This window comes from Endozoicomonas sp. ALC013, from assembly GCF_049310205.1.
In the GTDB taxonomy this organism is placed as follows: domain Bacteria; phylum Pseudomonadota; class Gammaproteobacteria; order Pseudomonadales; family Endozoicomonadaceae; genus Endozoicomonas.
This window is the reverse complement of sequence record NZ_JBLYNS010000028.1, coordinates 1-41,498: the sequence shown is the minus strand read 5'-3', so window position 1 is coordinate 41,498 and position 41,498 is coordinate 1. Positions and strand designations below refer to the sequence as shown.

Sequence of the window (41,498 nt, the reverse complement as noted above, 5' to 3'; positions counted from 1 at the left end):
GCAGTCGTGCTTCGTTACAACTCCGGTCACATAGCTACGGCTATGCTCCCTCCGTTGTGCCTCACATAGCACCTGCCCAAGTAGCCAGAAATATATGATTCCATATGGTCAGCTACTTAAGTTTAGTATTATTTCGAAATATCCAATCCAGTCATTTTTTGATTCATTAATAGAATATATAATTCTTCTCCCCGGCTCTGTCTGCCGTGGGTTTCTATTCTGTGAGCAACAATGAGCAACAATCTTTCAGCTTTTGCCCGCTATCGCGGCGAACTTGGTGAATTAATGTATTTGGCCGGGCCTATCATGGGGGCCCAACTGGCAACCACCGGTATGACATTTGTCGACACCAGTATGGCCGGGCAATATTCAGCCCTGGATCTGGCCTCTATTGCCATTGGCTCCAGTACCTGGGTGCCGGTCTACCTGTTAATCCGTGGCATATTAATGGCCATTACGCCCACGGTTGCCCATCTGTACGGTGCAGGTCAAACCGGAGAGATTGCTGGTCAGGTGCGTCAGGGGTTATGGATTGCCCTGCTGATGAGCCTGTTGGCCCTGGGTTTTATTTACCAATCCGATGTCGTATTGCAATGGTTGCAGGTTGGGCCTGCGATGGCGGGTAAAACGCTGGAGTATCTGAAAGCGCTGGCCTGGGGTATTCCGGCGATTTGTTTGTTCCAGGCGCTTAACTGCTACTGCGAAGGAATGGGTAAAACCAAGCCCGGCATGGTGTTCAGTTTTATTGCCCTGGCTCTGAATATTCCGCTGAACTATGTACTGATTTATGGCAAGTTCGGGTTCCCGGAGCTGGGCGGCGTTGGCTGTGGTTATGCAACAGCCGTTTGCTTCTGGGCCATGTTCCTGATGATGGCGGCATACACGATGCTGGCTCAGCAACATCGTAAAATTGGCCTGTTTGACCAGTGGGACTGGCCTGGTCTGAGCATTATTTCCGGCCTGCTAACGCTGGGTGTGCCTATCGGTCTGGCCATTTTCTTTGAAGCCAGTATCTTTTCGGTGGTGGCTCTGCTGATCGGGAAATTAGGTGCCATCGTGGTAGCAGGGCATCAGATTGCCCTTAATTTTACTTCACTGACCTTTATGGTGCCGTTGAGTCTTTCCATGGGGCTGACCATTCGTGTCGGGCAGGCACTGGGTGCCGGTAAAACTGCGCAGGCCGCCTACTCCAGCTATGCGGGTATTGTCACGACGCTGGTCAGTGCCACCCTCAGTGCTGCCGTGATGTTGTTTCTGCCAGGGGTGGTGACCTCAATCTATACACAGAACACAGAGGTGGCCATTCTGGCTGCTCAGCTGCTGGTTTATGCGGCACTGTTCCAATACGCTGATGGTATTCAGATTGCGGCTATTGGTGCGCTTCGTGGCTATAAAGATACCCGGGTTCCCATGGCGATGATTCTGTTTGCCTGTTGGGGCGTAGCGTTACCTGTGGGCTATATTCTCGGGCTGACCGACTGGATTGTGGCACCAATGGGGCCTCATGGCTTATGGATTGGTCTGGTGAGTGCATTGACCATGAGTGCCATCCTTTTGACCTTGCGTCTGCGTGCCATTATTGGTCGGCATCGGGTGTCTGCTGCTAAAAACATGTCTATGTCACCATGAGAATCAGGTGTCTATTGTGAGAGAGGGCGGCGCTCTTTTATAATGCTGCCCTTTTCTAACCTTCTTTCTGGTCTGCGCGTCAGGCCAGGTTAAATCGTCGCTGTGCGAGTGAACTCATGAGTAAAACGAAAGTACTGACAGGTATTACAACTACTGGAACACCACACCTGGGTAACTACGTAGGGGCTATCAAGCCTGCCATTGAGGAAAGCTGGCGTGACGATATTGCTTCATACTACTTTCTGGCGGACTATCATGCCCTGATCAAAGGCCGTGACCCCAGGCGAATCCACCAGTCTACCCTGGAGATTGCCGCTACCTGGCTGGCACTGGGTCTGGATACGGACCGTGTCACCTTCTACCGTCAGTCAGACATCCCGGAAATTGCCGAGCTGAACTGGATTCTGGGCTGCATGACCGGCAAAGGCCTGATGAACCGCGCCCATGCTTATAAGGCAGCGGTTCAGGCTAATGAAGAAGCCGGAGAGCAGGACCCGGACAAGGGCGTGACCATGGGGCTGTTCTGCTATCCGGTGCTGATGGCGGCGGATATTCTTATGTTCAATGCCCATAAGGTGCCGGTGGGGCGTGATCAGGTCCAGCATATTGAGATGGCCCGGGATATTGCCGGTCGTATGAATCATCATTACCAGACCCGGTTCGTTTTGCCGGAAGCGGTGGTGGGTGAAACCACGGCTGTGCTGAATGGTCTTGATGGTCGTAAAATGAGCAAAAGCTACGATAATACCATCCCGCTTTTTGTCCCTGAAAAGAAGCTGCTGAAGCTGGTTCGCAAGATCAAAACCAACTCACTGGAGCCGGGTGAGCCGAAAGACCCGGATACCTGCACACTTTTCCAGATCTACTCGGCATTTGCCGATGCCACTCAGATTGAGGTAAAACGTCAGCAATACGCCGATGGTGCTGGCTGGGGCGATCTGAAAAATGAGTTGTTTGAATTTCTGAATGCTCACTTGCAAGCTCCCCGGGAACGTTACAATGCGCTGATTGAAGATCCTGCATTTATCGAAAAAGAGCTGCTGAAAGGGGCTGAAAAGGCCCGGGCCGAAGCTGCTTCTGTGCTGACGCCTATTCGTCAAGCCGTAGGCCTCAAGCCGCTGGCATAATATTCTGCAGTCGTGTTAACGTTTGGCTTTCCTTTGGGAAAGCCATTCTTAATAATAAAAGTAATAATGACAGGCACCATCGCTCGACTGGAAATCCCATGAACATATCAAAGCTATTTGCCATTGTGCTGAGTGCGCTTTTACTATCGGCCTGTAGTTATGTGGACGGTGTTCTCAGAGAAAAGATTCAGCCCAAGATAGAGTTTGACTTGACCCGCCTGGATGCCGATGGCCTTTATGGCCCAGCGGGTGGCAAGCGATCCCTGAGCTATGAGTTCTGTATTCCAGCCAATGTGAATACCGCACGGCAGGTGATGTACATTGACCCAACCGCAATTGTCTACGAAGAATCCCCCGGACGTTTACAATGTGATCAGCAGCAGTATCTGGTGGTGGGTGATACTCATCAGCCCAATTTTCTGGTGACTCTGGAAAACCTGGCTGAACTGCCCTATGTCACCAAAATTCAAGAGGCATTTTTTGAGTAAAGCGTACCCGCAGAATCGACTTTCGATAACCATGAACTCAAGAGATAAAACCTCGCCCCTCCAATCCCCCGGTATTCTAATCCGCAACTCGGTACTCCGGTACGCCTTTAAAGCCTGCGCCCTGCTCTGTGTTGCACTGGGTTGTATCGGCATTTTCCTGCCACTACTACCCACCACCCCCTTTCTATTATTAGCCGTTTTTTTCAGCCTGCGTTCATCTCCAACCATTCACGCCCGGCTCTTGAACCACCCAACACTGGACCCCCCACTACGCCAATATCTTAATCAACGCAGCATTTCCACCAGAGTATATATCCGCGCAGTCATTTTCCTCTGGCTAACCATAAGCCTCTCCATTTGGCTACTCACCCTGCCATGGCTCAAATACCTGCTACTGACCATAGCCATCACCGTAACGCTATACCTGACAAAATTAAAAAGAAGGGAAAAACGCCCCTGAAGACCTACCCTAAAACCAACTACCAACTGCCCACTGCCCACTACCAATTCGATTCCAACAAAACCCCTAACCCAAAACAACATTTGCATTACACTTGATTAAGTTGTCAGCCTGATTTTCACCGGTGGTGATATGAGTAAGCAGATTCTCGTGCTAGGCAGTATTAATGTTGACCATGTTCTGAGGGTTGATTGTTTTCCCAAACTAGGCCAGACCATCACCGCTTCATCTTACGACATTATGGCAGGGGGCAAAGGTGCTAATCAGGCGGTAGCCTGTGCCCGCCTTGGCGGCAATACACTTATGATGGCAGCGATCGGGCAGGATGATCCGGGGCGGGAAATAGTACAGCAACTGAGTGCTGAAGGTATTGATACATCCGCAATTACTGAAATAGTGGATGCCCAAACAGGGGTGGCCCTGATGTTCGTGAATGCCAAAGGCGAAAATATGGTTGGCATCTCTGCTGGCGCTAATGGCTGCCTGAGTGAAGAGTATATTGAGCAGAAACATAGTTTGATCGCTGGTGCAGATTATCTGCTCTTGCAGCAGGGGATTCCTGAATCTGTCATGCGACAGGCTGCTCATATTGCCGGGGGAAGCCATACTAAAGTTGTCTTGAGCCCCGCATCTGTCAAACCGTGTTCCGGGGATGACTTACCGACTGTGGATTTGATTACGCCTGATCAGACGGAGGCAGACCTTCTTACCGGTATTAAAGTGCTGGATGAAACGTCGGCAACCCAGGCTGCTACCCTATTGCATGAGAAAGGTATTACTGACGTAGTGATCACCATGGGGCAGTATGGGGCCTATGCATCATCAATGACTTCAGGCCATCCTGAAGGGCTGATGGTTCCCGGGTTTCCGGTTAAGGCGGTTGATACAACGGCGGCTGACGATACATTTAACGGTGCACTGCTGGTGGCCCTGGCGGAAGGAAAATCGCTTGGGGAAGCAGTTTTCTTTGCCAATGCCAGTGCTGGCCTTTCGGTCATGAGTGCTGGTTCTCAGTCGTCTATTCCCTATCGGTTTGAGGTTGAGGAATTTATTCAGTGCGATCAGGAAATTGCCGATGCTGCGGCAACCCCGGATACCTCATGATGCTGGTATTTCTTTGATATAAAAGGTGAATACGGATACCCTCGTTGATTAAAGACGAAAACATTGATGGTAAACTTTTAAAGCGCTTATCAGGCTCCATGCACCCAGCTGTTTGCTTGGCTGGAAGAAGGTACAGTATGCAAAATCAGCTCGACCAATTAAAAAAAATGACCAAGGTTGTGGCCGATACCGGTGATATCGAAGCCATTCGTCGCTACCAGCCGGTTGATGCGACGACCAATCCTTCACTGATTTTAAAAGCCGCGCAGCTACCGGCGTATAAAAAGCTGGTTGATGAAGCCATTGCCTTTGGGCGCAACCATTCTACAGAAAAAGCGGTCAGTGCCCGTTATGCCTGTGACTGGTTGACGGTCGGTATTGGCAAAGAGATTCAGCAGGTAGTGCCGGGCTTTGTGTCAACGGAAGTGGATGCACGACTGTCGTTTAATACGGACGCGACGATTCAAAAGGCCAGACAGCTGATTGATCTCTATAAAGAGCAGGGCGCTGACAGTGAGCGGGTGCTGATCAAAATAGCGTCTACCTGGGAAGGTATCAAAGCGGCGGAGGTTCTGGAAAAAGAAGGTTTTCGTTGTAATCTGACCTTGCTGTTCAGTTTTGCCCAGGCTCAAGCCTGTGCCGAAGCCGGTGCTTATTTGATCTCCCCGTTTGTTGGCCGGATTCTCGACTGGTACAAAAAAGCAGAAGGCCGGAATTTTACTGCTTCACAAGACCCTGGCGTTCAGTCGGTCACCCGTATCTACAACTACTTCAAACAACATGGCTACAACACCGTGGTGATGGGAGCCAGCTTCCGAAATACCGGTGAGATTACTGAGTTAGCCGGTTGTGACTGCCTGACGATTGGTCCGGACCTTCTCGATCAGCTGGAATCATCCGAGCAACTGCTTGAACAAAAGTTGTTTGCCGACTCGCCAGTGTGTAGTGATGAAAAAGTGGTTCTGGATGAGGCTGCATTTCGCTGGGCGATGAACGACGATGCCATGGCAACGGAAAAGCTGGCTGAGGGTATCAGAAAGTTTGCTGAAGATCAGATTAAGCTGGAAAAGCAATTGCTTGATGCACTTCGGGAGGATGTTGTAAAAGCCAAATGAATTTTGCACCACAGAGACACAATGGCACAAAGAAGTCTTTTGCTGACTATGCGCAGCTCCCAGAAAAACTTTGTGTCTCTGTGCCTTTATGGTTCCTTCTTATTGATTATATTTTCTTGGTTGCCATGGTAATACGGGATATACAGGTGGGCCTGCCCTGGTCATCCTCAATCTTGATTTCCCACACCTGGGTACTGCGGCCGATATGAATGGGGCGGGTTGTGCCGGTCACTTTTCCGGACGTGGCTGACCGAAGATGATTGGCGTTGATTTCCAAGCCTACACAGTAGGCTCCGTCTTCACAGCACAGGTTGGCGGCAATACTGCCCAGTGTTTCAGCGAGAACCACCGAGGCACCACCATGCAGCAGTCCCATGGGCTGAATGGTTCTGCGGTCAACTGGCATGGTGCCCCGGAGAAAGTCGTCTCCTACTTCGGTAATCTCAATACCCAAATGGTCACACATGTTTTCCTTGAATGCTGCGGTTTCAGTACTGTAAGGCCTTTTCCAGATGGACATCTTTTTTCCTTTTTCTTTTATTGGCACTGCTCATCAGATCCGGTTGCGCAAGCCCAGCTGATCCGGGTGAGGTGTCAGGTAGGTTTGTCGTTGAATATATACACTACCATGATTGTCTATGAAATGCCGTAGCATGGTCATCGGGGCAATAAGGGGGATCATTTCCTGACGGTACTCTTCAATCAGCGTCAGCAGCTGCTTTCTCTCTTTGCCATCGACGCTCTTTTTCACATATCCGAGGATATGCATCATGGCATTGGTGTGAGATTTTCGATTGGCCCGTCGTTTCAGGGCGCTCATAAAGCTGCGCAGGTACTCCTCCAGCAGTTCATGCAGATTCGCTTTGCTGCCTTTGGCCACGATTTGGCCAAGTAACTCATACCCCTGGGGATAATGGGCCATGATCATGTACTTGTGAGTAGAATGAAAGTCGACCAGGGCGGCATAAGATGGCTCTGCCATCACGGTTTTCTGCCAACGGTCATAGGCGTAAACCCGGGTGAAAAAATTTTCACAGAGTATCGGGTCGTGCAGCCTGCCTTCTTCTTCTATTGGCAGCAGCGGGTTGCTCTCCATAAATGCCCTGGCATAGGCTCCGGGTGAACTTTCGCCCAGCGGGTGGCCATTTTCATGGTACACCTTGACCCTTGCCATGCCACAGCTGGGGGACTTCTGCATCAGAATATAGCCGCAAATGTGTGATAGCTGATCAGACATATCATGACCATACTGCGTCAGAGCATCCGTTACATCCAGACTGGAATTTTCAGTGCCGACTACCCGGATTTGCAACTGTTTATCGGGTGCAGACGATGAACTTTGGCCGGTAGTTTGTGATGCTTCAGCCAGTTGGCCGACCAGCCGGATGGGCTCTCTGGGGGTTCCCAGCCCGATAGCCATCTCAGGACAGACCGGCTCAAAGTGGAAGAATTTATCCAGCGTGTTGACACAAAAAGACGAGCGTTTGTGCCCACCGTTATAGCGCACTTTATGGCCCAAAAGGCAGGAGCTGATGCCCAGTGTGATCTGTTTTTCAGGCTCAGGTATGGAAACGATAGCCACTTGTTATTCTCCACTTTACATTCGAAATACACGCCCTGGTTAATATCGCCAGTTACTGGCAGTTCCTTTGCCTGTCAGCGGTTGAAAACAGGTATAACTCTACATTGCTGTTAAGGCAAGAGTGATGTGCCTATAACTCTTTCTATCATCTAACTGCCTGTGCAGTAAGGCTTTTTTAATGGATTGCAGTGTCTCATTGGCGAGTCGGTTTTGCCGGTATACAGCACAGATTTTTCCTGCATAAGACGACATTATTATCACAGTCGTACAGGAATTAACCCGACCCGGATCATTCCGAAAGGCCCTGCCCCGAAATTGCAAAACATCACCAGCAGGATATTAACGGTATTGGAATGCCTGATTTGAGGTGGGCATAGGCTGCTTTCGATAGCGGAGGCATGGAGCCCGGATTTAGCCATCCGTTTCCGGTTTATAGAATCAGGGAACTTTTGACAATCTGCGCACACTAATATAGGGAAAGAAGTTGCACAGCCTGTGAAATCAACATCTGCTCGTAAAAGGTTGCAGTTTCAGGCTCTCTTCGCTTTTGCCTGATCATCAGGTGGTCTGGGTTCAGGTTTTGCCTGATGATCTATTGGCATTCTCTGGTCTGACGAAGGCAGTTGTTTTTCTTGATATTAGTATCAATAAATCAGTCAGTTGTATTCATCGGGTCATCTGATTAATGAGAACTTTCAGATCATCTAACTGTCCAAATGGCGGAGTAATTATTTTGTTGGAGCAAAGTTTCTGGAGACTATTTTACCGTGCTGATTGTTACTGATACGCCCCGTCTGATACTTCGTACCTGGCAGTTACAGGATGTCGATGCGTACTCCGCCTTACTGGGCGAAACACCTCCCGGTGCCTCAGATGCCATGGCCACAGAGCCCGCAAGCCTTGCAGAAACCGAGTTGTGGCGCTACCAGGCGGAACTGGATAAATGGGGGTGGTCGCGCTGGGCGGTGGTATTCAAAGAGAATAACCAGCTAATTGGCTATTGTGGCTTTTCTCCCTATGGCAAGCATATTGAGATGAGCTGGCGCTTTTTACCCGCTTACCGCGGACAGGGGCTGGTGCTGGAAGCTGTTGAGGCAGTGACTCAATTCGGCTTTAACCAGCTGGGTATGGAAGAGATTATTTCTTATACAACCCCCACTAATGAGTTTGCCCAGGGCGTTATGCAACAACTGGGGATGACACTTGATCGCTTTGAGGGGTGGAGTACCTGTACGGTTGCCCGTTACCGCATACAGTCACCGATATAAATCATGCGCTGAAAATATTCCGCAGCCACAGTACAATCACTTTAAATAATTTCATTCATTTAAATTTATCCCTCCACTTACAGTCTTTTTGAACTCATGAGCAATAGCAGCAGCGACACCCTGAGTACCTGGGAGCAGAAAATTATCGTCTGGCTACAATCCATGCACCACGACCATGATGACCACTCCCATGACTTTTCCCATTTTCAGCGGGTCTGGAAAACGGCGCAGCAGATCATGGATCTGGAGCAGGTGTCTGTGAATCCACTGGTGGTTCTCGCTGCCTGCTACTTTCACGATATTGTGGTGTTGCCAAAAGATCATCCTGAGAGGTCCAGGGCCTCTTCGCTGGCTGCCATAAAGACCAGAACCTGCCTTGAGGATATGGGGTTTCCTGCTGAGTTGATTGATAACGTCTGTCACTCGGTGGCCAGTCACAGCTATTCTGCGGGCATTGCGCCCGAAACCATTGAAGCCAAAGTGGTTCAGGATGCTGATCGGATGGAGGCTCTGGGAGCTATCGGGCTGGCCCGGGTTTTTTATACATCGGGCCTGCTGCGGCGAAAAATGTTCGACCCCGAAGACCCACTGGCTGAGCACCGGGCCCTTGATGATCGTGAATACGCGCTGGATCATTTCCAGGTGAAGTTGCTGAAGCTGTCTGACACCATGCAGACGTCCGCCGGACGCAGAATGGCAGAGCGGAATTCGGATTACCTCAGGGAATATATGGGCAAGTTGCTTAAAGAGCTGGAAGGGGATTATTCCTGACCCGGTACTACTTTTTCAGTGAGGGTGCCTTTATAATCTTCCCATCTTGTCGGAGTGCGAAAGCTGAGATCGCTGCATTTTATCGGATATATGTGCAGCAAATTCGTTGAACCTGCTCAGGGTAATACCTGCGAAGGGAACAAGAGAAGAGAGTACCGGGTTGCTATCTGGTGGATGGCTGATCACGCTTTTGGCCAATCATGCCTTTAATATCTCAAAGCATTGTTTTGCTTTAAATCAAGCAGCTTCTTGCTAACCTTGACGAGTCAAGCTAGCAAAAACCGTCTATTCCTTTTCTCTGGCCTGAGACACCGGCAAGCCATACCAATAACAATAGATAAGGGATATTCATGGTCGGTAACTCTCAACTTCAGGGTATTCAGATGCGTGCTCCAATTGCTGACAGTCAGTCACTTCTGGTAGAAGCCTGTCGTTCATTTCCTGCTTCACGGAAAATTTACCTTCCCGGCAGCCGCCATGATATTCGTGTGGGCCTGCGGGAAATAACCATTGGGCAGAGACACGGAGAGTACAGTAAGTTATCCACTGAATCTGCCGTTCGGGTGTACGACACATCCGGTCCTTATACTGATCCGGAATACTGCCTGGATCTGCTTAAGGGCCTGCCGCCTATCCGTTCAGAATGGATACGGGCACGAGAAGACTCAGAAGAGTTGAGTGCCCAGTCTTCAACCTATGCATTGCAACGAAAACAGGATATTCAGGTTGAGCCGGTGCGCTTTCAGTCATCTGCCCCCGTCAGATGTGCCCTGTCTGGAAGAAATGTGACTCAGCTCCATTATGCCAGGCAGGGAATAATCACACCGGAGATGGAATATATCGCCATCAGGGAAAACATGGGAAGGCCTGAAGCAAAGATAACCCCCGAATTTGTTCGTCAGGAGGTGGCATCCGGTCGTGCGGTTATACCCGCGAATATTAACCATCCCGAAGCTGAGCCAATGATTATCGGCCGTAACTTTCTGGTGAAGGTCAATGCCAATATTGGTAATTCACCGGTGACGTCTACCATAGAGGAAGAAGTTGAAAAACTGCTCTGGGCAACCCGCTGGGGGGCCGATACGGTGATGGATCTTTCCACCGGTAAACATATCCATGAGACCCGGGAGTGGATTATCAGAAACTCACCGGTACCGATTGGCACCGTGCCTATTTATCAAACACTGGAGAAAGTAAACGGCAAGGTAGCGGATCTTAATTGGGAGGTGATGAAGGACACCTTGATTGAGCAGGCAGAGCAGGGGGTAGATTATTTCACCATTCATGCCGGAACGCTGAGAGACCATGTGAAACTGACCACTGATCGGGTGACCGGTATTGTTTCCAGGGGCGGTGGGATTCTCGGGCAGTGGTGTGAAATGCATGACAGCGAAAACTTCCTCTATGAACACTTTGATGAGATCTGCGAGATATGCAAGGCATACGACATTACGCTTTCATTAGGGGATGGGCTGCGCCCGGGATCGGTGGCTGATGCCAACGATGCGGCACAGTTTGCCGAACTGAAAACGTTGGGTGAACTGACAAAGAAAGCCTGGGCACATGATGTGCAGGTGATGATTGAAGGCCCCGGGCATATACCGATGCACCTGATTCAGGAAAATATGGATAAACAGCTGGAGTATTGCCACGAGGCACCCTTTTACACGCTGGGTCCACTGACGACGGATATCGCCCCCGGCTATGACCATATTACTTCCGGGATCGGTGCAGCGATGATTGGCTGGTTTGGTTGTGCAATGCTCTGTTATGTGACACCAAAAGAGCACCTTGGCCTGCCCAATCGTGAGGATGTGAAACAGGGATTGATCGCCTACAAAATTGCTGCCCATGCGGCAGATGTCGCCAAAGGTCATCCGGGGGCACAACTAAGGGATGATGCGCTGTCCCGTGCCCGTTTTGAGTTCCGCTGGGAGGACCAGTTTAACCTGGCCCTGGATCCGGATACCGCAAAAGCCTACCACGACGAAACCCTCCCTCAGGACAGCGCCAAGGATGCGGGTTTCTGTTCCATGTGCGGACCAAACTTCTGCCCAATGCGCATGACGCATGATGTGCGGGAGTTGGAAGAGCCTTCAGCCAATAAAGAGCCCTTAGCCAGTAAAGCGCCCTTAGCCAGTCAAGCGGCTCCGGCAATGGAAAGCCCCTCCTGAATCCTCTCGATCAGCTGCCGGGTCTGGGCAATATCACCCAGTGTTATTCTCAGACCCTTTCGCCCAGTCTGGTCAGACTTTGGGCGAACAAGGATGCCATGGCTGCGCAGGTGCAGCTCAATGACCTCAGGATTATCCGGAAATGCCCAGATGAAATTGGCCGCACTGGGCCAATAGGGAATGGCCTGTTGATCAAGGAAATGCTCAAACAAGGGCTTGGATGACTCCATAACTTCCCTGACGTACTGACGGGTATACTCCGGATGGTCCAGGGCGGCATTGATGGCCACAGCGGCAAACTGGTTAACATCATAAGGGCCACGGATATTCAGCAGCGCCCGGATGTTGTCAGGGTGGCTGATCACGTAGCCCAGGCGAATGGAAGGCAGACCCCAGGTTTTAGAGAAGGTGCGTGTGACCAGAATATTCGGGTATGCCATAACCGCATCCGCCACGGTGGCCTGAGAGTATTCAAAGTAGCATTCATCAACCAGCAGGGCGGTATTGGGTGCGGACCTGGCAATGGTCAGAATATCTTCACGCTGGATTTGCGTGCCGCTGGGGTTGTTCGGGTTGGCGATGACAATCAGCCGGGTTTTTGCGGTGATGGCGTCCAATACTGCGTTAACCGGGAAGCCGGTTTGCCGCGTATAGTCTGGCTCAATAATGTTCAGCTTTTCAATATTGGCGCACTGGCGGTACATCGCGAAGGTTGGGCCGGGGATGATGATGTCATCACCTTCTGTGCAGGCCGCACGGATAATAATATCAATGCCCTGGTCAGAACCATTAGTGATCATGACCTGGGGTTCATCGACGTTTGCGTAGTCAGCGATTTTCCGTGTCAGGTCGCCATAGGATGGGTACACCTGCAGACGATCCTCATTGATATAGTCAATCAGTGCCTGTTTGACATGCTCACTGACGGGCAGCGTTCTCTCATTAAAGTCCAACAGCAGATTATGATGAGGGTCTCTGCCTTCAAGTGGCGGAGAATAGGCGCTCATCCGGGTGATGTGGGACTTGAAAATGCTCATCGGCGGTTTCCCTGATCCATCTGTTTTTGTTGGAGAAAGTGCAGTATAGAGCAGAGTTCCCGGGAGAAGCTATCAGGCATTGGGTCCGCTTAACGCTCTGGCCTGATATAATATTCAGTTTCCTGACAGGTATGTGGATTTCCTATAAATGGAAAAGGTATTAGAACTTCTGGCTGATGGCGGTTTCCACTCCGGTGAAGCGCTGGGCAAGGCGTTGGGGATCAGTCGCGCTGCGATCTGGAAAAAGCTGAAAATGCTGGAAACGCTCGGCCTGCAAATTGATTCAGTCAAAGGCCGGGGGTACCGGCTGCACCCGGGAGTTGAGTTGCTGGATAGTGAACGTATTCTCAATGCCCTGGCCCCATCCGCCAGAGAGTCGGTGGCTGTCCACACCTGTTTGAAAACAGCATCCACCAATGATCTGGTCAGAGAGATTCCTGTTGCCAGCCCGTTAATAAAAGGGGTGTGTCTGGCAGAATATCAGACCAGCGGTCGTGGTCGCCGGGGCAGAGCCTGGGATAACCCCTTTGGTTCGACCATCAGCATGTCTGTACGTTGGTTTTACAGTGCTGGTATGGCATCCTTGGAAGGGCTGAGCCTGGCGGTCGGTCTGGCTGTACTGAAAGCGCTTGAACGCAGCGGTGGCGGTGATCTCAAACTGAAGTGGCCTAATGATCTGCTGTGGAACTCCCCCGACGGTTTTCGCAAGCTGAGTGGCATCCTGCTGGAAGTGCACGGAGACCCCACCGGAGACTGCGAGGTGATCGTCGGTATTGGTGTCAATATTGCCCTGAGCCAGCAACAGATCAACAGTATCAGCCAGCCCGCAGTGGATATGCAGCGGGTGTGTGGTACCACAGTGAGCCGAAACCAGGTAGCCAGTGAGTTGATCAACGAGTTGTGCCGTACCCTGGATATTTTCAGTCAGCAGGGCTTCAGCCATTTCAAAGACCAGTGGGAGCGCTATGATGCTTTTGCCGGGCAGGAGGTTGTCCTGGACGCTTCCGGTAAAACGGTGTCTGGCCTAGCTTCCGGGGTGAATGGTCATGGTGGACTGTTATTGCAGACCCGTGAAGGTATGATGACTTTCAATGGCGGTGAAGTTTCATTAAAGGCCGCGACACCCACAAAGAGCAAGTCATCATGAGAATTCTGGAACTGGATGCAGGCAATAGCCGATTAAAATGGCGGCTACTGAATAGCGGCCATATCATCTCCCATGGCTTTCTTGCCAACAGCGAAGACTGGCAATACGAACTGCCAAAGCTGCTGGATCAAATTGGGCCGGTCGATTCGGCCAGGGCGGCCATTGTCTCCGGTGATGAGCGTTTTGCGCAGTTGAGCGCTGCGGTTAATCAGCACTTTAATGTATCGCTGTTAAAGGCCGAGGTTAAAGAGCAGTGCCGGGGCGTGAAGGCTGCCTATCCTGGTCTGGGCGTTGATCGCTGGCTGGCTATGCTGGCGGCCCATCATCTGGACAGGGCAGAGAATAAAGAACCCTGCAATAAAATGGTGGTGAGTTGTGGTACTGCCATTACCATTGATTTGTTGAGTGCCGGCGGGAACCACCTGGGCGGCTATATTGTACCGGGTGTCGGCCTGATGAAGAGCATGCTGCACACCAGGACAGCACAACTTCCCATGGTAGCAGCCGAAACGTCAACGATAATGCCCGGAACAAGCACTGCCGGGTGCATTAATAACGGTATTCTGGCCATGGCCGTAGCCATGATTAATACACAACAGGCGCAGTATAAAACGGCTTGTGGCAAAGACTGCCTGGTTTATCTCACCGGAGGCGACGCTACCTTGATTCATCCGTATCTGGGTGAGTGTTACCATCATCCCGCGTTGGTGATGGATGGTCTGGCGCTTGCTTTCGAACAGGAGGGGAGTAACTCCGTTATATAAAATGCGTTTGACAGTAATTTTTCTTGTGTTTGCCAATATCAGTTACTTTGCCTGGGGCTCATGGCAGGAGTCCAGGGTGGGTTACTGGCTGCCTGAGAGTGATAGTGCCTATACCGAAGCCGCAGGTGAGCGACTGGTTCTGTTGACTGAGACGGAAGATTATCTTCAGTCTCTGCGAAATGAGACTGAAGTTCAGCCAACGTTGGAAACCTCGCTGTATTCCGGTGATACCGTCCAGGAATGTCTGATCGTCGGGCCTTTGGCCAATGTGATCGAGGTGGATGAGTTGCAGCAGCGCCTGTTTGCCGTAGGTGTTAGCAGCAAAGAGCGTGCAGACGAAAGCAGTCAGCAGCAGGATTACTGGGTTCATATACCGCCACTGGCCAGCAGGGATGCGGCAATACGGCTGTTAAGGGAACTTCAGGCCCAGAGAATCGACAGCTTTGTGATTACCCAGGGCGAACTGACCAATGGGATCTCGTTGGGGCTTTTTTCCCGCAGTGAATTTGCAAAAGCCGTAAGTCGTCGCTTAATGGATGCGGGCTATGAGGTCGCGATCAAGTCCCTGCCCAGAGTTCCTGAGCAATGGTGGCTTGAGATGGATGCCGCAGTAGAAGAAAAGCTGAGTACGTCATTCTGGGATGAGGCTACTGACCAGTTTCCTGAATTGAAAACCTTAAGAACGGCCTGCAAGAAGAATGATGCACTGAAAAAAGTGATGTAAAAGCATTGCAACGGACCAAGAGTTTCTCTAGTATACGCCTCGCTGCTCAGGGAGACAGTTAGCCAGGACGACAAACGGAGGTGACCAATTAACATGGTTGCTGAAGAGGAAAAGCCGGGTTGACAAAGAAAACTTCCTGAATAAAATAGCGCAGCATCTGGTGGGGTTCCCGAGTGGCCAAAGGGATCAGACTGTAAATCTGACGCGAAAGCTTCGCTGGTTCGAATCCAGCCCCCACCACCAGATTTCACTTCCTTGTGTTAAGTAAATCGAAAAACTGATTCTTGATGCTTGGAGACTGCTGGCTTCTCTTGTATTCTTTGTTGGATGTATTGAAGCTTCTGCATAAATAAGGTTTGTTTGTGCGGGTATAGTTCAATGGTAGAACCTCAGCCTTCCAAGCTGATGATGCGGGTTCGATTCCCGCTACCCGCTCCAGATTGCATCTCTTTCGTTCTTTTTTGAGATTCATGCTCTTATAGCTCAGTCGGTAGAGCGCATCCTTGGTAAGGATGAGGTCACCGGTTCAATTCCGGTTAAGAGCTCCATATAACCTATGTAATTCGCTTGCGAGCCAAGTATTACAAGTTGGCAGTTGACAGTAGCCAGTTGGCAGAAAAAGCGTTCACTGCCCACTGCCCACTGCCCACTGCCCACTGCCCACTGCCCACTGCCCACTGCCCACTGCCCACTGCCCACTGCCTCTTGCAGAAGCACTCCGGCTGAACTAGCTTGAGAAGTACAAAGATTTTGTACAAGGAATAAAGAGTGGAACAGGTCAATATCAGCGAACTGAGAGCTAACCTGCTTGATTACCTGAAAAAAGCCCAACAAGGCCAACCCTTTATCGTGACTTCTAATGGTCAAACACTGGCGACCATCTGCGCCCCCGATGCGTTAAAGAAGTATTCAAGAAAAACCCTGAAGGAAGTGGGTAAAAATGCCATTGCCAACGATATTATCGATCCATTGGATGAACCCTGGGAAAACCGGCAATGATTTTATTGGATACCTGTGCCTTTATCTGGGATGCCCTGCAACACGACAAACTCAGCAAACAGGCAAAGCAAATCATCCAACAGGGTGATCGCAAAGGCCAGCTGATGATTTGCGATATCACCCTCTGGGAAGTAGCCATGCTGATAAAACGTAGACGGCTGCAACTGGAATTGAGCGCCGAGAGTTTTTGCCAATTGGCATTACAGGCAAGAGCAATCGACGTTATCCCTATTAACCCAATCATTGCAGAGCTCTCCGTGAACCTGGACAGCAGTATTAATAATGATCCGGCGGACCGTTTGATTGCCGCCACCGCGATTCATCTCGGTGCAACACTTGTTACTGCAGATCGTAATTTGAGAGAGAGCCCGTTGGTGACAAGCGTTTGGTAATACCTGCTACCGTCAATAGTTTTAACCCGAATTGAGGAAAAACTATTTTTAATGGTCTAACCTCCTGATCTAAACGCATAGGGTGGTTATTTATGGGCGTTATATCGTCAAATTTATCGCCTTTTATATCTTCATTGGCACCAGCGGTAAATTCATCCATTAAAGCTTTTGCTGGCAATCGATCCATAGAAGTATTACAAGATCAAGTTAAAAAAATTTTCTTGGGGACGGGTATGAGGCTAACATACACCCTTGTGCAGTTATTATTAGCAAGGCCTTTATTAATGGTGGAGAAAAAGTTAACAGGACGAACAGATTTTAACCCCTATGAAGAAGGTTTTATAGAAAAATTGTCTACAAAGGAAATATTCAAAAATGCCTTCATTGAAGAGGCATTATTCAGGGTTATTTGCCCACAACTTATAAAATCAAACCTACCTTTTGGCGCAGGGTATATCCCGGAGATCATTAGTGCTTTTCTATTTGGAATTGCACATCTTTGCACTGCAAAACCATCTTTCACCCATATATTTATTGAAGCTATAGCAGGTTTTAAATATAACAATATATATAAAAACCATGGATTATTATCAGCAGCTATTGCCCATACAGCTCACAATCTCAGTGTGATTAAACTTCACTGTTTTACAGAAAACGAGGATAGATTAGAACAAATGAAACTAACCTTGAATAGAAACGAAACAAGATTAAAACAAATGAAGGTAAAATTAAATAATCGTAAGCATGCTGCAAAACAAACCAAAAGCAATAGCAATTCAATTAAATCTGAAAACTGTCTAAAACTAAGAAGTGGCAGAGTGATCAAGCGATCCAATCTGGCAGGTGTCAACTCCATGAAAGCCCCAGCGTCGTATATTGGAAAATAATAAATCATGCAATGAGATGGTTTCGCCATGGAGTGTTAATATTTCTTCAGCTTGACGACAGAAGTTCGGAGGGGGTAATTCGGTCAAAGTAGCATAGGAGGGCTCAACTACGGGCTGTATGTTATCCTTGTTTTTTGTTTGTTTGCGCGTGATGGGTAAATGCGTGCCATTACCGGACGACTCATGAGCAATAAAATCAACAGTTTCATCGACAACCTGCTGTTGAGTGTCTTTATGCAACGGATTAATAAAAGCAACTGAAGTGATGATGGCTGAAAAAAATTAAAAGCGGATCAGTGGTCTTTATCTGCCCACTGATGACTACCACTTAAAGAACCCCCACCACATCTTCATAAAGCTCCCGAAGCGTAACTGAAAACCCGATGGAATGGAGCAGCAAGGTATCGGTCTCCTGCTGCAGGCGGATGATCTCCCAGCCGCTGTCGGTACTCTGGTAGAGATCTACGGCAATCTTATCCTGATGGATCAATACATACTCCTTCAACCCCTTGATGGCGGTGTAGGCTGCAAGCTTTTCCATCCGGTCTCTTGCCTCGGTGGTGGGGGATAGCACTTCGGCAATCACGGTTGGCTGATCTTCAACATAGGCGTTCTGGTCAGAATCGTTACAGGCCACCATCACATCCGGATAATAAAAAACATCATTCCCTTTATGGCTGGCATTCACTTTCATATCACTGGAGTAAGCTCTGCAGGGGCTGCCCTGCAGGTGAGCACGCAGCAGGGAGGCAAACGCCAGGGTAAGCAGATTGTGCCTGCGGCTGGCACCCGCCATGGCGATGATCAGCCCGTTAACGTACTCATGCCGCTGGTCTGCCTGCTGTTCAAACGCCAGATAGGCTTCCGGTGTCATAAATTGTAACTGCTCGGCCTGAGCCATTCGCTTCTTCCCGTTCTGTTTATGATCCTTACAGAATAATACACATCAGGGAGTAGTTGGCAGTTTTCAGAAAAAGAAAGTGGGCAGAAAAGGAGGTAGAGTTGAGTTTCGGCGGCCCATGACCTGAAACCAGAGCACGAATAGTTGGTAATTACCGACGACTTATTGCTCACGACAAACATCAGGATGCCGAGCAATCGTCGGAAAAGTGATTAAACTAGTCTTGTTAGCGCTGTAGATTTTAGCGCCATTGGAGTAAATAAAGATGGAATCTTCTCAGTGGTGGAAGGAGACCTCAATAGCGAACTGATAAAAAATTACTTGCCTTGCGGATGTTATTAACATTAACAGAATCAGGAGTAGCAAAATGTTCAACTCAGTCGGCTTACCCCCAATACCAACTGTTCCTACACGTGCATCGATTGAAACAACAACCTGCAACCAGCAAGAATACCAGGATCGAGCTAAAAAAATAGTTAGCGCATGTATTCGTGATCTGGCGTTTGAAATATTAAAACCTGCAGGTCAGTCCAGCACTGCTTTGTCCGATTCAAGCCTGGCCGCGTCACTGGGTATGTTACTGGCAACCATGGATAACAACGATAAGGAAATGATCCTCGACATACCTCAAGGAGAACTGACACCACATCTTGATTCGGCAATCCATAATGAACTGGGGCGTTTCAGCAGAAAGCATCCTTTCCGAAAGGACCAGATGCTTTCTATATTGAACTTCATGGCATCCGCATATAATCCGGGCCACGAAAAGGGTTTTGTTGATAACCTCACTGAGCACTATAAAGCAGAGCTGCTAACCTCTGATGGCAATAAAAACATAGCTGATGTGACGGATCAATACGTCGAACAAGTTACCGGGGGTGAAATCCCTGGATTGCTGGCAAATCATCCCCTTCGGGATTCGATTGACACCACCATAAACAATGTCGTGTCACTCAAGGCAAAATGGGCTCATGCGTTTAATGCAAGTAACACTAAGTCTCGTCCATTCAGGTGTGCAGACGGGTCCATAATTAACGTCAAAATGATGAGTATAAAGGATCAGATAGGTTACTCTGATGAGCGTAGCCGAAAATTTGAAGCCATTGCCAAACCATTCAGGCAAGGAGAGAATGAGCTTTACCTGGTGGCGATAGCACCGCGTCAAGATTCACCTGATGCCATTGGCAGTATTACTAAAGAGACCATTGATTATCTGATTGACAAATCAATTAACCGCACACCCAGAGAAGTTAAACTGACGTTCCCCGTAATGAAAATAAACAGTACGAACAGCGATCTGTTGGATCAGATTGGTTCTTTCCGGGGTATAAAAATAACTCCGGACAAATTAAAGAAATTAGGCGGACCGACACCTGACTCTCTCAGTACAAAACAAACAATCGTGGCCAAAATAGATGAGGAAGGTGCCCGTGTTTCAGTTGCTACTACGACAGCAATAACCACCAGGTCCGTGGGCTCCGAGAGCAATGCTATTGAATTTGATTTTGATAGCCCCGGGCTGGTTTTTATTGTCGATAAGCAAGGCAATCGTGTGGTTGCAGCAGCGGTTAAAAATGGTGATTTTCTGGTTGCTTCGGGCGAAGCAGAAATTTCTGATGGTGCCAGCTCGAATAGCTTTTCTCATAAAAAGAAAAGAAAGAAACTTACCGATTACTGCATTATGTGTAAAGAGGAGTTTCATGGTATGTGCTTCGAAGGATTTGAAGTGTTGAAACCACAGTTGATAAAATATTTTAAAGAACTGGCAGCGGAGAAAAATAAAAATCCAGTTAAAAAAGATTCTTCCCCATCCACCCAGTCTTTTGTAACTGCCCCAAATTTGGTTGGAAATATGACAGAGACATATCCACAGCCTATTAAAACCAATAAAGAGCTTCCAGGAAATGACTTTTTACCACCAAATGTTGAGCAGTCACAGTCTTTTGACAAGCTGACAAAAGAAGAAAAAGAGAGTCAATTACTAATGGCCTTACAAGAAAAACTCAACGATATTCCTATCAAAGAAATCATATGGGGTGATGTCGGTGTCGATATTATGGTTAACAACCTGGAAGAAGCAGAAAAAATTAAAGAAAAATTAATTGAAATTATTGGAAAAGAACATCAATATTGTGGAGGTGTTCATGACTTTTCCAATTCTGGTTACAAACCCAGAATCTATGTAGACGCAATGTTTAAGTCAAGAGATATCCTGGTAAATAAGCTATTTCCTGACTACCCAAAAACACCGGAATAGTTCAACCCGTTTGGCAATAACTGAATAGACTGATGACACGGATATTGTCTATACTGGTCGATCACTTATATGAGTTAGTGGAGAGATTCAATGTATAATTCCGGTTTATCTACAAACTTAACCCCAGCTAAAGAACAGTACATAGTTTCAGATGATATGGGAGAAAAATATATTTTAAAGTATGAAGAGGTTAGTTCAGGGGATGGTGGTTCCAGGCAATCAATTTGGTCCAAGTGCTCTTTTCCTGATGGTCATTTGATTACTAAGTTTGGAGATGATTCTGCATTTTATTTACATCGTTTAGAGTTCATTGGAACACCAGTTGGAAAAAGGGATAGTGTTACACTTACCATAATAAAAAATATATTTAACGATGAACTTATTTGAAAATTGTTTCGATTGCTACCGTGGTTATTTTATTCATGATGCAAGATGAAGCCGAGTAATAAATCAAGCCGTCCTTTGCGCCATCAAAAAAACCTTTTGTAATATATGAAGTATCACAATCAGGGGATAGATATACGGTTATACCTGCACCAAGCAGTGACATTATACCGGGCACTATGCATACAAGCCTCTTATCAAGAGTTCTAAGCCATTGCTCCTCATTTGGAAGGAGGCCTAAAAGTAACAGGCTAGTCCCTAACTTGACCTCTTCATAAATGGCTTGATTTTCATTAGAAATATTTTCATTAATCAGCTTGGTAAGTCCGGAAATAGCATGCTGACCCCCATAATAAACTTGAATATCCATTGTCATAGCAAAAAAATCGACTAACAGTAGTAATAATTTTTCAGGCCAAATGTAACACTCTGGATGACCCTATCTGGACCATCAGTTTTTAGTCGGACAACTTGACCTATAGATGCTTTCATTTTTTACCATCCGCAGGGAAATACAGAATTGGTAATCTTTGGACAACTGAATGTTACTGTAGTTCCGATATAAAAAATCACTTAAATTGAAACTTTAGTACTTAAATACTCTTTGTGACGTCCCCACCCTGCCGGACGAGGGTTCCTGATCGCTCAAGAATGTTTATAATTCCTTGCGATAGCCGGAGTATTTTAGGGAAAATGTCGGTAATAAATAATAAAAGCGAAGCTGGAAAAAATTGCTCCCTGATGTCGGCTTTTTAATTTATTTAAACCTGACCGGGTTTTCGTGTCATACAAGTCTTAAGTCGAGCTGGTTATTACTGCCATCATCTATTACAAGTGAGCTTTGAGCAGATTGCCAGAAAATCAGGGGCACTTACTAATCATCAACAAGAGGATTCATCCCACGGGTAAACAGCTCAGCCTGACTCTGTCGCATATCATCGACATTACGGGCAACCACGGTGCAATTATGGACTAAACCCGTCACTGCATTAATCCATCAATAGCCGGTATTGGGGGGGTACCTGTTCGGCTTCGGTTTGAATTGAGCCCCATTTAAGGGCCGAACTTATGTCCACTGGCAGGATTCGATGCCTGAATCTGTCTTTCAGGTCAAATTCCAGCCAGTTGCGTAATTTCTCTACGCCGGGCAGGATCTTGATTTTTTTTGACCCCTTTTCAATCTCTCCCAGTATCAATACACTCAGGTAAAGACTCTGTTCATCTACATTTCCCAACCAATCTATCAACGTCAAGACGCAATAAAAGTTGGCGGTGGGCAGAAAATAAAGTTGCTTTCGCTTTTTCTTTATCTGTCCACTGCCAACTTTTCTTTCCTCTATTCTTGCTTTTTTCTTTCGATTGCTGTTTTATATGCGGCGGTTCGAGGCCCTTGAGCTTGTCACTGGTGATTTGTCGTTTATTTTGTGGTTGCATGGTTTGTGTGTGTCCACAGGCGGCATGAGTGGGAAGGTTGAAGGGGCTTGAAAAGACCGGCTGATGTGATAAGATACTGAAACGAAAGGGGTTTTTATCTTTTCTTCCCTTTCGGGTGTTTGTTGAAATGTTTTGTTTTTGAGAGATGCGTGTCTCTTTTCTCGGGTACTGATTGGTTTTTGTGCTCGATAAGTCGAAAGGCTTTTCAGGTCGGTTAATCATGATTATAATTCACCGGCACTGCAATCCAGAGTGATAGCGATTTAGGCCAGTAGTTCAATTGGTAGAGCACCGGTCTCCAAAACCGGGGGTTGGGGGTTCGATTCCCTCCTGGCCTGCCATTTCCAATGATCAAGCTCCTGGGGTGCTTGTTCTCAGAGGTCTTTTTAAAGATCTTTTCAAGAAAGCCTGGATAGAGAAAATCAAGCTGATGAGTGGAAATTCTGAAATTGCGACTTCGGGTCGTCTGGATGGTCTCAAATGGGGCCTTGTGGCGGTTCTGGTCGCTGTTGGTGTTTACGGTAATTATTACTTCTCTGCTGAGTCGCTCCTTCTCAGGGTTGTCGGTTTGCTGGTGATTGCGGCGGTTGCCGGGTTTGTTGCTCTGCAGACGATAAAGGGTGGTGCCTTCTGGACGTTGCTGAAGGATGCCAAAACCGAGATTCGCAAGGTTGTCTGGCCTACTCGTCAGGAGACGGTGCAAACTACTCTGGTGGTGGTTGCCGTCGTGTTAGTGATGGGCCTTATTTTGTGGGGGCTCGATTCTCTGCTAGGCTGGATGATCAGCAGCCTGATTTGATAGGGACAGGACATGGCGAAACGATGGTATGTGGTTCATGCCTACTCTGGATACGAGAAGCAGGTGTTGCGCTCTTTGAATGAGCGTATCAAGCGTCTTGCTATGGAAGAGTATTTTGGCGAAATTCTGGTGCCTACCGAGGAAGTGGTAGAGATTAAAAACGGCCAGAAGCGCAAGAGCGAAAGAAAATTCTTTCCGGGCTATGTGTTAGTCCAGATGGAAATGAACGAAGACTCGTGGCATCTGATTAAAGATACGCCACGGGTGATGGGCTTTATCGGTGGTACGGCCGACAAGCCTGCGCCGATCACTGAAAAAGAAGCGGATGCGATTCTTCGTCGTGTGCACGAAGGTGCTGAGGCTCCAAGGCCCAAGACTCTGTTTGAGCCGGGTGAGATGGTTCGTGTTATTGAAGGTCCTTTTGCCGACTTTAACGGTGTGGTGGAAGGTGTTAACTACGAGAAGAGTCGTCTCCAGGTGGCGGTAATGATCTTTGGTCGCTCAACGCCGGTCGAGCTTGAGTTTGGCCAGGTTGAAAAAGTGTAAGCTGATCAAATTGATCCCATAACCCCGTTTGCCAGTTCAGGCCGCGGGGTTTTGTGTTTTTGGGGGTTGGGCTTGCATCCTCCCTTATTATTCGGGCTGAAAACGATAATTGTGTAAATTGCAATTATCTTACGTGTTTTTGCGCTGGTGCTTTCGGGATGATTTCTGTAAACTACCGCGCTTTGTAGACGGGTAGCCGTGGAATTTGATGTTTTTTCGGGATTTCTTGTTAAGGAGCCCGGGATAGAGCGTCAAATGAGGCAGTGACCCACGTAGAGGTTAACAATGGCCAAGAAAGTACAAGCTTATATTAAGCTTCAAGTGCCTGCTGGACAGGCAAACCCATCCCCACCTGTTGGTCCTGCTCTGGGTCAGCACGGTGTTAACATCATGGAATTCTGTAAGGCGTTCAACGCAAGCACCCAGAAAATGGATGCTGGCATGCCGATTCCTGTTGTTATTACTGTATACAGCGATCGCAGTTTCACTTTCGAAACCAAGACTCCGCCTGCTTCTGTTCTGCTGATGAAAACTCTGAAGCTGAAGAAGGGTTCTGGCCGTCCAAATACCGAGAAAGTCGGTACAGTGACTCGCGAGCAACTGCTTGAAGTTGCCAAGATCAAAGAGCCTGATCTGACAGCTGCTGACGAAGACGCAGCGGTACGTACCATTGCTGGTTCAGCTCGTTCCATGGGTCTGATCGTGGAGGGTGTTGAGTAATGGCTAAGATGTCAAAGCGTGCCAAGCTGATTGCTGAAAAGATCGACTCTACCAAGTCTTACGGCTTTGAAGAAGCCGCCAGCCTGCTGAAAGAGATCTCCAGCGTCAAGTTCAAGGAAACGATCGAAGTTTCTGTCAACCTGGGTGTGGATCCTCGTAAATCTGACCAGGTAGTTCGTGGTTCTACCGTACTGCCTAACGGTACCGGTAAAGACGTCCGTGTTGCTGTGTTCACCCAGGGTGCTAACGCTGAAGCCGCTAAAGAAGCAGGTGCTGAAGTGGTTGGTATGGAAGACCTGGCTGAGCAGGTTAAAGCGGGTCAGATGGACTTCGACGTAGTGATCGCCTCTCCTGATGCGATGCGCGTTGTTGGTCAGCTGGGTCAGATTCTCGGTCCACGCGGCCTGATGCCTAACCCTAAGGTTGGTACTGTAACACCTAACGTTGCTGAAGCGGTTAAGAACGCTAAGGCTGGTCAGGTTCGTTTCCGTACTGACAAGAACGGTATCATCCACGCTGGCGTTGGTAAGATCGACTTCGAAGCGGCTGCCCTGAAGCAGAACGTTGAAGCTCTGCTGGTTGATCTGAAGAAGCTGAAGCCTTCTTCCAGCAAAGGCGTTTACATGAAGAAAGTTACCCTGTCCTCTACCATGGGTCCGGGTCTGACTATCGACATGTCTTCTCTGTCTGCGTAAGCGATAGAAAGAATTGCTGAAATCTGGATTGTCAGATTTCTGGCTGGTGCAAGCCAGCCGCAACCCTCTTTGGGGTCCCTGCTTTCGTGGCGGGGGTCGTCAAAGATCGCAGGTGTCCAATGCCGTGCCTGTTCAGTCAGGGGCCTTTCTTCGGAAAGGGTTATAGGTGGAGGGCTTAATGTCCTGCGTAGACGGTGAGTATGCGTTTTATCCAAAACGATATACACCCATCACCGTATTGTAAGCGCTTAATGATTTATCTTGGATAAATCATAAGTGAAACTTCATAAATTTGGAGTAAAGCCCATGGCGTTAGGACTCGAAGACAAGAAGGCTATTGTGGCCGAAGTCAGCGAGGCTGCACAAAGCGCTCTGTCGGCTGTAATCGCGGACTACCGTGGTCTTACTGTTAGTCAAATGACTGCTCTGCGTAAGCAGGCTCGTGAAGGTGGCGTCTACCTGAAGGTAGTTCGTAACACCCTGGCCAAGCGCGCTGTAGAAGGTACTGAGCTTCAGTGCCTGCAGGAAGTTCTGGTAGGCCCTACTGTGCTTGCTTTCTCTATGGAAGATCCGGGTGCCGCTGCGCGTCTGATGAAGGATTTTGCCAAAGAGAACAAAGAGCTGGACATCAAAGCCCTGTCTATTTCCGGACAGTTGCTGGGTGCAGAACAGATCGATGTTCTGGCCAAGATGCCTACTCTGGATCAGGCTCGCGCAATGCTGATGAGCGTAATGATCGCACCGGTAACCAAGCTGGCAAGAACTCTGAACGAGATTCCTGCAAGCATTACCCGTGTTGTGGCAGCTGTTGCCGACGAGAAGAAGAAAGCCGCTTAATCCTTGCCGGATTGGTTTTCTTGCTTTTTTGCTTAAACAAATTCCGGGGTTGACTGTTTGTTTGCCCCAACCAAGATTTTTGGAGATATAGAGATGGCTCTGTCCAAAGAAGATATCCTGAATGCAATCGCTGAAATGTCTGTAATGGACGTTGTTGAACTGGTTTCCGCTATGGAAGAAAAGTTCGGCGTTTCTGCTGCTGCTGCTGTTGCTGTTGCTGCTGCTCCTGCTGAAGCTGCTGCCGCTGCTGAAGAAAAAACTGAGTTCGACGTAATCCTGGCTGACGCTGGCGAGAAGAAAGTTAACGTCATCAAGGTAGTACGTGCTGCTACTGGTCTGGGTCTGAAAGAAGCCAAGGCTGTTGTAGACGGCGCTCCAGCTCCTCTGAAAGAAGGCGCTTCTAAAGAAGAAGCTGAAGAGCTGAAGAAGCAGCTGGAAGAAGCTGGTGCTAAAGTAGAAATCAAGTAATTTCTACAAAAGCATTGCATAATCCCGGGTCTGTTGCATAATAGATTCAGGTGGCTGGTGCCTGCGAGGGTGCCGGCCTTTTTTCCGTTGTATGAGCTATATCGTCTGAGTAACTGTATTTGCACGTAGATCCTGTTCTATATCATGAAACTTCCCATTCTTTTCAGTCTTTATGGCTGGATGGGGTTCTTCGTGATGTTGATCGGGGTATTGCTGTTTTGGCAGATCGTTGTGGCAGCGGTATGGACCTGGAAAAGTCGTCACAGAAACTGATCAATCTGGAGAAGGCTTTTTGTGATGGTGTAAAACGTTTAAATACAGGGGTTTTCCGGTAATTGCAGTACCACTTCAGATCGAGCTGTGAGATGATGGTAGATTGCTGTAGAGAATTCATGCGCTGACCGTTTTGCCCAGCCTGACATATAAAAGCTGTCTAATAAACCATTGGGCAGATTTGAATACCGCTTCCGTTGCCTTGTGCGATGTAAGCGGTATTGCCGTGAAAGCAGGGTAGTAAATCTGAACAATAGTGTCAGGTTGCTTTCTGTTCAGGCGCTAAAGCTCATACAACGGTTGATGTCTATCACGACATGAAGTGTCGACAACGATGCACAGTGTCTGTAACGGCATTAAGAGTATCTGCAACACCTCAGGGGTGTCTGTGATACAGGTCAGTAGATGACCATAAAAGTTGAAAATTTATTGGTTTTGACAGGGAGCCACCCGCTCTCGAACTAACCTACTATGGCTAGGCGACGCCGCCTGAAGTCAAAAACAGGTAACCAAGCTGGGGAACGCTGATGGCATACTCGTATACAGAGAAAAAACGCATCCGCAAGGACTTCGGCAAGCTGCCGAGTGTCATGAATGTGCCGTATCTGCTGGCGATTCAGCTTGATTCATATCACAAGCTGTTGCAGTCAGATAAAGAACCGGCAGCCAGAGAAGATATCGGGCTGCACGCAGCCTTCAAATCCGTCTTTCCAATCGTAAGCTATTCCGGCAATGCCGCCCTTGAATATGTTAGCTACAGACTGGGTGCTCCTGCGTTTGATGTCAAGGAATGCCAGCTCAGGGGTGTCACTTACGCAGTACCTCTGCGGGTCAAGGTGCGCCTGATTATCTACGATAAAGACTCCGCTAACAAGGCAATCAAGGATATCAAAGAGCAGGAAGTGTACATGGGCGAAATTCCGCTCATGACCGATAACGGTACCTTTGTTATCAATGGTACAGAGCGTGTTATCGTATCTCAGCTGCATCGCTCTCCGGGCGTATTCTTTGATAATGACCGGGGTAAGACTCACTCCTCCGGTAAGCTGCTGTATTCTGCCCGTGTTATTCCTTACCGTGGTTCATGGCTGGACTTTGAGTTTGATCCAAAGGATCTGCTGTATGTCCGTATCGACCGTCGTCGTAAGCTGCCTGCCACCATCCTGCTGAGAGCCATCGGGCTTTCCAATGAAGAAATTCTTGATAATTTCTTTGATTTTGTTGAATTCAACATTGGCGCTGAAAATGTCAGCACCGAGTTTGTTGCCGATCGTCTGAGAGGCGAGGCGGCCAGCTTTGATATCTACGATAACGACGGTAACGTTGTTGTAGAGCAGGGCCGTCGTGTCACTGCACGACACCTCCGTGACCTGCAAAAAGCCAACATCAAGAACCTGGAAGCGCCGGTAGATTATATCTATGGCCGTGTTCTGGCGAAGACTGTTATTCACAAATCTACTGGTGAAATCATTGTTGAGTGCAACACTGAGATCACCCCTGACGTTTATGAAAAACTGCTGTCTGCCGGTATCAAAACCGTAGAAACGCTGTACATCAATGAGCTGGAGTGTGGTCCGTTCATGTCTGACACCCTGCGTGCAGATACCACCACCAACCGTCTGGAAGCGCTCGTTGAAATCTACCGCATGATGCGTCCTGGCGAGCCGCCAACGCAGGATGCTGCTGAAGCCCTGTTCCAGAACCTGTTCTTCTCCACCGAGCGTTATGATCTGTCTGCCGTCGGTCGAATGAAGTTCAACCGTCGTCTGGGACGTGATGAAGATACCGGTTCCGGTGTTCTGGATAACTCCGACATTATTGATGTCCTGCGCATCCTCGTTGATATCCGCAACGGTAAAGGGATCTGTGACGATATCGATCACCTGGGTAACCGTCGTGTACGTTCCGTGGGCGAAATGGCTGAGAACCAGTTCCGTGTCGGTCTGGTACGTGTTGAGCGTGCCGTTAAGGAACGTCTGAGCCTGGCGGAGTCCGAAGGCCTGATGCCTCAGGATCTGATCAACGCCAAACCGGTAGCGGCGGCAATCAAGGAATTCTTCGGTTCCAGCCAGCTGTCCCAGTTTATGGACCAGAACAACCCGCTGTCCGAGATTACTCACAAGCGTCGTGTATCTGCGTTGGGCCCGGGCGGTCTGACCCGTGAGCGTGCCGGCTTCGAGGTGCGTGACGTACACGCGACTCACTACGGTCGTGTATGCCCCATCGAGACGCCTGAAGGTCCAAACATCGGTCTGATCAACTCGCTGGCTACCTATGCCCGTACCAACGACTATGGCTTCCTGGAAGCGCCATATCGTCGCGTTGTTGATGGCCAGGTCACTGATGACGTGGATTACCTGTCTGCTATCGAAGAAGGTGAATACGTTATCGCCCAGGCTTCTGCGGCCATGGACAAAAAACGACAACTGACGGAAGAGCTGGTTGTTGTCCGTTACCGTGGTGAAGCCACCCTGATGAGCCCGGATAAAGTCCAGTACATGGACGTATCCACCAAGCAGATGGTGTCGGTTGCAGCCTCTCTGATTCCATTCCTTGAGCACGACGACGCTAACCGTGCCTTGATGGGATCGAACATGCAACGTCAGGCCGTACCAACCCTGAGAGCAGAGAAGCCTCTGGTGGGTACCGGTATGGAGCGTAACGTGGCTTCCGACTCCGGTGTCTGTGTGGTTGCCCGTCGTGGCGGTGTGATCGATACCGTTGACGCAGCCCGTATCGTGGTGCGTGTGAATGATGATGAAGTGCAGCCAGGTGAGGCCGGTGTTGATATCTACAACCTGACCAAATACACCCGTTCTAACCAGAATACCTGTATTAACCAGCGTTCCCTGGTGAAGGCGGGCGATCAGATTGCCCGTGGCGACATCATGGCGGACGGTCCGTCGGTGGACATGGGTGAACTGGCGCTGGGTCAGAACATGCGCGTCGCGTTCATGCCCTGGAACGGTTACAACTTTGAGGACTCCATCCTCATCTCTGAGCGTGTTGTTCAGGAAGACCGCTTTACCACCATCCACATCCAGGAACTGACCTGTGTGGCCCGTGACACCAAGCTGGGTTCCGAAGAGATCACTGGCGATATTCCCAACGTTGGTGAGTCCGCCCTGAACAAGCTGGATGAAGCCGGTATCGTTTATGTGGGTGCAGAAGTGGGCGCTGGTGACATTCTGGTGGGTAAGGTGACGCCAAAAGGTGAAACCCAGCTGACGCCGGAAGAAAAGCTGCTGCGTGCCATCTTCGGTGAGAAGGCATCCGATGTTAAGGATACCTCTCTGCGTGTGCCGACCAGTGTCAAAGGTACCGTTATTGACGTGCAGGTCTTTACCCGTGATGGCGTAGAGAAGGACTCCCGTGCGCTTTCTATTGAAAAGGCGCAACTGGATGAATACCGCAAGGACCTGAATGAAGAGTTCCGTGTGGTTGAGCATGACACCTTCGCCCGTCTGCGTGGTGCCCTGCGTGATCAGCCGGTGGTTCGCGCCCCGGGTCTTGGCAAGGGTGACCGGATCAGCGACAGCTATCTGGATGGCCTGGAGCACGAGCAGTGGTTCAAACTGTCCATGGAAGACGAAGCACTCAATGAGATGCTGGATCTGTCCAGAGAACAGCTGAAAGAGCGTCGTGCCCAGCTGGATGAGCGCTTCGAAGACAAGAAGAAGAAGCTCCAGACTGGCGATGATATGGCCCCTGGCGTGCTGAAGATCGTCAAGGTCTACCTGGCCATCAAGCGTCGTATTCAGCCTGGTGACAAGATGGCGGGACGTCACGGTAACAAGGGTGTTATCTCCGTCATCATGCCGGTAGAAGACATGCCGCACGATGAAGAGGGTAATCCGGTTGATATCGTACTGAACCCTCTGGGTGTACCATCGCGAATGAACGTTGGTCAGGTGCTGGAGACTCACCTGGGTGCTGCGGCCAAGGGCCTTGGCGTCAAGATCAACCGCATGCTGGAAGCTCAGCAGAGCATGGCGCAACTGCGCAAGTTCCTGGACGAAGTTTACAACGGTATCCCTGGTTCCAGCCCGGTGGAAGTTGACTCCTTCAGCGATACCGAAGTGCTGGAGCTGGCCCGCAACCTGCGTGGCGGTGTCCCGATGGCAACGGCGGTATTTGACGGTGCCAAAGAGACCGAGATCAAGCGGCTGCTGCGCCTGGCGGACATGAACGACAGTGGTCAGGTCAAGCTGTTTGACGGTCGTACCGGCGAATCCTTTGAGCGTCCGGTCACCGTTGGCTACATGTACATGCTCAAGCTGAACCACTTGGTAGACGACAAGATGCACGCTCGTTCTACTGGTTCTTACTCTCTTGTTACCCAGCAGCCTCTGGGTGGTAAGGCACAATTCGGTGGCCAGCGTTTCGGGGAGATGGAGGTCTGGGCACTGGAAGCTTACGGTGCTGCCTACACTCTGCAGGAAATGCTGACTGTGAAGTCCGATGACGTCACTGGCCGTACCAAGATGTACAAAAACATCGTGGATGGCGACCACAGAATGGAAGCCGGTATGCCGGAATCCTTCAACGTACTGTTGAAGGAAATCCGCTCACTGGGCATCGACATCGAACTGGAAACCGAATAACGAACGTGTGGCCAGGGTGCCTGCTCTCTGATAGAACAGCAGGCACCTTGCACCGCGAGGAGATACGATCTTGAAAGACTTATTGAATCTGCTCAAGACACAGGGCCAGACGGACGAATTCGATGCTATTCGGATTGCGCTGGCTTCACCGGACATGATCCGGTCCTGGTCATACGGCGAAGTGAAAAAGCCGGAAACCATCAATTACCGTACGTTCAAGCCTGAGCGTGACGGTCTGTTCTGTGCCAAGATTTTTGGCCCGGTCAAAGACTACGAGTGCCTCTGTGGCAAGTACAAGCGACTGAAGCACCGTGGTGTTATTTGTGAGAAGTGTGGTGTTGAGGTTGCCCTGGCCAAGGTGCGTCGTGAGCGCATGGGTCACATTGAGTTGGCCAGCCCGGTGGCCCACATCTGGTTCCTGAAATCCCTGCCATCCCGTATCGGTCTGTTGCTGGACATGACCCTGCGTGATATCGAGCGGGTACTGTACTTTGAATCTTACGTTGTTGTTGATCCGGGCATGACCACGCTGGAGAAAAACCAGCTGCTGTCGGATGAGCAATACTACGAAGCTCTGGAAGAGTTTGGTGATGACTTTGATGCCCGCATGGGTGCCGAAGCCATCAAGGGTCTGCTGGCGGATATCGACATCGAAGACGAAGTCAACACGCTGCGTGAAGAGATTCCACAGACCAACTCTGAAACCAAGCTGAAGAAGCTGAGCAAGCGTCTGAAGCTGCTGGAAGCGTTCCATAACTCAGGCAACAACCCTGAGTGGATGATCCTGACCGTTCTGCCGGTTCTGCCGCCAGATCTGCGCCCTCTGGTGCCGCTGGACGGTGGCCGTTTTGCCACGTCTGACCTGAACGATCTGTATCGCCGGGTGATCAACCGTAACAACCGTCTGAAGCGTCTGCTGGACCTGAACGCGCCGGACATCATCGTCCGTAACGAAAAGCGGATGTTGCAGGAGTCTGTTGACGCGCTGCTGGATAACGGCCGTCGTGGTCGTGCCATCACCGGTTCCAACAAGCGTCCCCTGAAGTCCCTGGCCGACATGATCAAGGGTAAGCAGGGTCGTTTCCGTCAGAACCTGCTGGGTAAGCGTGTAGACTACTCTGGTCGTTCGGTTATTACCGTAGGTCCTACCCTGCGTCTGCATCAGTGCGGTCTGCCCAAGAAGATGGCGCTGGAACTGTTCAAGCCATTTATCTTCGGTAAGCTGGAAGCCAAAGGTCTGGCTACCACCATTAAAGCCGCCAAGAAGATGGTTGAGCGGGAAACCCCTGAGGTGTGGGACGTTCTGGCGGATGTCATCCGCGAACACCCGGTCATGCTGAACCGTGCGCCAACCCTGCACCGTCTGGGTATTCAGGCGTTCGAACCGGTACTGATCGAAGGTAAGGCGATTCAGTTGCACCCACTGGTGTGTGCCGCCTATAACGCCGACTTCGACGGTGACCAGATGGCGGTGCACGTACCGCTGACGCTGGAAGCCCAGCTCGAAGCCCGTGCCCTGATGATGTCCACCAACAACATCCTGGCACCCGCTAATGGTGAGCCGATCATCGTACCTTCCCAGGACGTGGTACTGGGTCTGTACTACATCACCCGTGAGCGCATCAATGCCAAGGGTGAAGGTATGGCCTTCGTTGATATCGACGAAGTTATGCGAGCCTACCGTACCAAGGCGGTTGATCTGCATGCCCGCATCAAGGTGCGTGTCCATGAGAAGTACCGGGACGGTGAAGGTGTCGAGCACGACAACAAGTTCCTGGCGGATACCACCGTTGGACGAATGATCCTGTGGGATATCGTGCCTGAAGGTCTGCCTTTTGCCCTGGTTAACCAGGCCATGAAGAAGAAGGCGATCTCCGGCCTGTTGAATGCCTGTTACCGTAACGTTGGTCTGAAAGAAACCGTTATCTTCGCTGACCAGATGATGTATCTGGGCTTCCAGTACGCAACGATTTCCGGTACTTCCATCGGTGTTAACGATTTCGTTATTCCTCCTGAGAAGGCGCGCATCATCGATGATGCCAACGAAGAGGTTAAGGAAATCGAAAACCAGTTTGCTTCTGGTCTGGTCACTGCCGGTGAGAAGTACAACAAGGTTATCGATATCTGGTCCCGTGCCAACGAAATGCTGGCCAAGCGGATGATGGATAACCTGAAGTCCGACACGGTGATCAACAAGCAGGGCGATGAAGAAGAGCAGGAATCCTTCAACAGCGTCTACATGATGGCGGACTCCGGAGCCCGGGGTAGTGCGGCACAGATTCGTCAGCTGGCGGGTATGCGTGGTCTGATGGCCAAGCCAGACGGCTCCATCATCGAAACGCCGATTACTGCGAATTTCCGTGAAGGTCTGAACGTACTCCAGTACTTCATCTCCACCCACGGTGCTCGTAAGGGCCTGGCGGATACTGCACTGAAAACAGCGAACTCCGGTTACCTGACCCGTCGTCTGGTTGACGTTGCCCAGGATCTGGTGGTCACTGAAGACGACTGTGGCACCAGCGACGGCCTGCTGATGACGCCGCACATTGAAGGCGGTGATATCGTAGAGCCATTGGGTGAGCGTATTCTGGGCCGTGTGGTGGCAGAAGACGTACTCAAGCCAGGCAGCGACAGTGAAATTGCCGTACCTGCCGGCACCCTGATTGATGAAATGTGGGTGAAGCGTCTCGAAACCATGAATGTTGACGAGATGCGCGTACGGTCCCCAATTACCTGTGAAACCCGTCACGGTATCTGTTCCAAGTGTTACGGCCGTGACCTGGGTCGTGGTCACCTGGTGAACAAGGGTGAGGCAGTGGGTGTTATCGCTGCACAGTCCATCGGTGAGCCGGGCACACAGCTGACCATGCGTACCTTCCACATCGGTGGTGCGGCATCGAGAAACGCAGCAGCAGACAGCGTAACGGTGAAGAACAAAGGTTCTATCCGTCTGCTGAACCTGAAGTCGGTTGAACGTAAGGATGGTACTCTGGTAGCGGTCAGCCGTTCCGGACAGCTGGCCATTGCTGATGAATTTGGCCGTGAGCGTGAGCGTTACAAGCTGCCTTACGGTGCAATGATTTCGGTGAAGGACGGCGATCTGGTGGAAGCAGGCCAGACCGTGGCCAAGTGGGATCCACACACTCACCCGATCATCACGGAAACCGCCGGTATTGTTGAATTCCAGGGTATGGATGAAAACATCACCGTGAAGACGCAGACAGACGAACTGACCGGTCTGTCCAATATGGAAGTGATGGATCCGAAGGATCGTCCGTCCGCCGGTAAGGATATTCGTCCAGCCATTCAGCTGAAAGATGCCAATGGTAACGAACTGAAGCTGCCAGGTACTGACGTTCCTGCCCAGTACTTCCTGCCAGCGAACGCCCTGGTGAACCTGGTGGATGGTGCCACGGTGGAAGTGGGTGCGGTACTTGCCCGTATTCCTCAGCAGTCTTCCGGTAACCGGGACATCACCGGTGGTCTGCCAAGGGTTGCTGACCTCTTTGAGGCCCGTAAGCCAAAAGAGCACTCGATCCTGGCGGAAATCTCCGGAACCATCGGCTTCGGTAAGGAAACCAAAGGTAAGAAACGTCTGGTGATTACACCGACTGACGGTACTGATCCTTATGAAGAACTGATTCCGAAATGGCGTCACCTCAACGTGTTTGAGGGTGAGCAGGTAACCCGCGGTGAAGTTATCTCCGACGGCCCGACCAATCCACACGACGTGCTGCGTCTGCTGGGTGTTGGTGAACTGGCTCGCTACATCGTTAACGAAATCCAGGACGTATACCGTCTGCAGGGTGTAAAGATTAACGATAAGCACATTGAGACCATTCTGCGTCAGATGCTGCGTAAGGTAGAAATCACCGATACCGGTGACTCGACCTTTATCCGTGGTGACCAGCTGGAGTACACACGCCTGCTGGAAGAGAATGACCGTGTTAACCGTGAAAACGGCTTCCCGGCCAAGTTCGAGCGCGTGCTGCTGGGTATTACCAAGGCATCTCTGGCAACAGAATCCTTCATCTCTGCGGCTTCCTTCCAGGAGACCACCCGTGTCCTGACCGAAGCGGCGGTAACCGGCAAGCGCGATTACCTGCGCGGCCTGAAGGAGAACGTGGTCGTTGGTCGTCTGATCCCGGCAGGTACCGGTCTGACTTACCACGCTGAGCGTCGTAAGGGACGTGAAGAAGTTGAGTTTGAGACTCCGGCCAAGATCTCGGCTTCTGAAGTCGAGCAGGCACTGTCTGATGCTTTGAACTTCGGTGAAGTTTAATTGCTGATCCGTTAAAGGCCTGCCTTTAACATCCAAAAAAAGCCACCTGACCGGTGGCTTTTTTTTGTCTGTTGAAAAAAAACAATAAATGTTTTGGGACTAGTACATGGTTTCAATGAGTTTGAGGGGGTGTCGTGCCTCCGCACTCCGTTCGTCCTGAGCCTGTCGAAGGGCGGAAACTCCGGACTCTGATAGATCGTGCCAAGCACCCTTCGACTCCGCTCAGGGTGAACGGAGATTGTACACTTTAAACTCATTGAAACCATGTACTGGTACAGAAAAGCATTAATACCCGTACACCCCGTTCATCCTGACCTTGCCGAAGGATGGTGCCACCGCACTTCAACAAGCTTTCACGAATGGTATGGGTATCAGCGCTTAACTGCACTAGACGGACGCTTAAGTCCGACAGGCTCCTGGTGACTTTATTGCTGATCAGCTTTCTGAGTCACCTAACGGATATTTTACGCATACTTGACGGTGTGTGTAGTTATACAGGGGAACTGGTGTTTCCTCTTAGCACTCTAAATACCCGGTTTGTGTCTGTTATTCCAATAATGGTAGGACTCATTCAGCCACTATGGTTTTCTGGGGATTGAGGTGTGGAAGCGTTAGCTGTCAAAACAGCTGGTTCACGGAATCTGACTCAGCCCGGTCCTGCAGGGGAGGGCGGCCGTTTACAGAGGGCAAGAGCCTGGGTGTGGGATGTCTGTGTTCCTGCGACCAAAAAGCTGTTGCCTGTTGTTGGAAACACTTACCGGGAGAACAAAACCTGGTGTGAACGATTGGGAGGGGTGGGGGTGGTCGCCGGTATTGGTCTCTACACCGGTATGATTTCCCTTCCTACGATTTTTTACCTTGGGGGTGGGTTTGCGGCGGGGGCGCTTTACTATCGTGGCCCAATGAAAGAAGAAAGTCATCATAATGTGACGTCTAATGATCCTCCGCCCACTTTGCCCGGGCCATCAGGAGATGGCCGATGCTCAAAACACGACATTGTCGCATTAATGAAAGTCCTTGATGATCTGCTGATGAACTTTTCAGATTTGAATGCCAGGGTGGATGCCTTGACAGCAGAGAGGACAATGGCTGCGGTTAATCGATTGAATCAAGAGGCATCCAGAAAGAAGGGAGCAATAGAGAAAGGCCTGCCGGATGATGTCAGCCTGAAAGAAGCCTTACAGATCGCCTGTGTAATAAGACCTCGCATCTTTCTTACCTTGCTGCATGAGTTATCAGGAGTGAGTTCAGCTGGAGATGATGTGGGTAAAATTGTCAATAAGATTCTGGGGGAGACTTTTCACAACCCATGCCCTGAAATACGTCGGACGCGTCGAGCGGATTATGAACAATTGGCAGACGCTTTTCTTGAGTCAGGCAAAGCGGGTTCCCAGGGTAAAAGAGGGCGGCCTGTGTCTCAAAAAGTGCAGGTTGATATTCTTCACGGGATAACTGCTCCGTGGACCATAGCGGATGAAGGCAGGGCGCAGGAAGTGATGCATAAAATAGATAAAGTCGCCAGTTTGGCACTTTATCAGTGGAAAGCGGCCCGTAAAGATGCCGATGAAGCGCGCTTTCGTTAATTCTTCCAGTATCCGTGCCTGTGATTATTTCCCTGACAGGCTTCAGTTAAATCACCCTCGGTGAGTATGGCCATTGCAATACCTGAAGTGATTTGCGACTGGTGTATAATGCTGGATCAGTTGTCGTTTCTATTTAAAGTTTATTTATGCGCAGACTCGATCTTATTCTTGTGGATCAGGGTAAAGTGTCTTCCCGAAGTCGGGCCCAGCGATTAATCAGTGAAGGCAGGGTGAAAGTCCGGCAGTCAGGAGGCTGGGAAACGCCGGGCAAAGCGGGTCAGAAATACCCTGACTGGGTTGAGATTGATATCTGTCAGGATGAAGCCGATCAATTTGTCTCCCGGGGTGGAATGAAACTGGCCGGAGCACTGGCGGTGTCTGGTATATCCCTAACCGGTGCGACCGTGATTGATGTTGGCCAGTCTACCGGTGGGTTTACAGATTGTGCATTGCAGGCCGGGGCGTCCAGAGTCATAGGGGTTGAGGTGGGTCATGGCCAGCTGGTCGAGTCGCTGCGTCAGGATCCCAGGGTGATCTGTCTTGAAGGGATGAATGCCCGTGCATTGCCTGCTGCACTCCTTGATCATACGGATCAGCAACAGGGATTTGATCTTGCGGTTATGGATGTGTCGTTTATTTCCCAAACCAGAATTTTGCCATCGCTGGTGCCTCTGCTAAAGCAGGGAGGGCAGCTGCTGAGCCTGGTGAAACCCCAGTTTGAGGTGGGGCCCGGCGGTCTGGGTAAGGGAGGAATTGTCAAGGATTCCCGGTTGTATCCAGAGGTTGAGCAATCAATCAAAGCCTGCTGCATTGAGCTTGATTTACAGGTTCGTGGTTATTTTGACAGCCCGATTACCGGTGGTGATGGCAATCGTGAGTTTTTTATCTGGGCTCAGCGCCAATGATCATGGACCCAGTTTCCATACTTTGATGGGCAGTGTGTAGTGTTTGATAACGGTCTTCAGTCGCTGCCAGTGGGAATGCTCCTCTGCCGTTTTGAGAATCAGAACAATCCCCGCTTTTTTCCCGGTCAGCATGCTGTAGTTTAATGACTGACCGATTGCCTCCGGCCACTTTCGGGCAAATTCAATCTCAATGGCGTATTGATCCGTAAGGCAGTCAATACGTCGGCCGTCTTTTAGCCGGTGTTCCACTTTACCATCCATCCCTTCACACCAGACTTGCTGATACCAGGACTCTGATGGCTGTGCCCTGCTCACTGCGGCTGATGCCGAAATGGTCAACGCTAAAATGGAGCCGGTCATTCTGTTGAGTGCTGTGGTCATCGAGTTTTCTGAGGCCTTTTCAGACTGTTTGCATCGGCAGGACCGGGAAAAAAAGGAGATGGCTTTGTGGTTGGAAGGATTTGGTTTTCAGGCAATCAGCCAATTAGAAAAAAAACAACGTTGTGCTAGTTTTAACCACACCCTGTCAAGTAATGATTGAGGTTAGTGCAATGTACTTTGTCAAACTTTGCCGGTTCTGGGTCCCTTCCCTGTTTTTCGTGGCTCTCAATATGTTTTCACCTGGTGCCCTTGCCGACCATGAGGAAGCTTGTGACTGGGGACAGAACAGAGTCACGGCCTATGAATCCGGTTTTCGTGGAGTCCTGCCGCCAACAGCTGATGAATGGAACCATCAGAGTTATGAGGTGCTTGGCAAGAGAGATGGCCTGAAAACCTGGCTGATTCGTTATGACGATCACTTCTACCGGGGAGGTGAGCTGGAAAGTGCTGAAGGTGCCCACAGTCTTGCCAACCTTGGCATAAAAACCGTTTTTGCCATCACCTCGGCTGATAAAGAGCGTGAATGGCTGGAAAGTGAGGGTATTAAAGTTGTTGATTTATCCTTTGACAAGAATGCCAGCCTTGACCAGAGCCAAATCCGGCATATTGCGGAACAATTGAGTGCTCATCCTGCTCCGGTGTATGTGCACTGCGTGGGAGGCACCCAGCGTGGCGGTGTGGTGGGTATTATCTATCGTCTTTCCCACGGCTGGAAACCTGACCAGTCGCTGCTGGAATTTGCCTACCTGGGTGGCTCTTTGAAAGCTAATGATAATACCCTCAAGGCTGTTCTGAAGACATTGTCTTCAGGTGTGCAGCACTGACCTCTCAATAGTCGGCGCGTTCCCTGGTCATTTACAGCCACGGGCCTTGAGAAGCGCTTCCTTAAAATCGACCTCAACATCTTTGGCGAGGCCCGGAATCATCGCATCCGGAGCCTCGCCTTTCATTTTCAGATGATACATCAGCAGGTCATCCGTTACTTCGTGAAGAGGCCCTTTATGGCCAGCTTCTGTGGCCAGGGCCTCAATAATCTGTACCAGATTCAGGTGATCCTGTTTTTGCCACTGTGGGGAGAGGAGCTCGATCAATTCGTTAATTCTGTGACTGCTCATATTTCAGTACTCAAGGTGAAGGTTTGGAGGTGCTTCGCCAGTGTGGCAAGAGCACGAATCATCTGGAACTTTTCATTAGTTCCAAGTGTCTGACAGCAGTCTATCGAACAATTTTTTTTAAGCAAAACGGAATTATTATCTATGAATATTGGGGATGCAGCAGCACATCTTGCCATGTTTGGCCTTAAAACAATGACCACCAATGAAAGCTCGCTTTTCGGCTTCTCTCAGCCAAAATGGCAGAGTTATTCAGTGACGTTCGTTACCGGGACTTTTGGTAGTATCCTGGGCCTGTCGCAATGCGCTCTGGAGGGCTGGAGCCCATCAAGGCGCACAAAGCTTATGCTGGCAGTGAATGTGGCCACTGTGGCCTACAGCTTTAGGGCTATCCAACAAGAGATTGCTTTTCGTGCTGCCTGTTTGGGAGAGTTCAGGGAAACGGGTGTTATTAACCCGAATTGTGACTCCCCTTGTGAGTTGCTTGGTATGTCTGAAGATCAATGTGTAGTGGATTCATAGATGTGTAGTGGTCAAGTACAAATGGATACCTGATTAAGCCGCTTTCCTGAATTCCTGTTGTTCAAAGTCCTCAGGGCTCACGTAATCAAGATAGGAGTGAAGTCTGTGGTTGTTGTAGAACAAAATGTAATCAATAACCGCTGCTTCAACATCTGCTCTTGTTTCGAAAATATAATGATCAGTCCTTTCCCTTTTCAGGCTTCCAAAGAAGCGTTCGGTCACTGCATTATCCCAGCAATTTCCCTTACGGCTCATACTGCAGATCATGCCGTACTCCATGAGCTGAGCCTGATAGTCCAGAGAAGCATACTGACTCCCCTGATCCGAATGGTGGAGTACTGCCGGGCCAGGCCTACGGCGGCTCCCCCACGCCATTCTCAACGCCTATAAAGGTAATTCTGTCGTCATGCGACATTGACCAGCCCACGATTTTCCTTGAAGTTCTTTTATTCGCTGTTGATCAGGCGTCAGAGCTTGCTGCCCTTTGCCAGGAAAAGACATTTCCTTTTTTCATTCTGCTCCCGTACCCAGCGTCTCAGGTTGCCATCATGGATACCAAGACTTCTGGCCACTTCTGTAGCAGCCTGCCCCTGTTCAACTACCATAGCAATGGCTTTACGCTAAAATTCCGGAGAATAATTCTTGCGCTGCTTTGTCACTTTCTACCTCGTCATCAACTGCACTATTGTGATTAACGAGGTGTCCTAAGTCATTAAACCACTTCAGTTGTGGGACTCTGTCCTATCCCGATTAAGCACTCTGCACCTCATGCATCGTGCAAGCATACAATCACACCTCTATGTTTCATGTTGTATTTCATTAAATATCATTGATTTACAGCAGTGCAGAAATATAAAATCGATAGCAATTAATAAGTTAGCGCGCTTCATTTTTTTTCTTGAGATACAGGGCAAAATACTTATATGATTCCCTTGCGACAAAAAAAGGATTAAAAAATGCAAGCTTCAACAACTACAAAAAACAAATTCGCACCAAGCAACTCAGCCAGTCCTGTTCTAGCCCGCCTTATGGAGGAAGTTAGAAATAGTAAGACTACCATGTCTAGATACGATAGAACTCATAATCGCCATAACAGAGGTCAGTAACCGTAGTGGAAGTACCTTTAG

Annotated in this window: 43 protein-coding genes, 4 tRNA genes and 1 riboswitch; of the genes, 36 read left to right on the top strand and 11 right to left on the bottom strand. The window is 49.6% G+C overall.

All coding sequences use genetic code 11. The features are described from left to right. Positions 1-231: 231 nt before the first annotated feature. The 6 genes from ACO6V1_RS07870 (at position 232) to tal (ending at position 5,923) form a co-directional block, all read left to right on the top strand. On the top strand, positions 232-1,629 hold the full coding sequence (locus ACO6V1_RS07870) for an MATE family efflux transporter (protein ID WP_422447669.1): 1,398 nt from the start codon (positions 232-234) through the stop codon (positions 1,627-1,629). Positions 1,630-1,745: 116 nt separating this feature from the next. After that, the gene (locus ACO6V1_RS07865) at positions 1,746-2,756 is read left to right on the top strand and encodes a tryptophan--tRNA ligase (protein ID WP_422447667.1); all 1,011 of its coding nucleotides are present in this window, start codon (positions 1,746-1,748) and stop codon (positions 2,754-2,756) included. A gap of 98 nt (positions 2,757-2,854) precedes the next feature. After that, the gene (locus tag ACO6V1_RS07860) at positions 2,855-3,244 is read left to right on the top strand and encodes a hypothetical protein (protein ID WP_422447665.1); all 390 of its coding nucleotides are present in this window, start codon (positions 2,855-2,857) and stop codon (positions 3,242-3,244) included. Further along, positions 3,237-3,704 carry a YbaN family protein gene (locus ACO6V1_RS07855; RefSeq protein WP_422466421.1) on the top strand — a complete coding sequence of 156 codons (468 nt, stop codon included), beginning with the start codon at positions 3,237-3,239 and terminating at the stop codon, positions 3,702-3,704. Before ACO6V1_RS07860 ends, ACO6V1_RS07855 begins: the two co-directional genes overlap by 8 nt. 132 nt (positions 3,705-3,836) lie before the next feature. Next, positions 3,837-4,808, top strand: coding sequence for a ribokinase (rbsK, locus tag ACO6V1_RS07850; RefSeq protein WP_422466419.1), 972 nt, complete (start codon positions 3,837-3,839; stop codon positions 4,806-4,808). A 137-nt stretch (positions 4,809-4,945) separates the two neighbouring features. Next, entirely contained in the window at positions 4,946-5,923 is a 978-nt protein-coding gene (gene tal / locus ACO6V1_RS07845) for a transaldolase (RefSeq protein ID WP_422447659.1), read from the top strand. Between the two features lie 106 nt (positions 5,924-6,029). Here the strand turns inward: tal and ACO6V1_RS07840 are convergent, their stop codons facing one another. Next, complete coding sequence (locus ACO6V1_RS07840) at positions 6,030-6,443, bottom strand: hotdog fold thioesterase (protein ID WP_101745420.1); 414 nt, start codon at positions 6,441-6,443, stop codon at positions 6,030-6,032. 33 nt (positions 6,444-6,476) lie between these two features. Then, positions 6,477-7,505, bottom strand: a complete 1,029-nt coding sequence (locus ACO6V1_RS07835; protein WP_422447657.1) for a YbgA family protein — start codon at positions 7,503-7,505, stop codon at positions 6,477-6,479. Between the two features lie 767 nt (positions 7,506-8,272). On the opposite strand from ACO6V1_RS07835, the gene ACO6V1_RS07830 reads away from it, so the two are divergent. The 3 genes from ACO6V1_RS07830 to thiC all read left to right on the top strand — a co-directional run bounded on the left by ACO6V1_RS07830 (position 8,273) and on the right by thiC (position 11,718). Further along, positions 8,273-8,773, top strand: coding sequence for a GNAT family N-acetyltransferase (locus ACO6V1_RS07830; RefSeq protein ID WP_422463342.1), 501 nt, complete (start codon positions 8,273-8,275; stop codon positions 8,771-8,773). 96 nt (positions 8,774-8,869) lie between these two features. Beyond that, a complete protein-coding gene (locus ACO6V1_RS07825; protein WP_422447653.1) occupies positions 8,870-9,544 on the top strand; it encodes a phosphohydrolase in 675 nt (224 codons plus the stop codon). Positions 9,545-9,584: 40 nt separating this feature from the next. Further along, positions 9,585-9,700: riboswitch (TPP riboswitch) on the top strand. 194 nt (positions 9,701-9,894) lie between these two features. Then, a complete protein-coding gene (thiC, locus tag ACO6V1_RS07820; RefSeq protein ID WP_422466417.1) occupies positions 9,895-11,718 on the top strand; it encodes a phosphomethylpyrimidine synthase ThiC in 1,824 nt (607 codons plus the stop codon). Here the strand turns inward: thiC and ACO6V1_RS07815 are convergent. After that, positions 11,685-12,755 carry a pyridoxal phosphate-dependent aminotransferase gene (locus ACO6V1_RS07815; protein WP_422466415.1) on the bottom strand — a complete coding sequence of 357 codons (1,071 nt, stop codon included), beginning with the start codon at positions 12,753-12,755 and terminating at the stop codon, positions 11,685-11,687. The genes thiC and ACO6V1_RS07815 overlap by 34 nt on opposite strands. A 148-nt stretch (positions 12,756-12,903) precedes the next feature. On the opposite strand from ACO6V1_RS07815, the gene birA reads away from it, so the two are divergent. The 9 genes from birA to ACO6V1_RS07770 all read left to right on the top strand — a co-directional run bounded on the left by birA (position 12,904) and on the right by ACO6V1_RS07770 (position 17,668). After that, positions 12,904-13,902, top strand: a complete 999-nt coding sequence (birA, locus tag ACO6V1_RS07810; RefSeq protein WP_422466413.1) for a bifunctional biotin--[acetyl-CoA-carboxylase] ligase/biotin operon repressor BirA — start codon at positions 12,904-12,906, stop codon at positions 13,900-13,902. Further along, positions 13,899-14,666, top strand: a complete 768-nt coding sequence (locus ACO6V1_RS07805; RefSeq protein ID WP_422466411.1) for a type III pantothenate kinase — start codon at positions 13,899-13,901, stop codon at positions 14,664-14,666. Before birA ends, ACO6V1_RS07805 begins: the two co-directional genes overlap by 4 nt. Position 14,667: 1 nt before the next feature. Next, positions 14,668-15,390, top strand: coding sequence for an SPOR domain-containing protein (locus ACO6V1_RS07800; protein WP_422447643.1), 723 nt, complete (start codon positions 14,668-14,670; stop codon positions 15,388-15,390). A 159-nt stretch (positions 15,391-15,549) separates the two neighbouring features. Continuing rightward, a tRNA-Tyr gene (locus ACO6V1_RS07795) sits at positions 15,550-15,633 on the top strand. A gap of 121 nt (positions 15,634-15,754) precedes the next feature. Further along, positions 15,755-15,828: transfer RNA gene (locus ACO6V1_RS07790), tRNA-Gly, on the top strand. 34 nt (positions 15,829-15,862) lie between these two features. Then, positions 15,863-15,938: transfer RNA gene (locus tag ACO6V1_RS07785), tRNA-Thr, on the top strand. Positions 15,939-16,158: 220 nt separating this feature from the next. Continuing rightward, entirely contained in the window at positions 16,159-16,389 is a 231-nt protein-coding gene (locus ACO6V1_RS07780) for a type II toxin-antitoxin system Phd/YefM family antitoxin (RefSeq protein ID WP_422447639.1), read from the top strand. Further along, complete coding sequence (locus ACO6V1_RS07775) at positions 16,386-16,781, top strand: type II toxin-antitoxin system VapC family toxin (protein ID WP_422447637.1); 396 nt, start codon at positions 16,386-16,388, stop codon at positions 16,779-16,781. Before ACO6V1_RS07780 ends, ACO6V1_RS07775 begins: the two co-directional genes overlap by 4 nt. A 92-nt stretch (positions 16,782-16,873) precedes the next feature. After that, positions 16,874-17,668 (top strand): CPBP family intramembrane glutamic endopeptidase, encoded by a 795-nt coding sequence (locus ACO6V1_RS07770; RefSeq protein WP_422466409.1) that lies wholly within the window; start codon positions 16,874-16,876, stop codon positions 17,666-17,668. 328 nt (positions 17,669-17,996) lie between these two features. Here ACO6V1_RS07770 and ACO6V1_RS07765 read toward each other — a convergent pair whose 3' ends face one another. Next, positions 17,997-18,569 (bottom strand): Uma2 family endonuclease, encoded by a 573-nt coding sequence (locus tag ACO6V1_RS07765; RefSeq protein WP_422463168.1) that lies wholly within the window; start codon positions 18,567-18,569, stop codon positions 17,997-17,999. A 367-nt stretch (positions 18,570-18,936) separates the two neighbouring features. On the opposite strand from ACO6V1_RS07765, the gene ACO6V1_RS07760 reads away from it, so the two are divergent. Together ACO6V1_RS07760 and ACO6V1_RS07755 are read left to right on the top strand one after the other, a co-directional pair. After that, entirely contained in the window at positions 18,937-20,826 is a 1,890-nt protein-coding gene (locus ACO6V1_RS07760; protein WP_422466407.1) for a serpin family protein, read from the top strand. Positions 20,827-20,916: 90 nt separating this feature from the next. Then, the gene (locus ACO6V1_RS07755; RefSeq protein ID WP_422466405.1) at positions 20,917-21,213 is read left to right on the top strand and encodes a hypothetical protein; all 297 of its coding nucleotides are present in this window, start codon (positions 20,917-20,919) and stop codon (positions 21,211-21,213) included. On the opposite strand, the gene ACO6V1_RS07750 is transcribed toward ACO6V1_RS07755, so the two are convergent. The 3 genes from ACO6V1_RS07750 to ACO6V1_RS07740 all read right to left on the bottom strand — a co-directional run bounded on the left by ACO6V1_RS07750 (position 21,206) and on the right by ACO6V1_RS07740 (position 22,866). Beyond that, the gene (locus tag ACO6V1_RS07750; RefSeq protein ID WP_422466404.1) at positions 21,206-21,580 is read right to left on the bottom strand and encodes a hypothetical protein; all 375 of its coding nucleotides are present in this window, start codon (positions 21,578-21,580) and stop codon (positions 21,206-21,208) included. The two genes, ACO6V1_RS07755 and ACO6V1_RS07750, sit on opposite strands and share 8 nt — an antisense overlap. Before the next feature lie 619 nt (positions 21,581-22,199). Continuing rightward, on the bottom strand, positions 22,200-22,445 hold the full coding sequence (locus tag ACO6V1_RS07745; protein WP_422466402.1) for a hypothetical protein: 246 nt from the start codon (positions 22,443-22,445) through the stop codon (positions 22,200-22,202). Beyond that, positions 22,429-22,866 (bottom strand): hypothetical protein, encoded by a 438-nt coding sequence (locus ACO6V1_RS07740; protein ID WP_422447623.1) that lies wholly within the window; start codon positions 22,864-22,866, stop codon positions 22,429-22,431. Before ACO6V1_RS07740 ends, ACO6V1_RS07745 begins: the two co-directional genes overlap by 17 nt. 43 nt (positions 22,867-22,909) lie before the next feature. Here ACO6V1_RS07740 and ACO6V1_RS07735 point away from each other — a divergent pair. The 12 genes from ACO6V1_RS07735 (at position 22,910) to ACO6V1_RS07680 (ending at position 38,356) form a co-directional block, all read left to right on the top strand. After that, positions 22,910-22,985 (top strand) — tRNA-Trp (locus tag ACO6V1_RS07735). 89 nt (positions 22,986-23,074) lie between these two features. After that, positions 23,075-23,443 carry a preprotein translocase subunit SecE gene (gene secE / locus ACO6V1_RS07730; RefSeq protein WP_257284943.1) on the top strand — a complete coding sequence of 123 codons (369 nt, stop codon included), beginning with the start codon at positions 23,075-23,077 and terminating at the stop codon, positions 23,441-23,443. A 12-nt stretch (positions 23,444-23,455) separates the two neighbouring features. Next, complete coding sequence (gene nusG / locus ACO6V1_RS07725; RefSeq protein WP_422447621.1) at positions 23,456-23,989, top strand: transcription termination/antitermination protein NusG; 534 nt, start codon at positions 23,456-23,458, stop codon at positions 23,987-23,989. A gap of 285 nt (positions 23,990-24,274) precedes the next feature. Continuing rightward, on the top strand, positions 24,275-24,709 hold the full coding sequence (gene rplK / locus ACO6V1_RS07720) for a 50S ribosomal protein L11 (RefSeq protein WP_020581778.1): 435 nt from the start codon (positions 24,275-24,277) through the stop codon (positions 24,707-24,709). Beyond that, positions 24,709-25,404, top strand: coding sequence for a 50S ribosomal protein L1 (gene rplA, locus ACO6V1_RS07715; protein WP_422447618.1), 696 nt, complete (start codon positions 24,709-24,711; stop codon positions 25,402-25,404). The genes rplK and rplA overlap by 1 nt, the downstream gene beginning before the upstream one ends. A gap of 306 nt (positions 25,405-25,710) precedes the next feature. Next, on the top strand, positions 25,711-26,241 hold the full coding sequence (gene rplJ, locus ACO6V1_RS07710) for a 50S ribosomal protein L10 (RefSeq protein ID WP_101748379.1): 531 nt from the start codon (positions 25,711-25,713) through the stop codon (positions 26,239-26,241). Between the two features lie 93 nt (positions 26,242-26,334). Continuing rightward, entirely contained in the window at positions 26,335-26,709 is a 375-nt protein-coding gene (gene rplL / locus ACO6V1_RS07705; RefSeq protein WP_101748386.1) for a 50S ribosomal protein L7/L12, read from the top strand. A 119-nt stretch (positions 26,710-26,828) separates the two neighbouring features. Beyond that, positions 26,829-27,044: a hypothetical protein gene (locus tag ACO6V1_RS07700; RefSeq protein ID WP_422463176.1), complete on the top strand. Its 216-nt coding sequence runs from the start codon at positions 26,829-26,831 to the stop codon at positions 27,042-27,044. A 465-nt stretch (positions 27,045-27,509) separates the two neighbouring features. After that, positions 27,510-31,586 (top strand): DNA-directed RNA polymerase subunit beta, encoded by a 4,077-nt coding sequence (gene rpoB / locus ACO6V1_RS07695; RefSeq protein WP_422466400.1) that lies wholly within the window; start codon positions 27,510-27,512, stop codon positions 31,584-31,586. Between the two features lie 70 nt (positions 31,587-31,656). After that, the gene (rpoC, locus tag ACO6V1_RS07690) at positions 31,657-35,868 is read left to right on the top strand and encodes a DNA-directed RNA polymerase subunit beta' (RefSeq protein ID WP_422466398.1); all 4,212 of its coding nucleotides are present in this window, start codon (positions 31,657-31,659) and stop codon (positions 35,866-35,868) included. A gap of 602 nt (positions 35,869-36,470) precedes the next feature. Continuing rightward, positions 36,471-37,451 carry a hypothetical protein gene (locus tag ACO6V1_RS07685; protein WP_422466397.1) on the top strand — a complete coding sequence of 327 codons (981 nt, stop codon included), beginning with the start codon at positions 36,471-36,473 and terminating at the stop codon, positions 37,449-37,451. Positions 37,452-37,597: 146 nt separating this feature from the next. Beyond that, positions 37,598-38,356, top strand: coding sequence for a TlyA family RNA methyltransferase (locus tag ACO6V1_RS07680; protein ID WP_422447610.1), 759 nt, complete (start codon positions 37,598-37,600; stop codon positions 38,354-38,356). On the opposite strand, the gene ACO6V1_RS07675 is transcribed toward ACO6V1_RS07680, so the two are convergent. Further along, on the bottom strand, positions 38,357-38,716 hold the full coding sequence (locus ACO6V1_RS07675) for a hypothetical protein (RefSeq protein WP_422447608.1): 360 nt from the start codon (positions 38,714-38,716) through the stop codon (positions 38,357-38,359). A 4-nt stretch (positions 38,717-38,720) separates the two neighbouring features. Between ACO6V1_RS07675 and ACO6V1_RS07670 the strand changes: the two genes are divergently transcribed. Continuing rightward, positions 38,721-38,897 carry a hypothetical protein gene (locus ACO6V1_RS07670; RefSeq protein WP_422447606.1) on the top strand — a complete coding sequence of 59 codons (177 nt, stop codon included), beginning with the start codon at positions 38,721-38,723 and terminating at the stop codon, positions 38,895-38,897. A gap of 70 nt (positions 38,898-38,967) precedes the next feature. After that, the gene (locus tag ACO6V1_RS07665) at positions 38,968-39,561 is read left to right on the top strand and encodes a hypothetical protein (protein WP_422447604.1); all 594 of its coding nucleotides are present in this window, start codon (positions 38,968-38,970) and stop codon (positions 39,559-39,561) included. A 27-nt stretch (positions 39,562-39,588) separates the two neighbouring features. Here ACO6V1_RS07665 and ACO6V1_RS07660 read toward each other — a convergent pair whose 3' ends face one another. Next, complete coding sequence (locus tag ACO6V1_RS07660) at positions 39,589-39,852, bottom strand: YihD family protein (protein WP_422447602.1); 264 nt, start codon at positions 39,850-39,852, stop codon at positions 39,589-39,591. Between the two features lie 141 nt (positions 39,853-39,993). On the opposite strand from ACO6V1_RS07660, the gene ACO6V1_RS07655 reads away from it, so the two are divergent. Next, positions 39,994-40,371, top strand: coding sequence for a hypothetical protein (locus tag ACO6V1_RS07655; RefSeq protein WP_422463182.1), 378 nt, complete (start codon positions 39,994-39,996; stop codon positions 40,369-40,371). A 33-nt stretch (positions 40,372-40,404) separates the two neighbouring features. Here ACO6V1_RS07655 and ACO6V1_RS07650 read toward each other — a convergent pair whose 3' ends face one another. Further along, positions 40,405-40,638 (bottom strand): IS3 family transposase, encoded by a 234-nt coding sequence (locus ACO6V1_RS07650; protein WP_422447598.1) that lies wholly within the window; start codon positions 40,636-40,638, stop codon positions 40,405-40,407. 200 nt (positions 40,639-40,838) lie between these two features. After that, positions 40,839-40,976, bottom strand: a complete 138-nt coding sequence (locus tag ACO6V1_RS07645; RefSeq protein ID WP_422466395.1) for a transposase — start codon at positions 40,974-40,976, stop codon at positions 40,839-40,841. Between the two features lie 351 nt (positions 40,977-41,327). On the opposite strand from ACO6V1_RS07645, the gene yhhA reads away from it, so the two are divergent. Beyond that, a complete protein-coding gene (gene yhhA / locus ACO6V1_RS07640; protein ID WP_422447594.1) occupies positions 41,328-41,477 on the top strand; it encodes a YhhA family cyclophane-containing RiPP in 150 nt (49 codons plus the stop codon). The last annotated feature ends 21 nt before the right edge of the window (positions 41,478-41,498 follow it).

Bases quoted from the DNA above. Each gene is read 5' to 3' on its own strand.
- rplL (WP_101748386.1), top strand. From the start codon at position 26,335: ATGGCTCTGTCCAAAGAAGATATCCTGAATGCAATCGCTGAAATGTCT.
- ACO6V1_RS07840 (WP_101745420.1), bottom strand. From the start codon at position 6,443: ATGTCCATCTGGAAAAGGCCTTACAGTACTGAAACCGCAGCATTCAAG.
- ACO6V1_RS07775 (WP_422447637.1), top strand. From the start codon at position 16,386: ATGATTTTATTGGATACCTGTGCCTTTATCTGGGATGCCCTGCAACAC.
- ACO6V1_RS07740 (WP_422447623.1), bottom strand. From the start codon at position 22,866: ATGATTAACCGACCTGAAAAGCCTTTCGACTTATCGAGCACAAAAACC.
- nusG (WP_422447621.1), top strand. From the start codon at position 23,456: ATGGCGAAACGATGGTATGTGGTTCATGCCTACTCTGGATACGAGAAG.
- ACO6V1_RS07800 (WP_422447643.1), top strand. From the start codon at position 14,668: ATGCGTTTGACAGTAATTTTTCTTGTGTTTGCCAATATCAGTTACTTT.
- yhhA (WP_422447594.1), top strand. From the start codon at position 41,328: ATGCAAGCTTCAACAACTACAAAAAACAAATTCGCACCAAGCAACTCA.
- ACO6V1_RS07645 (WP_422466395.1), bottom strand. From the start codon at position 40,976: ATGGTAGTTGAACAGGGGCAGGCTGCTACAGAAGTGGCCAGAAGTCTT.
- ACO6V1_RS07860 (WP_422447665.1), top strand. From the start codon at position 2,855: ATGAACATATCAAAGCTATTTGCCATTGTGCTGAGTGCGCTTTTACTA.
- rpoB (WP_422466400.1), top strand. From the start codon at position 27,510: ATGGCATACTCGTATACAGAGAAAAAACGCATCCGCAAGGACTTCGGC.
- ACO6V1_RS07805 (WP_422466411.1), top strand. From the start codon at position 13,899: ATGAGAATTCTGGAACTGGATGCAGGCAATAGCCGATTAAAATGGCGG.
- ACO6V1_RS07660 (WP_422447602.1), bottom strand. From the start codon at position 39,852: ATGAGCAGTCACAGAATTAACGAATTGATCGAGCTCCTCTCCCCACAG.
- secE (WP_257284943.1), top strand. From the start codon at position 23,075: ATGAGTGGAAATTCTGAAATTGCGACTTCGGGTCGTCTGGATGGTCTC.
- ACO6V1_RS07815 (WP_422466415.1), bottom strand. From the start codon at position 12,755: ATGAGCATTTTCAAGTCCCACATCACCCGGATGAGCGCCTATTCTCCG.
- ACO6V1_RS07825 (WP_422447653.1), top strand. From the start codon at position 8,870: ATGAGCAATAGCAGCAGCGACACCCTGAGTACCTGGGAGCAGAAAATT.
- ACO6V1_RS07680 (WP_422447610.1), top strand. From the start codon at position 37,598: ATGCGCAGACTCGATCTTATTCTTGTGGATCAGGGTAAAGTGTCTTCC.
- ACO6V1_RS07765 (WP_422463168.1), bottom strand. From the start codon at position 18,569: ATGGCTCAGGCCGAGCAGTTACAATTTATGACACCGGAAGCCTATCTG.
- thiC (WP_422466417.1), top strand. From the start codon at position 9,895: ATGGTCGGTAACTCTCAACTTCAGGGTATTCAGATGCGTGCTCCAATT.
- ACO6V1_RS07655 (WP_422463182.1), top strand. From the start codon at position 39,994: ATGAATATTGGGGATGCAGCAGCACATCTTGCCATGTTTGGCCTTAAA.
- tal (WP_422447659.1), top strand. From the start codon at position 4,946: ATGCAAAATCAGCTCGACCAATTAAAAAAAATGACCAAGGTTGTGGCC.
- birA (WP_422466413.1), top strand. From the start codon at position 12,904: ATGGAAAAGGTATTAGAACTTCTGGCTGATGGCGGTTTCCACTCCGGT.
- rplK (WP_020581778.1), top strand. From the start codon at position 24,275: ATGGCCAAGAAAGTACAAGCTTATATTAAGCTTCAAGTGCCTGCTGGA.
- ACO6V1_RS07650 (WP_422447598.1), bottom strand. From the start codon at position 40,638: ATGATCTGCAGTATGAGCCGTAAGGGAAATTGCTGGGATAATGCAGTG.
- ACO6V1_RS07755 (WP_422466405.1), top strand. From the start codon at position 20,917: ATGTATAATTCCGGTTTATCTACAAACTTAACCCCAGCTAAAGAACAG.
- ACO6V1_RS07665 (WP_422447604.1), top strand. From the start codon at position 38,968: ATGTTTTCACCTGGTGCCCTTGCCGACCATGAGGAAGCTTGTGACTGG.
- ACO6V1_RS07675 (WP_422447608.1), bottom strand. From the start codon at position 38,716: ATGACCGGCTCCATTTTAGCGTTGACCATTTCGGCATCAGCCGCAGTG.
- ACO6V1_RS07865 (WP_422447667.1), top strand. From the start codon at position 1,746: ATGAGTAAAACGAAAGTACTGACAGGTATTACAACTACTGGAACACCA.
- ACO6V1_RS07760 (WP_422466407.1), top strand. From the start codon at position 18,937: ATGTTCAACTCAGTCGGCTTACCCCCAATACCAACTGTTCCTACACGT.
- ACO6V1_RS07750 (WP_422466404.1), bottom strand. From the start codon at position 21,580: ATGGATATTCAAGTTTATTATGGGGGTCAGCATGCTATTTCCGGACTT.
- ACO6V1_RS07870 (WP_422447669.1), top strand. From the start codon at position 232: ATGAGCAACAATCTTTCAGCTTTTGCCCGCTATCGCGGCGAACTTGGT.
- rplJ (WP_101748379.1), top strand. From the start codon at position 25,711: ATGGCGTTAGGACTCGAAGACAAGAAGGCTATTGTGGCCGAAGTCAGC.
- ACO6V1_RS07770 (WP_422466409.1), top strand. From the start codon at position 16,874: ATGGGCGTTATATCGTCAAATTTATCGCCTTTTATATCTTCATTGGCA.
- rbsK (WP_422466419.1), top strand. From the start codon at position 3,837: ATGAGTAAGCAGATTCTCGTGCTAGGCAGTATTAATGTTGACCATGTT.
- rplA (WP_422447618.1), top strand. From the start codon at position 24,709: ATGGCTAAGATGTCAAAGCGTGCCAAGCTGATTGCTGAAAAGATCGAC.